Source organism: Huintestinicola sp. (genome assembly GCF_051882455.1).
Taxonomy (GTDB): Bacteria; Bacillota; Clostridia; order Oscillospirales; family Ruminococcaceae; genus Huintestinicola.
On sequence record NZ_JBJERV010000001.1, the window covers coordinates 1 to 57,671 of the forward strand.

Annotated in this window: 42 protein-coding genes and 1 pseudogene; 28 read left to right on the forward strand and 15 right to left on the reverse strand. The window is 44.9% G+C overall.

Features of this window, described 5'->3' with window-relative positions:
- Nucleotides 1-131 precede the first annotated feature (131 nt).
- The 6 genes from ACI4J0_RS00005 (at nt 132) to ACI4J0_RS00030 (ending at nt 5,823) form a co-directional block, all read left to right on the forward strand.
- On the forward strand, nt 132-635 hold the full coding sequence (locus ACI4J0_RS00005) for a helix-turn-helix domain-containing protein (protein ID WP_439763761.1): 504 nt from the start codon (nt 132-134) through the stop codon (nt 633-635).
- 735 nt (nt 636-1,370) lie between these two features.
- On the forward strand, nt 1,371-1,793 hold the full coding sequence (locus tag ACI4J0_RS00010) for an RNA polymerase sigma factor (protein ID WP_439763762.1): 423 nt from the start codon (nt 1,371-1,373) through the stop codon (nt 1,791-1,793).
- Complete coding sequence (locus ACI4J0_RS00015) at nt 1,790-2,521, forward strand: hypothetical protein (protein WP_439763763.1); 732 nt, start codon at nt 1,790-1,792, stop codon at nt 2,519-2,521. Before ACI4J0_RS00010 ends, ACI4J0_RS00015 begins: the two co-directional genes overlap by 4 nt.
- Nucleotides 2,505-3,380, forward strand: coding sequence for an ABC transporter ATP-binding protein (locus ACI4J0_RS00020; RefSeq protein ID WP_439763764.1), 876 nt, complete (start codon nt 2,505-2,507; stop codon nt 3,378-3,380). The genes ACI4J0_RS00015 and ACI4J0_RS00020 overlap by 17 nt, the downstream gene beginning before the upstream one ends.
- On the forward strand, nt 3,377-4,585 hold the full coding sequence (locus ACI4J0_RS00025) for an ABC transporter permease subunit (RefSeq protein WP_439763765.1): 1,209 nt from the start codon (nt 3,377-3,379) through the stop codon (nt 4,583-4,585). The genes ACI4J0_RS00020 and ACI4J0_RS00025 overlap by 4 nt, the downstream gene beginning before the upstream one ends.
- Before the next feature lie 11 nt (nt 4,586-4,596).
- The gene (locus ACI4J0_RS00030; protein WP_439763766.1) at nt 4,597-5,823 is read left to right on the forward strand and encodes an ABC transporter permease; all 1,227 of its coding nucleotides are present in this window, start codon (nt 4,597-4,599) and stop codon (nt 5,821-5,823) included.
- 390 nt (nt 5,824-6,213) lie between these two features.
- On the opposite strand, the pseudogene ACI4J0_RS00035 reads toward ACI4J0_RS00030, so the two are convergent.
- Nucleotides 6,214-6,636 (reverse strand): annotated as a pseudogene (locus ACI4J0_RS00035) (ATP-binding cassette domain-containing protein); the annotation flags it as partial.
- A 273-nt stretch (nt 6,637-6,909) separates the two neighbouring features.
- On the opposite strand from ACI4J0_RS00035, the gene ACI4J0_RS00040 reads away from it, so the two are divergent.
- Nucleotides 6,910-9,651: a Cna B-type domain-containing protein gene (locus ACI4J0_RS00040; RefSeq protein ID WP_439763767.1), complete on the forward strand. Its 2,742-nt coding sequence runs from the start codon at nt 6,910-6,912 to the stop codon at nt 9,649-9,651.
- A 108-nt stretch (nt 9,652-9,759) separates the two neighbouring features.
- Here ACI4J0_RS00040 and ACI4J0_RS00045 read toward each other — a convergent pair whose 3' ends face one another.
- From ACI4J0_RS00045 to ACI4J0_RS00060, 4 genes are read right to left on the reverse strand one after another with little or no spacing between them, the layout of a single operon-like run.
- On the reverse strand, nt 9,760-10,824 hold the full coding sequence (locus ACI4J0_RS00045) for a tetratricopeptide repeat protein (RefSeq protein WP_439763768.1): 1,065 nt from the start codon (nt 10,822-10,824) through the stop codon (nt 9,760-9,762).
- Nucleotides 10,825-10,830: 6 nt separating this feature from the next.
- Nucleotides 10,831-11,625, reverse strand: a complete 795-nt coding sequence (locus ACI4J0_RS00050; RefSeq protein WP_439763769.1) for a hypothetical protein — start codon at nt 11,623-11,625, stop codon at nt 10,831-10,833.
- 16 nt (nt 11,626-11,641) lie between these two features.
- The gene (locus tag ACI4J0_RS00055; RefSeq protein ID WP_439763770.1) at nt 11,642-11,983 is read right to left on the reverse strand and encodes a hypothetical protein; all 342 of its coding nucleotides are present in this window, start codon (nt 11,981-11,983) and stop codon (nt 11,642-11,644) included.
- Nucleotides 11,984-12,022: 39 nt separating this feature from the next.
- Complete coding sequence (locus ACI4J0_RS00060; protein ID WP_439763771.1) at nt 12,023-13,501, reverse strand: hypothetical protein; 1,479 nt, start codon at nt 13,499-13,501, stop codon at nt 12,023-12,025.
- A 324-nt stretch (nt 13,502-13,825) separates the two neighbouring features.
- On the opposite strand from ACI4J0_RS00060, the gene ACI4J0_RS00065 reads away from it, so the two are divergent.
- The 9 genes from ACI4J0_RS00065 to ACI4J0_RS00105 all read left to right on the forward strand — a co-directional run bounded on the left by ACI4J0_RS00065 (nt 13,826) and on the right by ACI4J0_RS00105 (nt 25,609).
- The gene (locus ACI4J0_RS00065; protein WP_439763805.1) at nt 13,826-14,542 is read left to right on the forward strand and encodes a LytR/AlgR family response regulator transcription factor; all 717 of its coding nucleotides are present in this window, start codon (nt 13,826-13,828) and stop codon (nt 14,540-14,542) included.
- 14 nt (nt 14,543-14,556) lie between these two features.
- Nucleotides 14,557-15,888 (forward strand): sensor histidine kinase, encoded by a 1,332-nt coding sequence (locus tag ACI4J0_RS00070; protein WP_439763772.1) that lies wholly within the window; start codon nt 14,557-14,559, stop codon nt 15,886-15,888.
- Nucleotides 15,889-16,184: 296 nt separating this feature from the next.
- Complete coding sequence (locus ACI4J0_RS00075; protein WP_439763773.1) at nt 16,185-16,571, forward strand: BlaI/MecI/CopY family transcriptional regulator; 387 nt, start codon at nt 16,185-16,187, stop codon at nt 16,569-16,571.
- On the forward strand, nt 16,555-18,594 hold the full coding sequence (locus tag ACI4J0_RS00080; RefSeq protein WP_439763774.1) for a M56 family metallopeptidase: 2,040 nt from the start codon (nt 16,555-16,557) through the stop codon (nt 18,592-18,594). Before ACI4J0_RS00075 ends, ACI4J0_RS00080 begins: the two co-directional genes overlap by 17 nt.
- A gap of 15 nt (nt 18,595-18,609) precedes the next feature.
- Nucleotides 18,610-19,713 (forward strand): hypothetical protein, encoded by a 1,104-nt coding sequence (locus tag ACI4J0_RS00085; RefSeq protein ID WP_439763775.1) that lies wholly within the window; start codon nt 18,610-18,612, stop codon nt 19,711-19,713.
- Nucleotides 19,714-19,725: 12 nt separating this feature from the next.
- Nucleotides 19,726-20,886 carry a hypothetical protein gene (locus ACI4J0_RS00090; RefSeq protein ID WP_439763776.1) on the forward strand — a complete coding sequence of 387 codons (1,161 nt, stop codon included), beginning with the start codon at nt 19,726-19,728 and terminating at the stop codon, nt 20,884-20,886.
- Nucleotides 20,887-20,910: 24 nt separating this feature from the next.
- Nucleotides 20,911-21,354 carry a hypothetical protein gene (locus tag ACI4J0_RS00095; RefSeq protein WP_439763777.1) on the forward strand — a complete coding sequence of 148 codons (444 nt, stop codon included), beginning with the start codon at nt 20,911-20,913 and terminating at the stop codon, nt 21,352-21,354.
- A gap of 18 nt (nt 21,355-21,372) precedes the next feature.
- A complete protein-coding gene (locus ACI4J0_RS00100) occupies nt 21,373-23,352 on the forward strand; it encodes a leucine-rich repeat domain-containing protein (protein ID WP_439763778.1) in 1,980 nt (659 codons plus the stop codon).
- A gap of 19 nt (nt 23,353-23,371) precedes the next feature.
- Nucleotides 23,372-25,609, forward strand: coding sequence for a hypothetical protein (locus ACI4J0_RS00105; protein WP_439763779.1), 2,238 nt, complete (start codon nt 23,372-23,374; stop codon nt 25,607-25,609).
- A gap of 208 nt (nt 25,610-25,817) precedes the next feature.
- Here ACI4J0_RS00105 and ACI4J0_RS00110 read toward each other — a convergent pair whose 3' ends face one another.
- Genes ACI4J0_RS00110 through ACI4J0_RS00135 form a run of 6 tightly spaced genes read right to left on the reverse strand, consistent with a single transcriptional unit; the run spans nt 25,818 to nt 35,478 of the window.
- Nucleotides 25,818-26,978 (reverse strand): VWA domain-containing protein, encoded by a 1,161-nt coding sequence (locus tag ACI4J0_RS00110; protein ID WP_439763780.1) that lies wholly within the window; start codon nt 26,976-26,978, stop codon nt 25,818-25,820.
- Complete coding sequence (locus ACI4J0_RS00115) at nt 26,975-29,215, reverse strand: DUF5682 family protein (RefSeq protein WP_439763781.1); 2,241 nt, start codon at nt 29,213-29,215, stop codon at nt 26,975-26,977. Before ACI4J0_RS00115 ends, ACI4J0_RS00110 begins: the two co-directional genes overlap by 4 nt.
- Entirely contained in the window at nt 29,215-30,294 is a 1,080-nt protein-coding gene (locus ACI4J0_RS00120) for an ATP-binding protein (RefSeq protein ID WP_439763782.1), read from the reverse strand. Before ACI4J0_RS00120 ends, ACI4J0_RS00115 begins: the two co-directional genes overlap by 1 nt.
- Before the next feature lie 6 nt (nt 30,295-30,300).
- Complete coding sequence (locus tag ACI4J0_RS00125; protein WP_439763783.1) at nt 30,301-32,145, reverse strand: hypothetical protein; 1,845 nt, start codon at nt 32,143-32,145, stop codon at nt 30,301-30,303.
- On the reverse strand, nt 32,142-34,043 hold the full coding sequence (locus ACI4J0_RS00130) for a HEAT repeat domain-containing protein (protein ID WP_439763784.1): 1,902 nt from the start codon (nt 34,041-34,043) through the stop codon (nt 32,142-32,144). The genes ACI4J0_RS00125 and ACI4J0_RS00130 overlap by 4 nt, the downstream gene beginning before the upstream one ends.
- Before the next feature lies 1 nt (nt 34,044).
- Nucleotides 34,045-35,478: an SWIM zinc finger family protein gene (locus ACI4J0_RS00135; protein ID WP_439763785.1), complete on the reverse strand. Its 1,434-nt coding sequence runs from the start codon at nt 35,476-35,478 to the stop codon at nt 34,045-34,047.
- A 602-nt stretch (nt 35,479-36,080) separates the two neighbouring features.
- On the opposite strand from ACI4J0_RS00135, the gene ACI4J0_RS00140 reads away from it, so the two are divergent.
- Both ACI4J0_RS00140 and ACI4J0_RS00145 read left to right on the forward strand, forming a co-directional pair.
- The gene (locus ACI4J0_RS00140; RefSeq protein WP_439763786.1) at nt 36,081-37,724 is read left to right on the forward strand and encodes a MutS-related protein; all 1,644 of its coding nucleotides are present in this window, start codon (nt 36,081-36,083) and stop codon (nt 37,722-37,724) included.
- Between the two features lie 104 nt (nt 37,725-37,828).
- Nucleotides 37,829-38,302 (forward strand): SufBD protein, encoded by a 474-nt coding sequence (locus tag ACI4J0_RS00145; protein WP_439763787.1) that lies wholly within the window; start codon nt 37,829-37,831, stop codon nt 38,300-38,302.
- Between the two features lie 599 nt (nt 38,303-38,901).
- Here ACI4J0_RS00145 and ACI4J0_RS00150 read toward each other — a convergent pair.
- Both ACI4J0_RS00150 and ACI4J0_RS00155 read right to left on the reverse strand, forming a co-directional pair.
- On the reverse strand, nt 38,902-40,881 hold the full coding sequence (locus ACI4J0_RS00150) for a glycosyl hydrolase 53 family protein (RefSeq protein WP_439763788.1): 1,980 nt from the start codon (nt 40,879-40,881) through the stop codon (nt 38,902-38,904).
- A 93-nt stretch (nt 40,882-40,974) separates the two neighbouring features.
- Complete coding sequence (locus ACI4J0_RS00155) at nt 40,975-42,228, reverse strand: extracellular solute-binding protein (protein WP_439763789.1); 1,254 nt, start codon at nt 42,226-42,228, stop codon at nt 40,975-40,977.
- A 412-nt stretch (nt 42,229-42,640) separates the two neighbouring features.
- Here ACI4J0_RS00155 and ACI4J0_RS00160 point away from each other — a divergent pair, with 412 nt between their 5' ends.
- The 10 genes from ACI4J0_RS00160 to ACI4J0_RS00205 all read left to right on the forward strand — a co-directional run bounded on the left by ACI4J0_RS00160 (nt 42,641) and on the right by ACI4J0_RS00205 (nt 54,130).
- Nucleotides 42,641-43,657, forward strand: a complete 1,017-nt coding sequence (locus ACI4J0_RS00160) for a LacI family DNA-binding transcriptional regulator (protein WP_439763790.1) — start codon at nt 42,641-42,643, stop codon at nt 43,655-43,657.
- 108 nt (nt 43,658-43,765) lie between these two features.
- On the forward strand, nt 43,766-45,097 hold the full coding sequence (locus ACI4J0_RS00165; protein ID WP_439763791.1) for a carbohydrate ABC transporter permease: 1,332 nt from the start codon (nt 43,766-43,768) through the stop codon (nt 45,095-45,097).
- On the forward strand, nt 45,097-45,981 hold the full coding sequence (locus tag ACI4J0_RS00170; RefSeq protein ID WP_439763792.1) for a sugar ABC transporter permease: 885 nt from the start codon (nt 45,097-45,099) through the stop codon (nt 45,979-45,981). Before ACI4J0_RS00165 ends, ACI4J0_RS00170 begins: the two co-directional genes overlap by 1 nt.
- A gap of 71 nt (nt 45,982-46,052) precedes the next feature.
- Complete coding sequence (locus tag ACI4J0_RS00175; protein ID WP_439763793.1) at nt 46,053-48,107, forward strand: beta-galactosidase; 2,055 nt, start codon at nt 46,053-46,055, stop codon at nt 48,105-48,107.
- Between the two features lie 326 nt (nt 48,108-48,433).
- The gene (locus ACI4J0_RS00180; RefSeq protein WP_439763794.1) at nt 48,434-49,105 is read left to right on the forward strand and encodes a response regulator transcription factor; all 672 of its coding nucleotides are present in this window, start codon (nt 48,434-48,436) and stop codon (nt 49,103-49,105) included.
- A gap of 6 nt (nt 49,106-49,111) precedes the next feature.
- Nucleotides 49,112-50,092, forward strand: coding sequence for a sensor histidine kinase (locus ACI4J0_RS00185; protein WP_439763795.1), 981 nt, complete (start codon nt 49,112-49,114; stop codon nt 50,090-50,092).
- A gap of 266 nt (nt 50,093-50,358) precedes the next feature.
- Nucleotides 50,359-51,552, forward strand: a complete 1,194-nt coding sequence (locus ACI4J0_RS00190) for a serine hydrolase domain-containing protein (protein WP_439763796.1) — start codon at nt 50,359-50,361, stop codon at nt 51,550-51,552.
- Entirely contained in the window at nt 51,549-52,370 is an 822-nt protein-coding gene (locus tag ACI4J0_RS00195) for an ABC transporter permease (protein ID WP_439763797.1), read from the forward strand. The genes ACI4J0_RS00190 and ACI4J0_RS00195 overlap by 4 nt, the downstream gene beginning before the upstream one ends.
- 4 nt (nt 52,371-52,374) lie before the next feature.
- Nucleotides 52,375-53,154, forward strand: coding sequence for an ABC transporter permease (locus ACI4J0_RS00200; protein ID WP_439763798.1), 780 nt, complete (start codon nt 52,375-52,377; stop codon nt 53,152-53,154).
- A gap of 1 nt (nt 53,155) precedes the next feature.
- Nucleotides 53,156-54,130 (forward strand): ABC transporter ATP-binding protein, encoded by a 975-nt coding sequence (locus ACI4J0_RS00205; protein WP_439763799.1) that lies wholly within the window; start codon nt 53,156-53,158, stop codon nt 54,128-54,130.
- Between the two features lie 55 nt (nt 54,131-54,185).
- Here the strand turns inward: ACI4J0_RS00205 and ACI4J0_RS00210 are convergent, their stop codons facing one another.
- Nucleotides 54,186-55,658, reverse strand: coding sequence for a DUF2828 family protein (locus ACI4J0_RS00210; protein WP_439763800.1), 1,473 nt, complete (start codon nt 55,656-55,658; stop codon nt 54,186-54,188).
- Nucleotides 55,659-56,336: 678 nt separating this feature from the next.
- Nucleotides 56,337-57,563: an RtcB family protein gene (locus tag ACI4J0_RS00215; protein WP_439763806.1), complete on the reverse strand. Its 1,227-nt coding sequence runs from the start codon at nt 57,561-57,563 to the stop codon at nt 56,337-56,339.
- Between the last annotated feature and the right edge of the window lie 108 nt (nt 57,564-57,671).

The following is a 57,671-nucleotide window of genomic DNA, read 5'->3' on the forward strand; positions in this document are numbered from 1 at the left end:
TATTATACTATACAAATTTGCTTTTGTCAAGAGATTTCAGAAAATTTCTTTAACTTTTTTGATTAGGAGCATTGATTGCAATTTGAAAATATGGTAAAATCAAAATAGAGAAAAATCTCGGGAGGGTTATTATGACAATAGGTGAAAAAATCAAAAACGCAAGAAATCTTCGTGGACTTACTCAAAAAGAACTTGGAATGAAACTCGGCTTCGATGAAAAATCTGCTGATGTCCGAATCGCACAATACGAAAGCGGCACAAGAACGCCTAAGTTGGAATTGCTGTCGGAGATAGCTTCCATACTTGACGTAAATATCAATTCTCTGAAAAAACCGACTTTAGAAAATACAGAAACTTTCATTCATCTGCTTTTTGACTTGGAGCAGGAATCGAAGAAACATCACACCAACAATTTCTCAATAATCTCCGTTCCCGACGAATTAGGAAATCCGCAGCCTGCACTTCAATTTCACAATCATCTGCTGAATGAGTTTCTTTCGGAGTGGCAGCTTCGCAGAAAAGAGTTAAGTGAAGAAATCATCACCGAGGAAGAATATACGGAATGGATGATGAACTTTCCTGCAACGTCCGATGATTGCGGTAAAAGTGAGTCGGTGAAAAAATGGAGAAAATGAGTTTCAACCCGGTTGAATACGATTTGTGATCAAGATATCCGCAAGATATCCGCAAGCGTTGAAAAGTCATATGACTTTATGGGTAAAAGCCCGCAAGCGTGGAAAAGGTATATACCTTTTGGGAAACACTCGCAAGCGAAGAAAAACTGTACAGTTTTAGGTTTGGATAGGAGTATATAGACTTATGCTTGCAGGACAGCAAGCATAGAAAGGTAATATTACTTTTCGCAGCCGATAGCTACACATCGGCATTAAAATTTCTTTATTTCGATATTTTACAAAAATATCATTTCCGGGTTTTAGAGGCAGACAGCCCCTAACAAGCCGACTGCGGAGCCGGTCGGGAAAAAGATGTACTTTTTCTGCACTTGCGACATTCTGCCAACCTCTTTTTTCAACCTTATTAATGCAATGCGTTTACAACTTGTTTGTGAGCAGATTTTCGATTTTCTTAGCTACCTTGAATTATTGGTTTTCTCGAAATGATGAAATAACCTTTCCGCATACTGATGTACAGATAGCACAAATTCAGAAGAAAATCTGTTATTACATCTCTATAATATCATAATACAAAGATGATGAAAGCCTGAGTTCATGATAATGCCGCCCGATATGGACATAAATCAACATATCGGGCAGATTTATATTTTTTTTAAAATCCCCGCACATTTCAAAGCAGTTATCCGTTATACATTATGAGAGGAGGTTTTACGGGTGTCACGGGAGATAGAAGAATTGTACGACAAAATATACCGCTACTGCTTTTACAAGCTGAGAAATTCCGCTTCTGCCGAGGACATCACTCAGGAAGCCTTTCTCAGGTTTTTTGCGCAGAATACCGATATAAACGCCGCATATATTTTCACAATCGCAAAAAATCTCTGCACGGATATGTTCCGACGAAAGCAGACCGAAGAGCTTTCCGATGACTATCCGGCGGAGGATTTTTCCGACAAAAGCGATACAAAAATTGCCGTCCGAACGGCTCTTGAAAAGCTTGACGAACAACATCGTGAAGTTCTTGTAATGCGGTATATTGCGGATATGTCGGTGAATGAAACGGCAGACACTCTTGGGATCTCCCGTTTTGCGGTGTATCGGCTTGAAAAGTCTGCACTTGCCCAAATGAAAAAACTGCTGAAAGGAGCATTGAAATGAATGTAAAAATGGAATTGTACGAAGCATTTTCGCCCCCCGAACCAAAGCGAAAAGAAATATTTCTGAACTCTCTCCCTTATCCCGGATTGAATTTTTCGCAGTTTGTGTTTTCCCAGATAAAATATATCCGCAAGCGTGTGTGGGTAGTTTCCGTGCTGATAGTTGCCGCTGCGATTTGCACGGTATGCTTTATGTCGCTGAAAAATCCGTCATATATCGAACTTCCTGCGGTGTGGATAATATCCTCCCTTACGCCTTTTCTTGCAATGCTGACCGCCTCGGAAATATCACGCTCGAATATGTACGGTATGACCGAGCTTGAAACGGCGTGCAGGTTTTCTCTGCCGCAGCTGACGGGTGCAAGAACGCTTATCCTCGGTACTGTCAGCTTTGCGGTAATTGCTGCTTTGACTCTGATTTCGGGAATATTTACGCCCGTTGGCATCGCAAATGCGGCAATTTATATCCTTACACCCTTTCTCTTGGTAAACGGAGTATCTCTTGCTATATTTAGCCACTTCAAAGGTAAGGAAGGCGGATATATCAGCGGTGCGGCGGCACTTTTTGTCAGCGTATGGGGAATACTTTTGCAGGGTTCTCAGGTGGAAATTCCCGAAAATATCTGCAATAATTTCTGTATTCTACTGTGCATTTTCGGGACAGCTGCAATTATTTTAAATATGAAAAAAATATCGAACGGAGCAAATTACTATGGAACTCACACTTGACAGAGTAACAAAAAATTACGGCAATAAAATCGCCTGCGACCGCATTTCCCTTACACTCACAAAAGGCGTTTACGGGCTTCTCGGTGCAAATGGCGCAGGAAAAACCACGCTTATGCGAATGATGTGCGGCGTTCTAAACCCTACATCGGGCAGCATTTCCTATGACGGCATTGATGTTGCAAGGGAGGAATACCGTGATATCCTCGGCTATCTTCCGCAGGATTTCGGGTATTATCCCGAGTTTACGGCGCAGGATTTTATGATGTATATTGCCGCCCTTAAAGGTCTGCCCAAAACGAAAGCAAAGGCGAGGACCGCCGAGCTTTTAGAGCTTGTATCGCTGAAAAATGAAGCCAAAAAGAAGATAAAGACCTTTTCGGGAGGAATGAAGCAGCGTCTTGGTATCGCACAGGCAATGCTCAATGACCCGAAGATACTTGTCCTTGACGAGCCAACGGCAGGACTCGACCCGAAGGAAAGAGTGCGTTTCCGCAACCTTATTTCACGAATGGGTGCGGACAGGATAATTCTGCTTTCAACACATATCGTTTCGGATATTGAACATATTGCAAATACTATCCTTGTAATGAAAAGCGGCCAGCTTATCCACAGCGGCTCACTTGATGAAATTATCAGCGTTATAAAGGGCAAGGTATGGGAATGCACCGTGCCGCAGGATATTGCCGATATGCTTACCGAAAAATACCCAGTTATCAACACACGAAATGCGTCTGACGGTGTATTTTTGCGGCTTGTATGCGATGAAAAGCCTTGTGAAAATGCTGTTAATACAGAAGCGACGCTTGAAGATCTCTATCTTTATTATTTCAGCGAAGAGGAAAGGACTGAGGAAAAATGAGCCTTTTCAAGTGGGAGCTTACAAAAATATGGCGGCGTAAATCAACGAAGATTTCCCTGTTCATACTTGTTGCCTATGCTGTTTTTTCTACCATTTACAACTCCGTTGTAAATCTGACTTCTTCAATCGGCAACACAGACGGAATAGCGGAAATAGCACGTCAATACGAATTTGCGGACAAATACAGGGGCGAACTTACGGAAGAAAAGCTTCTTGAAGCGTACCATAACATATTGACTGCATATTCGGAAGAAAACCTTGTACCCAACGAATTTGACAGCACTCTTAATCCGTCCCAGGAGGTATGGGATAAATACGTTGTTCCTCTGGGTACAATGCAGTATGTTCTTCGGAATTTGTATAGCTTTCTGCCCGAATACAGCTATTTTAATTCTATATTGGACGTTCCCGAAAATGAGATAAAAAGTTTCTATTCCGTGCGTGACAAAGCCGCCGAGGATTGGCTTTACAGCTGCGTTTCCAATGAGAAAGACAGGGAATATTTTATAATGCTTAACGGAAAAGTCCAAACGCCGTTTCATTATGATTGGTATGCAGGACAGCAAATGTATCTTGAAATGATAGTGCCTATTCCGATAATTGCCGCATTTGCCTGCATAGTTTTTACCGCCCCCATTTTTGCGGCGGAGTATAGCGAAAGGACTGTGCCCGTTATTTTGTCCGCAAAGCATGGCAGAAGAAAGATCACATTTGCAAAGCTTGGTGCGGCATTTACTTTTACCTGTATCGCATATTTATCGGGCGTTGGGGTATATATTCTCGGACAGCTTTATTTTCTCGGTGTAAGAGGTCTGGAATGTCCCGTTCAGTTTATAAAGCCGTATTCCTTTGCGCCTATTACAATAGGTCAGGCGGAGCTTTATCAGATAATACTGGGATTTATTAGCTGCGTATCCATAACTTTATTAACTGCATTTGTTTCATCGGCGGTGCATTCTGCGTTTCCTGCGGTGATAATTCCTGCAGCGATAATAATATCGGGATTTATGAGCGGACTTATTCCGGAATCCTTGGAATTTATTGCAGCATGGCTGCCTTTTGTGGGTAATTATACCGCAATATTCGGAATGAATATGTATTTTCATATCTGGCAGCCGTATTATATTATAATTTCGCCTGTGATAATATCGACGATCTGTCTGCCGTGGGCTGTATATAAATTTACACATCATCAGACGGCATAAGGAGATTTTTTATGAATATATTTTGGAACTTAGTATCTTATGAATACAAAAAGATTTTTAAACGCAAGGGTGCGGTAATAACGCTGATACTTGCTGCCGCAGTATCATTATTCAGCGTGTTCGGCACGATAATCGGCTATGTTTACGACAGTAACGGCGAGCCTGTAATGTCACGATATGACGATATGAAAATCGACCGTGAAAACGCAAGGAAACTGTCGGGACGTACTATCGACACCGAGCTTATTATGGAGGCTTCCGAGGCATATTCAAAGCTTGAACTGAATTCCGCCGAAAAATATACCGACAGCGAGGAATATGAAAATTACGCAAGAAAATACAGCGAAATATATTCCATAGTCCGCAGCGTTTACAATACATCGTCGGAACGCTTTGACGTTGAAGATTTCGGGAATATGACAGTAGAACAGGCAGATAAATTCTACGAAATGCGCCGTCAGAAACAGGAGCAGTCCATAATGCAGACCAAAATGAGCGATACGGCAAAGCAGTCCGTTCTTGCAGCGGACACTAAGGTGGAAAAGCCCATAATGTTTGAAGCTACCAACGGTTACACAAGATTTTTTGCAATAATGTACACCACGGGAATTATTATCGCTGTTGCTGCCGCAATAATTTTCGCACCGCTTTTTTCGGGGGAATACACCAGCGGCGCTGACAGCCTGATATTATCCTCAAAGCACGGAAAAAATCTGCTTGTGTGGGCAAAGCTGTTTGTAAGCTTTACATTGTCCGCAGGATTATCCGTAATACTCACGGTGCTTACATATGCCGAATGTATGGCAATATGGGGCACAGACGGAGCAGATGCAGCAATACAGCTTCAAGTGCCAATGATGTCATATCCGCTGAATATGGGACAATGTGCGCTTCTGTATTCCGCCAGCGGTTTTGCAGCGTGCATTATGACGGCGGCACTTACGGCTCTGCTGTCCGCAGCAATAAAAGCTCCCTCGGGAACTATCGTAATTATGTCCGTAATAATTATTGCGCCAATGATGTTAAATGTTTCCGAAGATATTGTGTGGCTGTATAAGCTGTTCTGCCTGCTGCCTTCGAATATGATGGCATTTTGGTGTATTATAGACAGTATTCAGTTTGAGCTGTTCGGTTTGGTAATTCGTCCGTACATTTTTACACCTGTATTTGCTGCAATTGCGGCGGTGATATTTGGGGTATCGGCATATCGTGTGTTCGGAAAAAGACAGGTCAATTGATTTTTACAGCTATTCTTGAGTATTATGTTTGTGATCCGTCTTTGGATTTTTTAGTAAACTTCCCTACACCCCAAAATATCGGGCGAAAACATAGTATTTTTCACATGGGATTTACTCTCAAAATGCTAATGAATTAATTATACACAAAACAAAAAGGCGTTCCGGCAACTGTATAAGTTACCTGAACGCCTTTTTTGATACGTTCTGACTGTCTGTCGAGTATCCTTATCGTAAGAACGTATCTACGGGCTTTTTCGTTGTTTTATATGGGCGAATTGTACTCGAACTGTCCGTCAAATGTGACAACTATTGTGCGGGATTTTTGTGCATTGAGCAGAATATTTTACAGTTAACATTGTTCGTTTGCAGGCGATTAAGCTAATGAGATGATTATCCTTTCATTTTCTTTAGAACACCCTTATCCATTTCACAAACAGTATCACAAAGCACATCAATATCCTCTGCGGAGTGTGATGCGATCAGAATTGTTTTTCCTTGCTCTTTCAGGTCAAGGAGATATTTTCTCATATCTGCAACGCCTTCCTTGTCAAGACCATTCATTGGCTCATCAAGAATAAGCAGATCCGGATCTTCCATAATTGCCTGAGCAAGTCCCAAACGTTGACGCATGCCAAGAGAGAATTTACCCACATGCTTCTTACTGTCCGGATCAAGTCCAACCTCACTCAGACGCCTTTTTATTTTTTCATTATCCTTCATACCGCTTATGTTCGCAAGGAATTTCAGATTATTGAAGGCGTTGTAATTTGGCAGGAATCCGGGCGTTTCAATTATTATTCCTATATTCGGTGGAATTGAGAATATTGACATATGCTGAGAAAAAATCTATTAATTATCTATGAATAATTTTAAAAAGTGATTTTTATCAAATTACTTTAATTAATATTTTCTAAAAAAATATATAATTTGTGTAAATTTTTCTAATTTATCGAAAAACAATAAAAAATGGCGCTCTTTTGCACCCATTCGCTCGGTATAATATATTATGTATAACTATCGGGATTTTTTATGGATATATAAAAATTTCTTTGTAGCGAAACACCTTTTAAGGATGTGTGAAACAAAATGTTCAGTTCTTCAATAAAACGTAAAGCTGCGGGCTTTCTTGCAGCAGTAATGGCAATGTCTATCTTCAACAGCTTTCCGGCAAATATCGCTGCCGAAGAGGAAGCGGGAAATGTTCCCGTTGTTTCTCAGACCTTGGAGGCAGATCCGGAAAATGCCGAAGCTATTCTTTTCAACAACGAATCCGCTGTTTTTTCGGGTGAAAGTGCATATGACGTTTCTTTTTCGGGCACTGTCAATTATTCGGGGGACGAAAGCTGGAAAAGCTTGACCCGTCCCGTCAGCTTTGACAGCTCCGCCATTGAGCTTCATGCTGTCACGGCTGACGGCGAGATACCGCTGGACCTGCAATCCACCAATTACAGCGGAAATATTTATATGCAGTATGTGGACGGAGATGACGGCGGAGGAACCTTCAATATCAGCAAAGTACCCTCAAAAATAAACGGCGTTGATATAAGCTTGTACAAGCTTCATATCCCAAAGTCTGCATATTATTCCGAGGCAGCTGCCGAGGTAACTGCGAACAATAGGGCAATTCTGACGTTAAATCCTATCACCTCCGGGCTGACTATATCCAAAAAAGTCCCCGGCGGTGTTGACACAAGTACGAACTTTCCTGTTAAGATAACCCTCAGCAAAGGCAGCGGTTCAGTGACCATTGATAAAACGCTGACTGTATCTGCCGGAGCAGACAGTTCCGCTGCTAATATTCGAGTGCCTGTGGGAGTTGAGTGCACCGTTTCTGAGGATCTTAGCGGGCTGGTCGGATATAAGCTTTCATCATATGCTTTTTCGGACGACGGCAATGCTTCATTCAACGAAAGCAAGGATCCTATACCGTTCACCCCCGAGGAAAATTCCGAATATTTTGTTGAGATAATCAATGCAAGATACAACACCACCGTTTCATGGACTGTAAAATGGGTGGACAACAACGCTTCCGATGGAAGAAATCCCCGTTTTACACTTATGTACAGCCTTGATGGAGGTGAACCGTTTCCTTTGAACGCAGACAGTCTTGATATGTTCGGACTGGATGCTGTCCCCGCGGCGGTATGTTCAAACCCGGCTGCAAGCAACAATTACAGATATTCTTACAGCGGTCTGCCTAATGCTGTAAACGGCAGTACGGTGACCTATTCTGTCACCGAGGAAGCGGATAATTATATCTGCGAATATGACAGCAATACCGATACATTTATAAACACACTTACTGCGGATTACAGTGCAAAACTGAAATGGTCGGATTCTGCTGTGCAGGAAGACCGTCCGTCGGCGGAGAGTGTTATAGGAAAGCTGCACCTGTATAAGTGCATAAATGGGGCTTATACCGATATAACAAACGATACAGGGCTGTCCATATCGGACGGAGAGACTTCCGAATGGACGATAAAGGCGGAAAAGCCTCTTCCCAGATATACTGCCGATAATCGGGGAATAGAATATTCACTTATCTGCGACGAAATATCTTCCGATTATGTTCTGACCTACAATAACGGTCAGGGCACCTACGGAAATATTTTCGACCGCTGCTACTCGGGCGGTACTATCGTTGCCACAATATCGGGAACCTGCAATTTTGAAGCAAGCCTCGAATGGCTTGATAATGACAGCACCCTTCGTCCAAAGGCTTCATTTACTCTTATGAGATATATTATGGCGAATGAGAGCGATACAGAAATTACTGCGGAAAATCTGAAAAGAGCCACTAAGGTCATAGCCAAAGCACCTAATTCGGACAGTCAGACTGTGCTTACATATGAAATTCCCGCCGGTACAGCGGGGAATGATGTGACAATATCCTTTGACCATCTTTTTCCCCAAGGGTACAGCCTGCCCAAATTCGATGAAAACGGCGCAAGATATTTCTATTTTGTGGAAGAAGTGCTTGATGACGGAAATGAAACCAATTATTCCGTTGTTTATCCCGCTAATGGATACGGTGCGGCAAACGGCGGAACTATTCAGAACGTTCTGAGTGCCGAAACAGCAATAAAGGTCAATAAAATATGGCAGGCGCCCTCGTCATTAAAGGATCTGGAACAGGCTGAGCTGAGATTTGCCCTGATCTGTCAGGATAACGAAGGCACTTACTATGAAATAGATTCTTTTTCTCAGGGCAGCAACACTCTTTCGGGCTTCGGCAACAGCGTGTCGAGCAAGGAAACGACATTTGTTGTCAGTCTGCGCAATGATGAAGGGAAAATGCTCACTCCTGTGGGAATAAAGGAATATGTCACGCTGAACAGCTCGGCTGTGGACTGTTCCTATTCGTCCGATGAATTATCAGCGGAATTTAAGATAAAGGACAACACCTATGTATCTTCCTGTTTGTATAAGGAAACCACCGTTTCAACAGAATTTGACGGGATACCTATGTATGTTTATGAGGTCACAAATTCCGTTAAGAATTTGCAGGATTACACAATAAAAAAAGTCTGGGGCGACGGCGTAACACATCAGACGCTTGAATTTACTATTACGGGAAAATCGGCGGCAGGCCCTGTGGCGGTAAAATATACAGCGGTGCTTTCTGCAGATGAGAACGGAACCCCCTTGTCAGCCGAGCTTAAAAACAGCAGCGGTGATGTTCTTTTATCGGATGTTCCTATTACTTCGTCCGGGAACAACTGGAGCGCAACATTCGCAAACCTGTTCCCTATGTACACAGATGACGGCTATTATATCACCTATACCGTTTCGGAAAAGTCAGGCGGAGATTGGACATATACTTCATAGCAAAGGCTTTCAACTCGGGAGAATACGGGTAGGTTTTAGCAAGCATTGATTTTGTGGGGACAAATCGCAACATTTTTGGGAATAACCGTGACACAGAATATATAAAAGTCATTTATAAATATATGTGATACGCTGCCGCACAGAATCGTACATTGAATTCATATCATCATCAAAGTAAGAAAGCGTATTGGTTCCGTACAAAACCTTTGACTTATCATCAAAAATGCTTACTCCGTCTGCCGAGAACATTGTATTTGTTTCGGCATCGGAAACTATTGTACGCCCGTCCTTAGTGTATATAACACCTGCTTCAACGTCAATATATCCTCCGCCTGCCTGTGCTGCCGCCGCAGTAAGCGCATCACGATTGGCTTCGGCTGTCTGAATACGCTGCTGCTCGGCAGCATAAGCCTCCTCAACAGAATCCTTCTGTCCGGTATATGAAAACTTCGATTCGTTTACAGAGGATTGTCTGAATGAGGCGGTAACATTATCTAAGCTCCCCATTGCTATTCGCAGATCAGGAAGAAGCTCTGCACACTTTCTGTCGCCCAGCGAAACGCCTTTTACAAGATAGTTATGTGCCGCGGGAAAATTATCATTTTCGATATAAATGCAGGCTGCCGCATAACAGCCCTCACCGCAGCCCTGCTCAGCAGAGGTTATAAACCAGTCAAGGGCTTTTTGGGGATCGGGATCTGCGCCGTAACCGCCTGTGCATATCAGTCCGATATTAAGACTTGCCTGACCGAAGCCCATAGCTGAGGCTTTTGTGAAATAAGCAGCCGCTTTTCTCAGATCAAATGCCACCTGTGTGCCTGTCAGATATATCACACCCATCAGATTTGCAGCGAAAGGTTCTGTATCTGCATATGGTCCGGCCAGCTCCAATGCACGATTTTCGTTTCGGTCAAAATATGTTCCGTAGGCAAGATATTCGGCAAGCTTTATCCTTGCATTATCCCAGCCGTTCTGAGCAGCAAGTACAAGATATGAGCAGGCAAGCTCCATATCCACATTTCTGAACTGCTTGAACAGTTCATATGCGGAACGGGGATAATGCTCCGCATTTGACATGAGCAGCTTTATCGCATTGTTGAACTGCTTCGGGTTTTGGGCAAGGTTTGCCATTTCAATAGCTTTCATATGAACATCGGCATAGGTCACGATCATTCCCCCTTATTCAATAGGTCTGCCGTGGCTCCACTCACCTGCAAAGCAGGAATTATCGGCATATCTGGCATAGCCGACACCATGAAGCTGACCGTTCTGCCACTGCCCGCAAAAAGCACAGGAATCCGTCATAATTACTCCATCGATAAGTTCATTATTGTCAAACTTTCCCGCAACACGGCTGCCGTCAGCTCCAAGGCAGTAGCAATTATTATATTTACTTCCGTTATACATAGTTCCAAACACTCTGTCACCGTTTGCAAATACAAAGATGCCAAGACGTGTACCGTTGTTAGCGAAGAAGCCTTCAAAATAATCACCGTTTTTCTCAAAACAGTGACCGACAAAACCGTCATTATCCCGAGCGCCCTTATAGATCTCACCTATTTTCCCTTCTGCAGGCTCAAAGGAATATAACAGATACAGCTCCTTCCATCTGCTTTCTTCCCATTGTCTGAACTGTTTGACGCAGGCTGCTAATGAGTGCATATTGCTGTTGTTTACAGCAGTTATAGCATCGCCTATATTCGCTCCTGCTTTTCTCATTCCCGAAAATCCTGTATCAATACCCGCTCCCATAGCAAAAAATTCTCCGGCAAAACTAAATGCTGCTTTTGCAGCTTTTCCCGCAAATTCACCTTTATTGAGATTGCCTGCAGGCTTGGAATTGATAGCCCACTGAGAAAGAATACGCGGCGGTGCGCCAATAATTTTGGTATTTCCGTCAGGATATCGTATAAAATCAAGGGGCGGTATCACCTGATTTTGTTCTCTGTAAGCATAAAAATCTCTTTTCATCATATGTATCACCCTCCGTTTATTTCAGCGGATCGCCGTTTGCGTCAGTCATTTTCCCCTTTACTATTTTGATCATATCACCAATTGTTGGTATTATTCCTATGATCCAGCAAGTAAGAATAAAACGATTTAGAAATTTCTTGAAACCATATCCCAGATAAAGAATATGTCCTCCGAACAGCAGTGCCAAGATCAATGCAGCGCCCTTGCTTTTCAGTTTTGCATTGACTGAGAGCCTGCCGCGTGAGTCTGCCTTGACCCTCGAATAGGCAGGCCATACAGGTGCAGCAGGCGGTACATATTCAACTCCGCTGTCAGCCGCATGAATAGGTGCGGAAGGTATCAGATCATCAAGATTCATAAATAATTCCTCCATTTTTTATAGTTTATCAGTCTTCCCTCAGACCGTGATTTGGTAACGGGAAATGTCTATCTCTTCATAAGCGGAATGGATATATTCCTGATAATAATCCGCAGGATAATGTGTATCGGGGTCCTTATCTAACCACACAGGATCGTTCTCATCCTCGTACTCATCATAGTGTATCTCATCTATGGTTTTGAGCTTATTTCCCTCAATAATAAAGAATTCATTTGCAAAGCAGACTGCACTTCCTGCCCAATGTACTCCAATGATACCGCTTTTATAAAAGCTCATTCTTGAACGTTCACCCAGGGATACATGCTCACCGTCGGGGTCAAACAGCATATATATCTTACCGTTATCATAAAGATAGATATTATATTGACAGATAAGCTCCTCTGTGCCGTTTCCGTCTATATCGTAAAGATACCATTCGGGCATTTTTTGGTAATGTGCAGCTAAAGTCGGAACATATTTATGTTTTGCTTTGTCAAGCTTGTCGTATGAAATACCGTTATCTATCACCTCTTTGTATTGACCGATGACCTCCATATACCATTCGCCGCTTTTGTCCGATAAATCATCCGTGACGGGTGTATTGGCTGTAACAGAACAATAGTGAAATCTTGTCCTGCCGTTATCATCGAAAACATTGAACACTGCCGACAGGTAAAGGGTGGTATTGCAGTAATAGTCGGTATAAATATAGTTCGCACGATATGTTCCGCTTTCGGGTTCTGTAATACTTTCGATTTTCAGGTCATTCATTCCTCCGCCGTCGCCGGTGTATTTATAATACTTTCCGTCATAATAATATACATATCTGTAGGCTTCTTCATGGGTAGCCTTGTAGCCGAAAACATTGTTAAGAAATCTGTCAACGCCCCCGGCGTCATAAACATCGCAAAGCCCGACTGAATTGAATTTTCCGAGCGGATCAGATTTTTGGCTTAAATCAAAGGTTTCAATGAAATCAAGTCCCCACAGACCCTCACCGTTTCCGAAGGTTGTAAATACATAGTTTTCGATATGCTTTTCCGTTACTTTTCCTTCGGGCAGAATAATATTATCATCGATCCTTGTGCTTGTCATTTGGTATAATTCTGACACAAGCTGCATTTTTGCAGCATCTGTGAAATTAAAGCCTGCAATGTATTTCGGTGATTGAAAATTCAGGGCTTCAGAAGTCTCGGATGTTGTGACTTCATATGTCGGCTCTTCGGTTATTTCGGTATTTTCAACTGTATCGATTTCAGAAGCCGACGTTTCGTTCAGTACAGTTTCCCTGACCGTATCGGTCTCAACAGCCGAAGCTGCGGCTGCGGTTGTCATTGTCGTTTCCGTTTCGGACTCGGTTATTTCATGGGCTTCGTCAGCTTCATAAGTCATAGACGGAACAGAAGGTGTAACAGTATTTTCGTCATCGTTTATTTTTTCGCAGCCCGAAAATAAAGAAGCACCGATAGCTGCCATGATCGTTACCGGAATAATACGGTTTATTATATTGTTTTTCATAAGGCTTCCTCCTAAAAGCAAGCTTCCCGATGAGAGGGGAGCTTTCAGACTAATGTTTCTTTCGCCTGTCTTAATTCTCAACAATAACATAAATTTCCGTATAAGAGCCATCATCAAGATATTATGCACGTAATAAAATTCCTCCAAAATATTTCTTATATTCTTATAATATAAACTATTGAAAATAATAATCAACACAAAAAGCATTTTTGGTTGTTTTCATATCAGAATTTGCAGCTTTTTGGCGCTGAAAACAGTTGAAAAAAGGAGAAATATATGGTAACATTATTTTATTAGTACTGCATAAGGGGTTATAATGCTTTGTTGATCGTATACTGTGATAATGAACCTTTACATCTTGAAGTTTTTTCAAATGAATTTTCTGATATTTTTGAGGAGGATGAGCTTTTACTTTACACATCCGCAGACCGCATTTTCAATGACATCCGCAACAACATTTTACCGGACATTATTTTAATGGACATTGATCTGGGAGATATCAGGAACGGGATAGATTATGCCGAAGAATTTCTTAAAATTTCCCCGAACACAAAAATTATATATGTTACTGCATACATAGACAAATTCATCCATGAGTTGTTTCTTAAAAACTCTAATGTACCGGGATTTCTTGAAAAGCCTGTTAAACGTGAATATCTTCTGGCAATGCTTGAAAAGGCCAGGAAGCAGATCAGAGATGATCATCCGAAAATGGTCGCCGTTTCTTTTCAGAATATTATATCAAAGGTCGATGAAAAGGATATTCTGTACGTTGAGTCGGACAGACATCTTATCAAGATCGTGACCGAGGACAAGACCCTTGTTTCGTATGAAAAGCTTTCGGATTTCAAGCAGAAGCTTTCGGCAAGCTTTGCATATTCACATAAAAGCTTTATTGTGAATATGGACAAGATAAAAAGTCTTAATTCTACCGAAATTATTCTCGAAAATAATGTTACGATCCCTGTTAGCCGTTCTAAATTCCGTGAATGTAAAGAATTGTATCTGGAATATCTCAAATGTGATCTGCTTACAAAATAAAAAGAGGAAATGTTATGAATATAGCTGTCACCGAACTTAATAATCCATACTTTTATATGTGGGTATTTATCTGTATACTTCATACAGCAGTAACCGGCTGGGCTTATCTGCGCTGTTTAAAAATCAAGGTGCCAAAGCCTGTTCTGTATCTTATTATGGCATTGGGTTATGCGATACTGCCTATACTGCTGAAGTTTCTTATCGTTGGTGAAGCGTTAAATCTGATACCTATACTTGGTCTTGCCGTTCCGATAATTCTGACTATACTCATAACAGCCGACAGTAAGATAAAGGTCATCATGTTCAATGTAGTCAGTCTGCTGATAGACAGTATCGTTGAGATCATGCTTCACATTATGCTCCGCGGGTTCGATATTTATGCGAATGTATTCAAATACGACTACGAAAAGGTAATGATAGCGGTATTGCTTCTTTTTCTTGTTACGCCTCTGAAATATATCATGGCGGCTGTATGGAACAGGATCGTAAACAAGAGCGAAAATAAAATAAGCTGGATGTTAATTGTATTTCCCATAGCACAGGCATTGGCGTATACAGCTATGATGCTGCAGAACTTATACTGGAATGAACGCTCGTTTTCATCATTCTATCTGATACTGGCTGCAATGATTATCTTTGCAGTGTCTGACATCTTTTTTCTGTATTTTATCACAGACCTTGAAAAGAAAAAGAGTCTTGAGCAGGAGCTGAAAACCATAGAATATACGCGTTTGCTGGAGGAAAAACATTACGAGACCATAGAGGCAAAGCGTTATGAAACTGCTAAAATACGACATGACATCAAAAATCAGATCGCTACAATGCAGATACTCATCTCGTCGGGAAAGCTGAGCGATACCAAGGAGCTTATGGCAGAGCTTGAAAAAAGCATTGATAATACCAAAGAGTATGAATATTGCAGTGTGCCGATCGTGAATGCAATTATTGGTGAAAAGGCTACTCTGTGTGAAATGAATAATATAAGTCTGAATGCTGATATTTGCCTTGATGATCCCGACGGAATTGCAAAAAATCATTTGTGCTGCATATTTTCCAATCTGCTTGACAATGCGATAAAAGAAACGGTCAAGCTTGATGATGTGTCAGATCGGCATATAGAAATAAAAGCTGCGCAGAAGCACAGCATTATACTTATCAGCTGTAAAAATCCCGTACCGGGCAATGCCGAAAACCGTAAGCTTGATCCTCAGAAAAGCAGCGGGTACGGTCTGAAAATACTGCGTGATATAGCAATGCAGTATAACGGAAGCTTTGACATAGAGATCGCCGATGGGATCTGCACCGCAGTGATCGCTATTGTTACCGATATCAGTGATACAAAATAAACATAAAAAATGCAGCCCGTCAGTAGATCCGGTTTGGTTTTACTGACGGGCTGCATAGCTATATGTGGTATCATTTGGAGAATTATTGGTCATGATCTACTGTTAAATATGTGCATTTTTATTCCAAATTTTCCGGTACATTTCAATACTCGGGAATAAATTATTCGAGCTGTACTGAAATTTTTGCTGCTATCCCAATAACAGAATCACAACAAAGGGGTTGACAAGTGACTACCTGTGTGCTATTATATAGGTAATATATAGGTAAACATTTGTAAACCTGTTTGGAGGTCAATATGGAAGAAAAAGTCAGACTTTCCTCATCTGAATGGAAGATCATATCTCTGCTGTGGGAAAAAGAACCAATGACTATTATGCAGATCACCGCTGCACTCAGTAATGAGACGGGCTGGTCAAAGCATACGGTCATCACCTTTCTGAAACGTATGGAAGATAAGAAAGCAGTAAGCTTTGAACAGATAGGTAATGCAAAGCATTATTATTCGCTTATTAAGCGAGAAGATGTTGCTGTTTCCGAAACACAGTCCTTTCTGCAAAGAATATATCGTGGAAGCATTGGAATGATGGTAAATTCCATGATAGATCAGAACGCTCTGTCAAAAGAAGATATTGACGAGCTTTACGATATTCTGAAAAAGGCGGAGAGTGATAAGGGTGATTGAAGCAGTAATATCCTCTTCTGTCCTGATTACAATAATAATTCTTATACGCACTTTTTTTAAGGGAAAGATAAAATGCTCTGTTCTTTATTCGCTATGGCTTGTAGCTGCAGTAAGACTTATGCTGCCCTTTGAACTTGTTAATAGCTCTGTCAGCGTGATGAATGTTGCGGAAGATATTCTCCCGCAGGCTATTGCCCGCGAAAGCGATAATTCAGCGGTTGTGGTGTTGAATGAATCCGAGCCGTATATTCCCGAAGATGTAATAGAAAGAAGCAGGGAAAAAGAAATTCCTGCGTCTGAGATAGAAGCTACCGAAAAATTTGCCTTAAAAAACACTTTTGTTTCACTTCGCAGATTTATAACTGCAGTAATGCTTTTGTGGTTCGGCGGTGTAAATATCCTGTATTCATTCACCCTGAGAAAAAGCAGAAAAGAATTTGTGTATGAAGCGCCGCTGCCTGTATATACCACTCCCAATCTTGCTTCTCCATGTATTTTCGGACTGTTCTTTCCCGCAATATATATCCCCGAAAAGTCGGCGGAGGACGATGAAACTGTAGAATATATTATCGCCCATGAGCTTTGCCATTATCATCACGGCGATCTGATATGGACAGTGCTCAGATATGTTCTGCTGTCTGTATATTGGTTTGACCCGTTTGTATGGGCGGCAGCGGTTTTGTCTAAACGTGACTGCGAATGTGCCTGCGATGAAGCTGCTATCAAAATGCTGGGAGAGGAACGCCGATACAGATACGGAAAAGCGATTATTGACCTTATTCCTTTGAAAAGGTCGGAGAGCTTCGGTGTTGCATCTACATCAATGGCGTCAAGAAAGAATGTTCTGAAGGAGCGTATGCGGTTTATTGCGACTAAGCCTGTAAACAGGATCTCGGCGGTCGCCGTTTCTGCCGCTGCTGTAATTTTTGCGGCAGGAAGTACATTTACATCTGCGCAGGATATTGAAATGCCTGCTGAACCTGTTTCACCGTTTGCTGAGGAGATCTCCGAAACCAATGAAACAGCAGATGACAGAATTTCCATTTCGGTTACGGACAGAAATGAAGATCAGCATGAGCTTATCTATTTTTCTGCACCCGATGGCTATGAGCCATATATCTATATGAATGAATATGTCGCTTCGGAATGGAATTATCCATATCATGAGGAAGTATTTGAGAGTTTCCTTGACGGTTCTCATTTTTCTTCGGCTGATGTTGTTTTTGAAGCCGGTAATTTCACTGTAAACAAATGGGAAAATACCGATGCTTTTGACTTAATATGCAATTCGCTGAAAAATAAAGAATTAAGCAGGGCAGACTCCTTTAATATGACAGAACCAATATCACAGGTAAGCTTTTCCCGTGCAAACGGCGGATTTTCATCATCACTGCATATTGCCATATTCATTGACGGCGATAAAAAGGTCGCTTTGATGAAAGGTGATGATATGAACAAGCTTACCCAAATAGTAATTGACGGAAATATACCCACCGAATACGAACTCAGACAAGCTTACAATAATAGCGTTCATTTTGAAGCTGTATTTGACGGGGAGGAGCTTTACAATGTTATTTATGCTCTTTCCGGCAGAGGCAAAAATGAGGAAATAAATATTCCTTCCTATCCTGCCTTCTCTTCTGAAAGTTTTTCCGAAAATATTTCGGACAAGCTGATCGTATCGGGGCAGATACCCCGGGGCTTTATTCGTTACAGTATGGGTAATATTGTTTTTGCTGTACCGTATGAGGGAAGCGTCAATGAGATCGGCAGTACATTTTTGTGGCAGAACGGCAGCAGAAATTTCAGATTATCATCGGGAAAAATAAGCGTTCCCGATAATGCGGAAGAAGTAAGCGGCGAGTTCTGCGGCAAGCCATGCAGCTTATATTTGAACGATGAAAATGCGGTGCTGATGTTTTCGGACAATGAGGGAAAAGTCTATTTTGCTTCGGCAGATTTTTCGTCCGCTTCGGAAAGAGACAATGCGCTGAAAATGCTCGGAAGTATTCATATGGAATAAAAGGAATGATAGATTATGAAAAGAAAAATTATTACAGCGTCAATGATCGCAGTTATGCTTACAGCCTGCACCGGGGCAAATGAACCCAATGAGACTGTAATCGAAAGTACAGTTGCGGAGACTGTTTCAACAACTGTCACCACAGTTCCCGTTTCGGAAACTGTCAAGGAAGAAAGCAAACCGAAGCCAAAGCCCATATCACCGCTGTCGACATCAAAGCATCAGTCATATTTTCAGAGCGACGACTTTTCCATAACGGCAGAGCTTAATGATCTCAAGTCCTCTTTATATTATCCCGATATAGTTGCACAGATGGGCGGTAATTCCGATATGTTCGCTGTTGAGATGACGGTCAAGGTAAAGAACATTTCCTATGAGGAAAAGAGCTTTGACTGTTCGGAGCTGACCTTGCTTTCGGGGGAAAATGCGCTTTATCTTTTTGATACAAAAGCGGAAGAAGCCGAAAATATCAAGTCGGGAAAATCAGTCACTCTGGATCTCAGAGCACTCTGCACCTTGTCACAGGCTGAGTGCATTTCGGGAATGGCATACTGCGGTGAAGTTTTTGAGGAGGGAGAAAGCTTTATCCCCGACAGCTTTGCAGAGATTATCGACATTCAGAGTGCCGATGACGTCCGCACTCATCTCTATAAGAAATATTTATATCAGAACAGCGGCGATTATTATATGTTCTCTTTTTCCGAACCTGCATCTATTTGTGCACATATGTTGGGCAGAGTCGGGGAGAATAACGAGTATTTTGCGATAGAGTATTCTGTCACAAACCGCAGCGATTATGCGCTCATAATTGACCCCAATAAATATATGCTGTCCCTTGTATATGATAATGCCGATGAAAACGGCAAGGCTGAACTGATGTACATCAGCACAGATGAGGAGCTTATGTATGAGCCGAAGGAGGCGGGAAAGATAAACGGCGTTGGAAAGATATACGAGATGCCCGATTTTATCTCCATGAAGCCCGAAGGCAGCACCGAGTTTACCATAGTTTATAAGCCCAAAGGACATATAAAAGAATGGTATATGATGTGCGGAGGACATGATGAGCCTTATTATGCACAATATGGATGTATACTTGGAAACGAATGTGATTATTGACAGGTGCTTTCAATGAAAAAAAGATTGCTTATTATCACAGCGCTTGCATTTCTGTGCGGGTGCTCATACAAAGAAAATTCGGAACAGCTCACAGAAACGGTCACTTCGGAAAGCATTACCGAAATGACCGAAAGCATGACTGTGACCTTTGCGGAGACCGAACCGTCGGAAACTGCCGCACCCGAAACATCACAGACAGAAGCCACAACTGTGCTGAAGGAAAATCAGCTTGAATACCGTGACAAAAACATTGCGGTGCTGATGGAGTTTACGGGAGCCGAGTCGCTGCTTTACCATCCTCATGCCCTTGCACTGCCGAATTACAGAGATGATGACTATGTGCTTCATTCGGTCTTTACGGTGGAAAATCTATCAAAGAAAAGCTTTGATTTTATTCCTCAGAAAATGATAATCAGAGGCAGCAACAATAACAGCCAATGGGATATGCTCCCTGTGACCGAAAATGATACGGGACTTACAGTTTCGGATAAATATTATACTGTTGGACCCGGAGAAAGCGTCAGCTTTGAAATTGATTTTGTGGGCGAAAGGGGCTGCATCGAGTATGCGGAAGAAATTGTCTATGGGTACATTGGGAATTTTTCTGTTAACAATATCGACTACACAGAGCTGAACAATGTCACCGCCGCAGAAGGACTGCATCTTACCAAAAGGTCGGCTATAAAAAAAGCTGTCAGCAATGCCCTTGAAATAACCGAAAGCAAGCCTTTGCCGTTTCAGTTTGTTCCGTCAGACGGGGATTATCAGCTTAATACCGAGAAAAATTCCTATTGCTTTACGGCGGAGAAGCTGCGTCCCGACGGATATGTGTGCGATTATATCAAGGTGTCCTTGAAGGTCGCGGCGCTTACGGGAGAACCTGAGGTCTTCGAGCCGAATAAGTTCATGCTTGTCCGTTCCGACGGTAAAACCAAGCACGTTTTAGACTGGGGCTTTGATGAAGCGCTTGTCAGCATACCCAAGGTGCAGAAGGTAATAAAGGTCAATGGCGTTCCCGTAACTCTTTACGAGTATCCTTTTGATCTGTATCTCAGACCCGATGGCACGGCTGAATATGATATGTATTTCGATATCAATGACGGAGAAGAGTATGTCAAGTTCGTATATGACGGAGAAAATGACAGCTTTGAGAAAGAAATAGAAGTAAAATAAAAAATGATAAAGGAGTAAAAAATTATGGAGGATCTGATTTTCTGCATTTCTGTTTTATGGCCATTTATACTGTTGTTCGGCGCGTATATCGGATATGCGGTGATAAGCATTATCACCGATAAACGCAACAAGGAGTTTATGGGATTTCTGAACGCCAATGCCAACGAAATATTATACGGCAATGGCAGCGAGTTCAGAGGGCAGATTTACACTAAGGAAACCATGCTTGTCAGATACAGAATGTGCATATCTTACTTGATCATGACAAGTTCACAGTATACATACTATATGCCCTATGATAAATCGAAAAAGTTTGCTGTTCTTACATTTCTCATTACTCTTATCGGAGGGTGGTGGGGATTTCCGTGGGGACCCATCAAGACCATTGACACATTTATAAAAAATGCAGGTCATGATGGTATGGCTTCGGTCTATGATATTTATCGGGAATTCACTTCGCAGGAATAAGCTTGGAGGGAAATGAGTATGAAGATAAAAAATATTATGATCGCAGCTGCTGCCATAACAATGCTTTTATGCGGCTGCGGGGGGAATGAAGAAGCTGCTGAACAGCCTGTGACCGATACGTCTGTCAGCGAAGCAGCGGACAGTTTGCTTTCCGAAAGCACAATGTCCGAAAAAATTTCCGAAACAGCTGATGAAAATCCGGAATTGTCTGTGCAATTGGAGAATACTGTATCCGATGACCTGTTTAACGAAAATAAAAATGAATACGTTATTGCTCTTTGCAGTGACGGAACATATAAAAAGCTGACCGAGGAAGAATATTATACGGTCTATATGGCAGAATACATGAGCGAAATGCTTTCGGAAGAGTATTACAATGAATATGTCAAGGACTATGAGTACAGCGATGTAAGCAGCTATGAAGATTATAAAAATCAGCTAATGGAAAGCTTTGGAATATCCGAAGCTGACCTGACATCACAGGAAGAGTACAGCTGTGTATTCAGCATTTCCGGAACCTTTGATGATGAAAAAGCCGACTATGACATGGCTGCAAAAACAGCCTTTGAGTATGTCCTGAAAAAGACAGAAAACACTGCATTTTTTCAGAATGATGACGTGCAGAAAAATGTTGTCATCTATTATTATGTTGAAGGCGACGTTATGAACATCAGCGCATACGGCTATTCGGACAATGACGAATGTGAAATAATGTCGGAGGAGTTTATTTCCCTGAGCGGAAAGGATATTGTCAATATCGGCGGAATGCCCGTAGCTTCCGACACAAAAAGCCTTTACATAAGCGCATATGATGAATTAAGAGCAACTGTCCTCGATAACGGCGCAAGTGAGGAATATGATGTTGTTATCTTTGACTATGGTGCGGAGTACGGATATGAGAAGATCAAACTTGACACAGCAGAGCTTGCGGAAAAGCTGCCCGGTCTTGAGAAGCTTTTTATATCCGCATATATTGAGATAAGCGATATGACCGCTTTCTCAAGACTTGACGGATTGAAAGAGTTACAGATAGATGTGTCGGGCTGCGATGATATTTCTATGCTTTCGGGACTGAAAACGGACAGGCTTGTGATAAGCGGAATAAGCTGTCCTGCCGATGTTCTGGCAGAGCTTGATGTCAAGGAAATGTGCATAGAATGTACCCCCTCGGACGGCGTGCTTGAAAGCATATATAAGCTGAAAAATGTTTCCGAGCTGACTGTTAACAGATACAGCGATACAGAGCCTTTCCTTGCGGGAATTGAAAATATGAGCGGACTTAAAAAGCTTGATCTTTCTGTTGATTCCGAATATACCATTGATCTTGCACCGCTTGCGGGGCTAAATAATATCAAAGATTTGAAGATAATGGCACATAAAGCAAAGAACCTTGAAAAAATATCGGAAATGAAGTCAGTAAAAAAGCTTATGCTTCATAGCATGGACGAGGAAGACCTTTCCTTCCTTTCAAAAATGACAGGACTTGAGGAATTGTCGCTTATGTATGTGAACAGCTCCTTCGGTCCTTCACTGCAGTATCTGAAAAACGTGAAATATCTCTCTGTTGCGGATATTACAGACGGTGCGGATATGAGCAGAATTTATCAGATGGAAGATCTGGAGCAGCTGCTGATAATGGGTGAGAGGATCAACACACGCGGCATTGATGATCTTAAAAAGCTAAAATTCCTGAATATTATGCTTTGCAGCTACAGCGACCTTTCGGGTCTGAAAAAATGCGGAGCACTTGAAAAACTGATGATATATAACTGTGTTACTCCCGAATTTGACGCAAAGGATATCGAGGGTATGACGGGACTGAAATATCTTGATTTCAACTGTTCCGAGATCAAAAATTACGAGTCCCTCAAAACTCTTACGGGACTTGAAGAAATGAATGTGTATTTCTGTGATCTGTCCTCAGGCGAGCTGAAAGAAATAAAGAAGGCTCTGCCCGACTGCGTAATAACTCTTGATGACGGAAGTACGGTTTCGTAAATTTATAGAGGTGATGATAATGAAAACAAAGCTTTTTCCCGTAATTTTATCGGGACTTGTAATGCTGTCTGCCTGCGGAAAGGAAAATACTGCACCTGCGGAAAGTATGACAGAAGCGGTCGCAGAGGAAACGGACAATGTTCCCGCCGAAACAGAAACGGACAATGCTCCCGTCGTGACGGAAGCGGAGGAAGCATCGGAAGAAGAAATCGGAAATAATATTTATACCATTGTGACCGATGCTGACGGAAATGAAAAGGTGCTTTATTTTATGCCGGGAGACGAAAGCGAGCCTGCGTTTATTTATATGGGCAGCGATGTCAGCGACCCCGAAGGAATGATGGGATATGTTTCTGTTCTGTCGGAAAATATCCCTTCTGAAAAAAGGGATATGTTTTTCGGAAAAGATCTTGAAAATATGCTTTCAGCGTCACAGTTCAATAATTCGTATATATCCTACTATGTCTCTGAGGGAGCATATAAATTCTGTTCTGTTGCAGCCGAAAGTGATGAATTTGCTGAAATGTGCAGACTTATCGCAGCTGCCGAACCTGAGTTCATACCTGTTCCCCATGCGGAGGACGAAGGGGAAGAAATAAGCATTGAGGATTCGGAAGGCTTTTATGACTACTATAAGCGTTATCCTGTAGCGGACCTTGTTCTTCGCAGCGGAAGGGGCAGTATGTCCTCAATTATGATGATCAGCTTCGGAAGATATAATGACAGGCTGGCAGTTAAATACCACATCGAAAATTATTCCGAGCTTGATAAGCTTGCAAAAAACAACCTTGCAACCGAGGAAGAGCTGCGCGACGCTTATGGATCGTCTTTTTCGGCAGAAAGCGAATGGTTCTATGCGGACAGTATCGAAGGTGCAGACGGACTTTATGATATCCTTCTTAAAACTATAATTATGTCCGAGAAAAATGAGCTTGACAATGTAAGACAGTACAGGACTGAGCAGGAGACAGCTGAAGGCTTCACCGGCGATATTGCAGAATTTCTGTACACAGACCGAAGGGCTCTGAGCGGATATTCCGAATATATCTTTAAGGACGATATTTCATTTATGCTCCCCGAAGGAGAAGAGCCGAAAACGGTGGGCGACAGCATAATGATGTGGGATACGGGCGATGTGCAGCTGATGATAAGCACCGATTCAGAATTTGAGAGAAATGTTCTGAAAGACTATGAGGATACGGCTGAGTACAGCGGAAAATTCGGAAATAAATACTGCAGCTTAATAAGCCGTTATGATGCTGCCGCAGATAAGCGCACCGATGCGCTGTGCATTCACGGCAGAAAGCATTATTATACCGTAAAAATAACTGCAAAGGGCAGGGAGCGTACCGAGGAATATGACGCAATGTGCCGCAGTATTTTCGGAAGCTTCCGGCTTCTCCCCGAAGAGATTCCCGAGAGCGCAGAAGACATATACGGCACAGCAGCGCCAATTTCGCTGAGCGATGAGCCGAGCCGCTTTACGGACGAGGGATATTCTCTTGCGGAAGCTGTGGACTATGTGAGATATAATTCAGCAGTGCCGAAATATCAGGCTTATGTTCCGAGAGTTATTTCAGGCGGATTTTATTCTCTGGATCTCAGAAATGAGTATGAAACCAAATTCGACTGCCTGCTTGAAAAGCTTGCCGATGACGGTAATTGGTATGAAGTGCTGCCTGTAAACGAAACGTATGAGATAAACGGAGATAAATGGTTCGATATGCCCGATGTGTTCGATGAGGCAAGGCAGGTCTTTTCACTTGATCTGTCGGTATATCCTCCGCTGCCCGAGGGACGATATCGTGTGGTCAAGCCCATCCGCCGAAAGGATGATCCCGATGAGGAGTACGGAGCATTTATGGAATTCGATATGGTGCATACAGGCGAAAAGCTGGATATTTCTGCCGTATGCACAACCGACAGCTTCCCCACAGCCCCCAATAGCATTGATGTAAAGATCACCTCCGACTTTATGTTTGCCGAAGGTGAGAATTACGATATTGAATACTTTGACGGCGAAAAATGGAGCTCTGTCCGAAAAAAACCTATACCGATAAACTCTGTCGGCGGCAGCTATTCTATGGATCTTGTGGAAATAACGGAAGACAGCAAGGAATATCTGACCGAAGATTTCGACCTTTCACGCATCGGAAAATACAGACTGAGGATAGCGGTATCCGATGTCTCAAGCAGTTTTTCGGACAATTACGCCCCTGTATATGCCGAATTTTCGGTAGGTGCGTATGCTGTCTAATACTAATCTTCAATCAACCTATAGACAAATCCTCGGCTGAAATAATCCCATTCGTTGTCAAGCTCCCTTGCAAGGCGGCAAGCCTTGCTGCGGTCGCTTTCCTAGACTGGAATTATTTCATCTGTCGGCTTTGTCTATAGAACGATCAAAGATTAGTATGATCGGTATTATTTGCGAATAGATTTTTGAGCAGGAGATCCGCTTGGGATCAGTGGTTTTTCTGCTCAAAAGCCTTGAGCGAATGTTTTTTCAGTGCCGCCTCCAGCAGTTCGGGAAGTCTTTCGGGCGGACAAGCGAAGCAGGGAATGTCAAGAGCAGCAGCCTTGTCCGCCAGAGCAGCATCATACATAGGCTTTCCGCTGTCTGATATGGCAAGAAGTATCACCAGATTAACGCCCGATTGCTTCAGTTCCTCCAGCCTGCGGATAAGTCCGTTTCTGTTGCCGCCCTCACAAAGGTCGGTAACGAGGAACATTGTGGTCTTTTCGGGCTCCTCGATAAGCTCTGTGCAGTATGCAACGGATCTTTCAATATCCGTACCGCCGCCCAGCTGTATTCCGTAAAGAAGCTCCACAGGGTCGGAGCAATGCTCGGTAAGGTCGGTCACATTGGTATCAAATGCAACTACATGAGTTTTCAGCGAATTCATACTGGCAAGGATACAGCCCACAACAGAGGAATATATTGCAGATTCGCCCATCGAGCCGCTCTGGTCTATATCAATGATAACAGTCCTTGAAGCGGAACGGGAAGCTCTTTCGTAAAAATAAAATTTTTCCGGAAGAATAGTATTAAGGTCAGGGTCATAATTTTTCAGATTGCGCCTGATTGTCAGCTTGCAGTCAAGTGCTGCCGCAGAGGGTATGGGAGAATGATTTCTCCTGTTGAGGGCAGATGTTACAGAACGCTTTATATCATCGGAAAGGCGGCGGTTTATATCCTCCACTATTTTTGCGATATATGCCCTGGCATTGTCCTTTGACTTCTGCGGTATCTGGTCCTTGAGCATAAGAAGGAGCGAGGCTGTATTTATATCAGGCTCGATGGAATCCAGCATTTCAGGCTCGAAAAGGAGCTGCTTCAAGCCCTTGCGCTCAATGGCGTCATTCTGTATCACCTTTATTTCCATTGGAGAAAAAAGGGTGCGCAGATCGCCCAGCCATTTTGTAAGCTTCGGTGAGGAAGGACCTCTGCCCGCACTGCCCGAAAGCACCCCTCCGTCATTCCCGTATATCTGCGACAGAGCGCTGTCCATCAGCATTTCCTCCGCCGAAAGTGCCGCTGCGCCGCCCATCTGCTCCATCATCTTTTCGCTGTCCGCTCCCAGAATGAGCCGCCAGCGTTTCAGTATTTCCTTATTATCCATCATATATCACCAAAATCAAAATCGTCAAGCTCGTCAATAGACTGCTGTTCATCTGTACTCAACTGCATTGTAACGAATTCCGCCGCAGCTTCCTTTGATATTCCCAGCACTTCACCGATATTCTCCGCAATATCGGATCTTTCCGAAGGAGAAAAATCGGAGAATGTCCTTCTGAGAGTCACAAGAACGGGCTTAAATTCGTCATCATCAAGCTTTGAAACAAAATCGCAGAGCTTTTCCCATACAGACAGTCTGCTGATAAGGGAGCGCCTGTTTCGCCTTGCCAGTCCTTCAAACCACATTGCAGCTTCCCCGGGAGGCGTGCCTGCGGAAAGCCGCCTGTTTATCAGCTCAGAAAGCTTTTCGGAAGATATCCTTCCCCGCTCTGTCAGCAATGCGGTCGAATAGCCCGACAAAAGCGGATTTGAAAAGTTATTGTCCGCTATATCAGAAAGCAGCGTGATAAATCTGTCGGTATCAAGGAATCCATGGGCAAGGCAGGCATCGTTCACAGCCGCCATTGATGTTATAAGCAGCTCTGCCCCGTTTCTGTCGCACACCACCGCTGAGGGCATACACAGGCAAAATCTCAGATACAGCTTTTCCATCAGCGGATAGATAGGTTCTGTGTCTATCCTTCTGATACTTCCAAAACGGACAATGGTGGACAGAGTTCCGATGGTTTTTCCCGTATCCTCAGCCGAGGAGCAGTCCGCAGTCTGCTTCTGAATTGCGGAAATTGCCGTAGAAATGCAGTCGGTCAGTCCGCCGTCAAAGGCATCGGAAAGTATATTTGCCGCAGAATTTACGGTTTCCGCTTCATACAGTCTGAAATTCAGCTCATATTCTGCCGCCAGCTTTACGGTATCGCCTTTCAGAGAGGCTTCTACTATTTCAATTTCCGCCTCGGGAGTCCACTGCAAACGCCAGCGTTCAGCCCATGTGGCATTATCCTGACTTCTTGGCTGAGTCTCCGCAAAGCATATGCCTAAAATGCGAAGTCTATGCAGGAAGAACGACCTGTTCAGATCAAGAAATGCAGACTTTTCCGTTTTCACTCTCAGGTTTTCACGCAGATCAAGCTCTATATCCTCTGCGGCAGCTTTTCTGTATTTTTCAAGCTTTAACTCTTTAAGCTGTCTTGTAAAATCCTCCTGAACAGAAGTACATACAGTGCCATCGGGGAGAGAGCCTATTTTTGTGCCGATCTCCGTATCGGCGCAGGCAAGGGATATTTCTCCGAATGAGCCGTGACCTATACAAGTCACTGCGGCATCACGCAGGTCGGTCATATTGGGATATTTTCCGCCGCGCATAACCGCAAGAGTATCTGCAAGCCGTTTTGCTTCAATTACCTCGGCAGTAGATGCGGCATAGCCGTTCTCTCGCTGATATGAGGCAATCATGGAAAGATATCTGTCCGCGCTGCTGCCTAATGTGCCTTTAAGTCTGCTGTTCCACAAAAGCTCGAAATATGCAGGCGCCCTGCTTCCTGCGCCATAGCCCGAACGGGAGGATAATCTGTAGTAGGAATATGGCATTAAGGTAGCCTTTGCCTTGACGGAGGGAAGCTTCCCCGTGAGCCTTCGGTCATCATCGGAAAAGGGGATATCCTTTATGCCTGCTGTATGAAATGAGCCTGTTATTACGCATATCTTTTCTGTCGGGACTTCCTTTTCACATTCGGAAATTACTTTTCTCATATAGCTTTCCCGAAGCCTGTTATGCTCGTCATTCTCGGAAAATTCACGCAGACTTTTTCCGTATTCGGAAACCGCTTCAATAAGATCCTCATAGCTTTCGCACTGCTCGAAGGTGTATTCCCAGAAGGAATCATTGTCCGTTCCCGAAACCTTTTCCATCTCGGTATAAACGGAAACCCGTTCAGCCTTTTCCTCTTCCTGCTTGTTCTGCTCTTCATTCTGATGTGCAAGCAGGCAGTCTGAGGGCAGATCGCAAAAGCATACCCGTCTGCCCTTTTTTATAGCCCATCTCATAGCCTGATATTCGGGTGAAAACTCCGCAAGGGGAAATAATACTGTCTTAACGGGTGCGTCCTCGGTATATGCAAGGATAGCCGCAGGCATTACCGCTTCATGGCTGCAAAGCGGTCCAATAAGGTGACTCAGGTCGGAGGGCCCTTCTATCAGAACGATTTCCGGGTCGTTTCTGTCAAGAAATTCTCTGACATAAAAAGCGCAGGCGGGTGAAAGATGACGCACTCCGAAATACGCAGCCATTATGAATTTCTCTCCTTACATTCGGCATAAAGCTTTGAACAGCCGCTTCTTTTACGCATTACATTCTCAAGATATTCCGTCCAGACAGCCTTGTCCTTGTTATCGTCCTTTACGACCGCACCCTGAAGTGCCCCTGCAAGGTCGTAATCGGTTATAACGCCATTTCCGAAGCTGCCTGCGAGAGCCATGCTGTTTATGAGCAGGGAAATGGCTTCTGCGGAGGACAACACTCCCGATGTGGTCTTGAGCTTGACCTGTCCGTCAAGGGTCTGTCCGCTTCTGAGTTCACGGAAAATGGTAACGACTCTTTCAACGGCAGTTCTGTCGGGAAGCTTTGCATTAAGCCCGAAGCTGTCCGCAAGCTGTGCTACTCGGGTCGTAACTATTTCAATTTCCGTTTCGATATTTGCGGGTGCGGGGAGTACAACGATATTGAAACGTCTTTTTAAAGCGGAGGACATCTCATTTACGCCCTTGTCCCTTGTATTTGCGGTTGCAATAATGGAAAATCCCTTCTTTGCGGCAACCTCTTCATTAAGCTCGGGAACGGAAATGCGCTTTTCGGAAAGTATGGAAATAAGTGCGTCCTGCACCTCGGAGGCGCAGCGGGAAATTTCCTCGATTCGGGCAATGGTTCCCGTTTCCATTGCGTTATAAACGGGACTTTTTACAAGCGCCTCATGAGAGGGACCCTTTGCAAGGAGCATTGCATAATTCCAGCTGTAGCGTATCTGCTCCTCGGTGGTGCCCGCGGTGCCCTGTATCACTCGGGACGAATTGCCGTTTATGGCGGCGGTGAGATGCTCGGAAAGCCATGATTTTGCGGTTCCCGGCTCTCCTATCAGAAGCAGCGCACGGTCTGTTACAAGGGTGGCAATGCATATCTCGGCAATGCGCCTGTCGCCCATGTATTTTGGCGTAATGACTGTATTTCCCGACTTGCCGCCCATGATGTATGTAAGCACAGACTTGGGCGACATTCTCCAGCCAGTGGGAACGGGATTTTTCTCGTTTGCAATAAGGGCTTCAAGCTCGGTTTTGTAAAGCTCCTCTGCGGGAAGTCTTAAAATATCTGACATAGCGTTTTATCCTTTCATAATAAATTCTATCCAGCTTTTGATATTTTTCATAAGATCGTTACGAGTGTTTTCATTAAAATTGCCCTTTGCCGCCGCAACACGGTTTAAAAGCTCTGTAAGCTCGTCTATCTTGTCGGAATAGGACAGAGGCAGCCGATTTATTATTGAACAAGAGGTGGAAGCTCGCTTTGTAATTAGGGTACTGTAAATATATTCCGAAGCAATACCTCTGCACCTGTCAGCCATACTTTCGGGGCAGTACTTTGCAATAAGGTCAACACAGTAGTAAGAGGGGCATTTATTTGCCATATCAAAAGCAGCGTCAAGTACAGCGGAAACAATGCGTTCCCTGTCATAAGGCGCACAGCCCTCGATAAATCCCAACAGCGAGGAACAGATATGTTCATAGAATTTTTCATTTATATCGGACAGACTGCACATAACTCCAAGCAGGCTGTCGGGAAAGCTTTCAAACAGAAAAGCCTTGCCCGCAGGCTCGCTGCCGTTTTCGGCAGGACCGCAGCGATACTCCGTAAAATATGCTTTATGAGCGGAAGAATATCTGATGTCGGCAAGAAGACTTGTTACGGTATAATGCAGCTTTTCAAGGCTGCCCGAAAGAACGGAAACAGCATCATCGGGGTCATATATAAGCTTCATAAAGAAATATGCGGGAACAAATTCATTGGGGCTTTTCTTATAAAGCTCGGATATCAGACAGCGGAATTTATCGTTGTCCTTATTTTGCAGATTTTTTATCAGAGTATCATTAAGAGAAGCATAATAATTTTCAGTCAGCTGCTCTCCTGCGCCCCACTTTTTAATGATATCCACCGCTTCAAGATAGCAGTCGGCAATGCCGCTTTTGTTTTTGAAAAGCGAAACAGTTCTTTCTATGGACAATGCCGACAATAAAATATCCTTATCGCAAGGGACCTGTGCCGTTTCATTCATCTTCGCTCTTACGAGCTCCTCGGCAGTTTGTGAGGGCGATATGCGTACATGATCCGCATATTTATCATAATTTCCGTTTGACTTTTCAATAAGCTTTGAGAGTATTTCCTCAGCCTCGGGCGGGTCAAGCTCCAGCACAGCCATAAGAGCGGCATTTTTCACCTTGCCCTTTTCGGTGTTATAAAGCTCAAGAAGAATATCGGAATTTGCGGTATCATGGGACATGGCTTTGATCGCAGAAATTCTTATATTCTGCGGAGCTTCCGGATTTTTTGCAAGAGAAATATAATAATCATTTTCCTTTGCTCCCGCAGCCATATAAATATAATCTACTGTTTTTCCCGAAGCCTTTTCATCTGTAAGGTCAACGGTATTTCTGAGCATTGGCACCATAGCTTCACCGTATATATTGATAACATTTTCGGCAAAGCTGTCAAGATAGACATTTCCATTTTCCGTCGCTCTGATAAATGCCGAAAGAACTCTTCCGTCGGAAACGAGCCTTATCTCACTTTCGGTAAGCTCCTGAAGCTTGGGACTGCATTTTTCTATCTTTTCGCAAAGCTCGGAAAGAGCGGAATAGGTCACAGGAATGATTTTCATTTCCGCGTTTATTTCAGACGGCTGTGTTTCGGAAGAGTCTCCGAAGCTGCCCTGCGTAACAGCCAGCGCGTCCGCAAGAGCAATGCAGTCGGAAAGCACGTCCGCAGGATGATCCGATGTGAACAGCTTTGCGCAGTCCGAATAAAGCTTCATAAATGCCTTGTTTGCCTGCGCAAGCGGCTCAAAGGCTTCAATGGCACGCCTTAATCTGAAATCCTCATTTACTGCACCGCAGCCCGATGCAGCAGAGGCATAAAGTCTTGTTCTAAGCTCATAAAAAGGAATAGTGTTCATTTCAAAGCCCCCTTAGTTTTATTTTGAAATTGTAAAATAAGCTCATCTGTGAATTTTCTTGACTCCTCAAGCATAGCTGTGTCCGCCGCAAGCATTGGCAGCCGGAGCTTCTTTTTTAGTGAAATAAGCTCCGAAAGCTTCCCCTCGTCCGTCATAGGGATAAACCCCAGTATCTGTCTTGCATTACTAAAGCATGAGTTATATTCGGTCTTCTTTATGGTGTAATGCTTTGCCACAAAAAGCATATATCTTGAAAACAGTTCCTCGGCATTTTCGGAGTTAAGTATATTGTTCCGATAAAGCACTCCCACCGATTCCATTCCCGGGCAATATGCAGCAGTTTTCAATGAAAGCGCCGCAGCTGCCGATTTATCAAGATTTTCAAGTGCCAAACAGCAGTCGTTGGATATTCTCATAATATTTAGATGAGCCCTATGAAGAGCGGCTTCTCCGCCAAACTGCTTCACAAGCTTTATCCTTTCGATAGGATTGCGGCAGGCTTTGTCGGTATCAATAAATCCATCAAGCTCCTCCGTATCGGAAAGGAGCTTCACAAGGCATTTCACGTTCTCTTCGGGAACAGCGACCCGGTTTCCGCCCCTCGGATAAAGATAGCTGAAGGGCATGATGTATTTTCCCACAGCTCCGCAGAAACGTATCTCCTTGACTACCAACGAAATGTGATAATAATATTTTTTATACAGTTCCCTATTGTTTTCAATAAAGCTGCTGTCAGAATAAATAAGGTTCATAAGATACCATGCGGGGATGATCTGCGGTGCCTCCGCACATACCTTCTCAATAAGCTGCTTATACCTCTCGTCATAGGGGTATTCACGGATATTTTCAATAAGCAGCTCCCTGATATTATTTACCATCAGGTCCTGATTGACAAGGGTAATCAGAATATCCTCACAGTCATATGTAAATCTCAGCATATCACAGAGTCTGAACAGTCTTACGCTCCGATCATGGTCGCTGCTGTTTCTGAAATCGTCAATAGCGCCGAAAATCTCCTTTCGGACATATTCAGTAATTATGTGAGAGCAGGACGCCGAAAGATATTTCAAATCGCTTTTCTTGTCGTTTTCAAGAAGCTTTTCCCATATCTCCGCCGTTTCGGGGATATCAGATCTGCCCAGAGCCGTAAGCGCGGCAGATCTTATTTTCCCCTTTTCGGTACGGTAAATTTCTGTCAGCCGTTCGGCATTTTCAGAGGAGTATCTCATTGCAAGAACAGCTTCCGCACGCACTTCTGTACTCTGATTTTCATCAGCCGCAAGAGATACATAAAGCTCATTTTCCTCCGCTCCTGCAATTTTTCCTATAAGCCTTATGCTGTTGACCTTTGCCTTATCCGAAAAGCGGGTAAAATTGTTTTTCAGTATCGGAACAAGCCTTTTGCCGTAGTTTTCGGAAAATATAAAGGATATGGGGTGAAGCTCGGCCCTGTCAAGTATTTTTAAAAATGCCGCAAGAACACGGGTATCCATGAAAAGCTCTTTTTTCGTATCACCGTCATAAAAAAGCTGCCAGTTGAGCGCCGACAGCTGCGAAACAGCCGAATTTATTTCCGAGTATGTAAACTGTGAGCCGTTTGTCTCGTAAACCTCGACTGTACTTTCTGCCGTTTCGGAGCTGTCCGAAAATCCTCCCTGCACCACCGCCAGCGCGTCTGCAAGAGCAATACATTCGGCAAGCTTGTCCGCCGGATTTGCCGCTGTGAAAAGTTCCCCGCAAAGAGCATATAGCTTCATCATAGGCTTGCTTGAAGCCATTTCTGCACCGAACTCCTGTACAGCTCTTTTCAGACGGAAATCCTCCGAAACAGTTGCCGTACCCGAAGCGGCAGCGGAGTAAAGCCTTTTCCTAAGCTCATAGAATTTCGTAATATCCATATCAGCAAAGCCTCATAATTCCCTTTTCGGTTACGATGGAAATGGGGCATATATAAATTCTCTTTTCTTCGGGAATGTAGAAAAGCTCGCCAAGCAGTGCGCCGTTTCTGAGATATTCATTGCCTGTGACCTTCAGCACATCGGCAGTATCGGGATAATTCTCATTTGCTCTGAGTGCAATGGTTTCATCGCCCAGCTTCATTACAGGGTGTCCGTCGGATACCGCAAATTCAATGCTGTCAAACCTTATAAGCATAGCAACGCTTTGGTCGGAAAGCGTGTTTTTCAGCTCATTCTTTGCCTTCTTCACAGCCTCGGAAATGCTGCCCTCTGCTTTGCTTATTATAAGCGGATATGTTTCGGGCGCAGCATCGGTTATTTCGGCGGCTTCCCATCTGATGCGTCTGTTCATTCCGCCGGGATAACGGTAAAGCTCCTTTATAAAATGCATTCCGAAAACGCTGTCCTCAGATTTGATATATTTCTGTGCTTTCAGCGGACGGATATTTTCGGTCTTTGATATTTCGCCCGTTTCAATATCCGCCCAGTATGCCGTATCAATATCCGCCTTGTGCATATCATCGTGAAGCACGGTAAAGGAGAGCTGGAGAATAGCCGCATTTTCCTTGTACAGACCGATCTCCTTGAGCTGAGAAAGCTTCCAGACATTGCCCATTGCCTCGTAAAGTATGCTGTCCTCGGGAAGAACTTCTCCGCTCTCAAGCTTTGACTTTATGTATGCCTTGCTCTTTTTTATGGTCGAGGAAAGCTTGACGCAAAGAGCCGTAAGCCTGTCTGTTTCTGCGTCATCGGGGGCAGCTGAAAGCTTTTCCGCAGCAGAAACGATCTCATTCATTATTGCCTGAGGCTCGGGAAGATAATAGTCGCCAAGCTGCTTTGCAAGGGTCTTGTACTGCACCGCAGACGTTCTGCTCACAGAAGATATGCCCCTTGTAAACATATCGGAGACGAACTGCTCCGCAAGCTCCAGACCCTCTGCCTGTTTTTTCAGCTTCTTTTCAGCAGCAGCCTTGTTCTGTTTGGGAGCTTTTTTCTCCTCTGCAGGCATAGCTGCCTTTTCAGCCCGCTTTGCGGCTCTTTCACGCTTTTGTGCAATATCGTCCGGTATTTCCGATACTGTAAATGTCTTTTTTGCCAGCCATTCGTACATTAACGCAAGGCTGTGCTTGCAGGGAAACTGCCTGCTGGGACAGGAACAGCGAAATACGGGAGACTCCCCCGAAAAATCCGCAGAGGTATGGTAGGGATTTTTTCCGCTGCCCATACATTCGCCGAAGATAAGCGTTTCGTCCTCGGTCTTTGAAAGTGCTTTGAAATCTCCCGAAGAAGATATTTTCTTTCCGTTTGACACCGCCGCCGCATTGGGAGCAAGCGAGCGGATAAGCTCTTCCGTTATGATATTTGCAGAAGCCATTTTTATTCCTCCCAAAATTTCAATATTCATATCCGTTAAGATGATTATAGCATATTATCTGTGTAAAAAATCGGACAATAAGATCAAGGCTCATTTATATGCATATCAGGAAACAGCTCTCCTAAAAAACGAAGCATTTCCATGTTGTCCTGCTTTTTCGCATACCGAGCAGCCCTGCGGATATGGAGCCTTAAATATTCCTCGTATCGTGTGCGGCTTTTGCCTGTCAGCTTATATCCGCCTTTCAGTCGCTTGTATGCAATATCAATAAGCATATCTTGCCATTGCATCATAAGGAAAGCGTGTCACAGCAATGACCTCTGCACCATTTCTGAGAAGTCTGAGACAGCTTCTAAGACACTGCCGCATATTTCCACCTGCCTTATTTACAATTATAACATTATAAAAATAAACTGTCAATCTTTACTTAATATAATTATTGTACTATAAATATTTATGCCTTTCCTCGTGCATTTGCAGTGCGGCGGGAGATTTATAGATCGGCTTGTTTTTGCCCGGGCATAATTTTAATCCTGTTTTAATTTGACATCTGCGCTGTGTATGGTATAATATTGACAGTAAACCATACGGAGCGTGATAAAATGCCTGATGAACTCATGATTATCATTTATGTTATTGTCATAATTATACTTTCGGCGGCAGTCATAACATTTATGAAGGCTCGTGAAAAAAATCTCGACAGAAAAGCTGCAAAGGCGCTTATCGGCTCAGCGGCTGACGGAAGGATACCCGAAAAGGACAGCGTCTCTTCATATTATAAGGCAAAGCTGCAAAGCTGCGAAGAATATGTTGATGATATTACGATGAAGGACCTTGACTTTGACAAGGTGTTCGGCAAAATAGATACCTGTATGACCTCTGTGGGAGAAGAATATCTATACAGTCAGCTGCATTTCTGTGACGCCGATGCACGGGAAAAGATAAATGAGCTGTGCAGTATTATGTCCGATGACCCTAAGACGCGTCTTGATGTCTGCACAGAGCTGTATGATCTCAGTATCATAAACTATAACGGCGCTGCGGATATTGTATGCGGAAAGCCCCTTGATGAATTCAAGGAAAGGACGAAGTATATTCTGTACCCTTTATCCACGATCATATTTTTAATAATAGCGCTCATTTCTGCCGCATTGAGTATCTTACCGCTGTCTGCTGTATCATCGATTTTGTTTGTATGTGCGGCAACGCTCAACCTGATAAAATTTTACACAGCACGGAAAAAGCTGTTTACCTGTATGGGAGCTGCAAAATATATTGCTATGCAGATAGAGACAGCGGAAAGCTTATCGGGAATTGAAAAAATATCGGCTGTTTTTCCCGAAATGAGAGAGGTTTGCAGAAGGCTTTCCCCTTTGAAAAGGAACATCGGGCAGATGCCTTCGTTCGGTATGGGTGATGCTTTTGAAATAATTGCCGATATTTTCAAAGCCTGCGTTCAGTCCGAGGTCCATGCGTATTGCAAGGCAAGGAGGCTTATTTCGGAGCATCTGAGCGATGTGGAATACATTTACAAGGCTGTGGGAATTATTGACAGTGCCTGCGCTGTGCTGAATTACCGTGAAAATCTTTCCGTATGGTGTTACCCCGAGTTTACGGAGAAAAATGAGCTTCATACAGTGGGTATGGTACATCCGCTTATAGCTGACCCTGTTTCCAATGATGCGGACATTTGCAATGACATACTTCTTACCGGTGCAAATGCCTCGGGAAAATCCTCATTTATCAAAGCGTTGGCACTCAATGCGATATTTGCACAGGCAATAGGCATATGTACAGCTGAAAGCTTTTCGCTTAAACCGTGCAAGATAATCACATCAATGGCAGTGAATGACAATATAAGCGATGGCGACAGTTATTTTATGGCTGAGCTGAAGTCAATGCGGCGCGTGACCGAAAAGGGCAAGGCTGAGCCTTGTATATGCTTCATTGACGAGATACTCAAGGGAACCAACACAACCGAAAGAATTGCCGCCTCCGAAAGTGTCCTCGAATATATGCACAGCTCGCCCAGCCTCTGCATTGCGGCAACTCATGATATTGAGCTTACGGAAAAGGACAACGGTTATGACAACTTTCACTTTTCGGAAAAGGTCATTGACGGAAATGTCTGCTTTGATTACAAGCTGAAAAAGGGTGCCGCATCATCTAAAAATGCTATCCTGCTTATGTCACAGCTGGGCTTTTCACGGGAGATAGTAAACAGGGCAAATGAGCTTGCAAAATAAAATATCAAGCTGTCACAAGAACGGTGAATATGACGCTCATTTTCCGCAACAAATACATGATTGAAGAAAGTTGTTATTGTATAAAAATGCGAAGGTGATCTGTGATGAAAGAAAATATTATATCGAAATTGACTTCCAAAGATGATAAATATGCCTGTGCTTTTGCCGATAAGATCATATCAGAAAGCAAAGAAACAGATGAATGGTATGAATATTTCAATGACTTTGCTTCATTGCTTGACCACCCAAAATCATTGGTAAGAAATCGAGTATTGTATATTCTTGCGGCAAATGCGGGATGGGATGAAGAAAACCGTTTTGATGACATCATATCCGATTTTCTCGCACATATAACTGATGAAAAACCCATTACTGCCAGACAATGTGTTAAAGCTCTTGCGCAGGTGGGTCAGGCAAAGCCGCAGTATATTCCGAGAATATTGTCCTGCTTGCAGAGTGCCGATCTATCAAAGTACAAGGACAGTATGCGCTGCCTGATCGAAAAGGATATTGCAGAAACCGAAAAGATTTTGACCGCTTCCGATTTATACGGCGCCCGAGAAGACGGTGCGAAATGAGTGCAGGCGTACAAGCTCAGTAAAAATCAGAGTTTGGCGCGGTCGCTGTAAATGAACGTGTTGTTATTGACGATAATATCATTACTTGTTTTTGTCTCAAAACAGCCGCCGATGAAAAGGCTTCGGAGCTTTATGAGCAGCTTAATGTGAGCCTAGACGGATAAAGCAAAAGGTGTGATACCGCTGTGACGGTATCACACCTCAGCATGTCGATAAAGCGGATAAATGAAAAAAGTTGCACAAATAAACACAACACTAAAAGTTTCGCTCAAGCCTTTTCCAAAGGCTTGCAGGTTTCCAAAGGGCGGCGCCCTTTGGTCGCCCTCCGCAGAGGGCGAAATCCCCTTTATCCTTCCAAAACGGAGCAGGGGTGAGGAAATGCGACAGCATTTCCGAGGGGCGCGAACACGACCGCGCCCCTTGTAGAGCGCTCAAACACACTTACCCTCAAAAACGTTCCGGTGGAACGTTTTTGACAAAGCAATTTTAATATGGAGTTGTGCATATTATATAATAGTCGTTCCTTTTTCGACAGACTGAGGTGTGATACCGCTGTGACGATATCACACCTTTTGCAGTTGTATTAGTATCAGAGCCGTTTATCTCTCAACAGGGTTCAGCAGAACATCATCAATTGTTCCCCAACCCTTAGCATCACAGGAAATTGCAATGCCAACTGTTATCTCGCCGCTTTCCGTGGCAATGTTTTTTATGGAAGGCGACTGCCAGTTTGCCCAGCCTACAACGCCTGTTTCCTGAGTATATTCCTTGCCGTCGGCAATTGCATAGATGTACATTGTATCATTTGCACAGTCGCCGCCCTGGAGTGACAGCGAGAAATTATATGCGCCCGGCTTGAGATTTTTAACGGTCTGTTCAAGCCTAAAATCCACCTTGTTTTCGGAATAGAAATGGAAGGAGATATTTCCCGTTTTTGCATCGGTGGATTTTTCCTGGAAATCAAGCTCGGTGGTGACATCATTTACGTTAATGACATTCCACATAGAATAGTCCTTGTTTTCAAAGCTGTAATTCTCGATATAATTGGGCTCCACCATGGAAACGGTACACTTGACGGGCATACCGTCGGCTGTGCCGTTTACCGTATAGTCGTTTGCACCGCAGCTCTGCATAAGGCTTTCATCATAGCTTTCCCATTCCACCTTTACCTGCTTTCTCTCGCCGTTGTTGTAAATGGCGTCGGCAGTCTCGGGGAGAATGATATCATCACCCAGACGTATTATGGTCATACAGTCGGATATTGCGTCGATCCTTATGTCGGTAACGGTGCCCGTGTAAACATATCCGAAGGTTTTAAGGGATTCAAGGGGAGTGCCGTCCTTGGCAAACAGCGCCTGATTATCCCAGCTTGAGCCGCCGTAATAAACGCCTGCGTCACCCGGGTCATATTCTCCGGCATAGCTTGACGCCCAGCCTGAGCCGAACTGCTCCCAGAGCTTAAAGCGGTCGTCATAATTTTCTCCCGGAACAGGGATCCAGGCAGGCTCCCAGTAGCATACTCCGATACCCTTTTCACCTGCGTTGTGAACTGCCTGTATTACATCGCTGATACCGTCAGCCTGACCCTGCACGGTGAACTGATAATGCTTTTCGTATGTACCGCCGTCCCCGATGGTATTTGCGAAATCATCGCCGTCCTCGGAGGTGTATGCATAGGACATTTCGGCAACCATAACATACTTATCGTATTCCTCGGATATCTTTTTAAGTATGGCAGTAAGATTATCGAGAGTGCCGTGCCAGTATGAATAATATGAGCTTGCAAACACATCGTAGTCAACATTATAATTTGCAAGTATCTTCGCATACTGCTCGTAATTATCGGGCTTTTCGGGATTGGTAAAATGAACGGCAATAAGTATATTGGGGTCTGTTTCACGGACTGCCTTTGCTCCTGCGTTCATAAGCCCCGTTATCTTTATCCAGTTTGTCTCGCCGCACATAGCCCCCGTTGTTTCATTGCCTATCTGCACCATGCCCACATCTGCGCCTGCCTTGATGATGCTTTCAAGGCTCTCTTTGGTGAAGCTGTAAAGCGCGTCGGATTTTGTATCAATATCCATATCTGCCCATGCCTTTGGCACCATCTGCTTTGAGGGGTCTGCCCAGAAATCGGAATAATGGAAATCTACAATGGTCTTAATGCCGTTCTCGGCAGCACGCTTTCCTATCTCAGCCGCGGCTGAAACGTCATTTCCGCCGCCGCCATAGCTGTTTCCCGCTGCGTCAAAGGGGTCGTTCCATACCCTTACACGGACATAGTTTATACCGCTCTGCTTGAGAGTTTTGAAAATATCCTGCTCGCTGCCGTCAAAGCCCTTATAAACAACTCCGCTTTTTTCCTCCGAAAGGACCGAAGAAATATCAACGGCACGGATAAAATCGGTGCTGAGACCGTCAATCTTGTCCACGTAAATTGATGAGCTTACAGGCTCGCTTCCTGTTATCCACGAATTGTCGCTGTCGGTCTTGAACTCAAGGGGAGCGGACGATGTTATTGTTCCGCAGGCACTCAGAAGCATTGCCGCCGAACAAATAAATGCTAATATTTTTTTCAAAATATATCCTCCTGTTCCGGGAATTATGACAAATGCACTGTTCATAATCAATACTATGAACAGTGCATTTGGACTTATTGGGAATTACCGAGATCAGTTGTTTGCTGTGATAGCGGAGTCGAGAGCGTCAAGCTCTGTCTTAACGTCTGCGCCGTCCCAGATGTTGCAGGACGCACTTCCTGAGGACTCCCAGAATGCTGTCATCTGAGGAACAGAGGGCATGGGGAATGCATAGTCGAGCTGTGCGATAAATCCGAGAGCTGCCTCGCTGTCAACTGCGATATTGGTAGAGGGAAGAGCGCCTGTGATCTCATATCTGAGCTGCTGCATTTCATCGGTGATAAGGAACTGTGCAAACTGAGCAGCCTCTTCGGGGTGATCGGAATATGCAGAAACGAACATTCCTCTTGTGCCCGAGAAGGAAGCAGCAGGGTCGCCGCCATTTGTAAGAGAAGGAATGGTGGTTACGCCGAAGTCAATGCCTGCCTCTGTGAAGGAAGCAACGTTCCAGGGACCTGTGATGTGCATAGCAGCTGTGCCCGCCTTGAATGCGCCGTCTGCAGTATCTGTACCCAGGTCAGCAGAAGCAACGGGAATGATATCGTGAAGCTTCTGGAACATCTTCATGCCGTTTACAGCGTCATCGGTATTCAGATAAGAGGAAGATGTATCTGCTCCGCTTGCGCCGAAAAGACGGTTGCCGTTGCCTGTTGTGAAGAGAATGGTGTAGTATATCGATGTAACGTCCATAACGATGGGATACTTGTCGGGATTTGCTTCTCTGAAGGACTGACCCCATGTATAAAGGTCGTCCCAGTTCTTGGGGACCTCATCGTCGGAAATAAGAGCTCTGTTGTAGAAGAGAGCGTATGTCTCGGCAGATGTGGGATAACCGTACATTGTGCCGTCATATGTGAGAGCGCTTGAGCAGGAACCGAGGACCTGACCCTTTACACTGTCAGCATCAGCAGTAGGAAGAATGTGTCCCCCTACAACGAGCTCGCCCAGCTTATCGTGAGGAGCGGCGAAGAGGTCGGGGCCTGTGCCTGCGGGGCCGTCAAGCGCGATGGCGCTTGTGGAATCGCCAAGCTCAACGTTTACAAATTCGATCTTGATGTTGGGGTTCTGCTCGGTGAATTTTTCGCCTGCCTGCTGTATCCACTTGTCGGGTCCGTCAACGGATTCCCATACCTTGAGAGTTACAGGCTCACCGGAGGAAGCTGCGGGAGCGTCTGCTCCGGTGTTTGCTGCGGTGTCTGTGCTGCTGTCTGTCTGGCTGCCGCAGCCTGCGAACATCATAGCTGCGCTTGATAATGCGAGAACTGATGCGAGTATACGTTTTTTCATAATGATACCTCCAAGTAAAATATACTTTGATTTTGTCCGACTGTACGACTGCGCATTATTTATTCTGTCGGTGCATTACTTTGCGCAATCGTTTGCCCTAAAACAAGAATAACACATTATCATTGATTTGTCAATATCACAAATATAACGATGTTTGTCAAAAATAATTGTGCAATAATTACATACATTGCGTATTTGCCAAATTTTAATGCGCAACGCGCAAATTGAGTACCATAATATGCAAAATCACTTTAATGTGCAATATTCACAATAATTTTTGCATTTATTTATTAACTTTATTTATTGACAACAAATAATATGTATGATATCATAGTCTTAACGAAAGCAATCGGTTGCGCAAGCCGCGATCCGGATCTTTATACAAATCAAAATATTACGGAGCAAATAACTTATGAGCTTTTCAAATGAAAAAAACACTTCCAAAGCCTCGCTGGACGATGTGGCAAAGGCACTGGGAGTATCAAAATCCACCGTTTCCAGAGTCCTTTCGGGAAAAGGAAGGATAAGCGAGGAAACCAGACAAAAGGTGATGCAGTGCGCTGCACAGATGAATTATCAGCCCAACGTCATTGCCAGAGGCCTTGCACAATCCAAGACCTTCAATATCGGCGTGGTGCTGCCCTATGAGAAGGATCTGGGCGAGATACCGTTCTTCCAGAACTGCCTTACGGGGATATGCGAAACGGTTTCTTCAATGGATTATGATGTTATAGTTGCTATGGCGGCGGCTGACGACGCGTCGCAGCTTGACAGGATAATACGCAACCGTAAGGTAGACGGCGTGATACTCACCCGTTCCGTAACAGGCGACCCCGCGGTAAAGCTGCTGAAAGAAAACGACATTCCCTTTGTACTTATCGGCTCCACCGCAGATGACTCTGTTGTGCAGATAGATATCGACCACGAATCCGCCTGCTCAGAGCTTACCACATATCTGGTGTCCGGCGGCTGCAATAGGACAGCGCTTCTTCTGGGCAGCAAAAGCCACAATGTTAATGTGAGCCGATACAACGGCTTTGTTAACGCATATGCCAAGCTCGGCAAAGCCTTTGATAATACGCTTATATATGATGATCTTGCCGGACGGAGAGCTATTGAGCTTGCTGTGGCAGAAATAATCAACAAAGGCTGCGACTGTATTCTCTGCGGCGATGACTATATATGCGTAAGAGCTCTCGCCGCACTTAAAGAAAAGCAGATATCCATTCCCGACGAAATAAAGATAGCAAGCTTTTATAACAGCCCTATCCTTCAGACCTACACTCCTCCCATCACATCGGTAAACGCTGACCCCTTCGAGCTTGGAGAGGCAGCTGCACATACCGTTCTGTCACTTATAAACGACAGAGATTTTCATGGCGGCGGCTTCCTGAGCTACGAGATATCCATCAAGCGTTCCACATTATAAAATAGCTTTCAAATTTTTCTCCTTAATGAAGAGCCGTAAATGCTGCATTGCGGCTCAGGCGATCTATCAAAATTTAAATATAATATTCAAGAAAGAGAGGTCAATATCATGGCAAAGGAATTGGTAGCGCGTGACGGTTCTTCAAAAAAGAAAGTGCTTATTACAAGTATCCTCTTTATGGGGCTGTCACACATTATCTGGCTGAAACAGTATGTTAAGGGGGCGTTTTTTGCGCTGATAGAGATCGCGACCCTGATACTGAGCCCTAAGATCGTCACAGCAATAAAAAATCTCATTACTCTCGGCGATCCTCATCCCGAGCTGCCCATCAAGCAGAGAGATAATTCACTGTTTATGATGATAGACGGCTTTATAGTTATTGCCTTGCTTTTTGTGTTTGTACTCATATACATAATATCGGTAAAAAGCGCACTCAAGGAATACAAAAGCTACTGCATAAACGGCAGATTTGAATCCAACAGGAATGTTATAGGAAATCTCGGTGACAATGCTTTTCCTGTTGTGGGACTTATCCCCATGATGATCCTTGTTCTGTTCCTTGTAGTTGTACCTCTGCTGTTCTCCGCGGCAGTGGCATTTACGGATTATTCCTCCCCCGACCATATTGCTCCAAACAACACCATCAACTGGGTGGGACTTGAAAACTTCAAGGCGCTTTTCGGCGGCGACGCAACATGGACAGGAGCATTCGGACGAGTTGCATTATGGACGCTGGTATGGGCATTCTTTGCGACCCTTACCTGCTATGTGGGCGGCATGGTCATGGCGGTCATTCTCAATGAATCAAAGCTCAAGATAACTCCCGTGTTCCGCTCTATCTGTATTCTTCCCTATGCAGTTCCCACAGTTGTAACAATGCTCGTATGGCAAAATCTCTTGAACGGCAGCTTCGGTACAATAAACAGAACGCTCATTGCTCTGGGACTTATGGACAGCGGTACGGTAATTCCCTGGCTCTCCGACCCCTCATTTGCAAAGTTTACCTGTATCCTTATAAATCTGTGGGCAGGCTTCCCCTACTTTATGCTGCTCACAATGGGAACTATGACCTCCATAAATCCCGATATTTTTGAGGCTGCAAAGATAGACGGCGCAAATTCCTTCCAGACCTTCTTCCATATCACCCTGCCCAATATAGTATATCAGACAGCACCCCTTATAATCATGTCCTTTACTCATAACATCAACAATTTCGGCGCTATCTTCTTCCTTACAGGCGGAAATCCCAAGGTCGCAGATTCCACAGTTACCTATGCAAAGGGTACGGATATTATTGTTACCTGGATATACAACCTGACCATCAATATGCAGAAATACAACTATGCGGCGGTGCTTGCGGTATGTATCTTCGTGGTGCTTGCTCCGTTTGCGATCTGGAACTTCAAGAATACAAAATCCTTCAAGGACGGTGAAATGTAATGGGAACCAACAATACAGAGAAAAAATTTTACGATAAAGCAAACGCTTCTTATAAAGCAAGCAGGCGGCTTGCCCAGGGATTTATCTGTGTATTCCTTATACTTGTTTCCCTGCTTGTCCTCTATCCTCTTGTTTACACCGTAAGCGCAGCCTTCACTCCCGGAAATTCGGTATCTGCACTGAGTATAATTCCTTTCGGAAACGGTGTGACCTCCGACCACTTCACCAAGCTTTTCACTCAGACAAATTATCTGCTCTGGTTCAGAAACACCATTATCATTGCCGCAGGCACTTCCGTTTCGACCGTTATCGTCTGCTCTCTTGCGGCGTACATATTCTCCCGCTTCAGATTTGCTTTCAAAAAGCATATGATGATGGCTCTGCTTATCCTTCAGATATTCCCCTCATTCATCGGAATGGTTTCCATCTATGTTATCCTTATGAGAATAGGCGGACTGGATACTCTCTGGGGCATGATACTCATTTACCTTGCAGGAAATATCCCCTACAACACCTGGCTTGTAAAAAGCTATATGGATTCCATCCCCAAGAGCCTTGACGAGGCAGCGCGAATTGACGGCGCAAGCAACGCCACCACATTTTTCAGGATAATCCTTCCCCAGGCAAAGCCCATAATCACATTCCTCGGTATCACAAGCTTTACAGGTCCCTGGATGGAATTTATCTTCTCAAAGCTGATACTTCGCTCCAACGAAAAAATGACCCTTGCTCTCGGACTTTATGCATTTGTATCCGACAAGAAAAATGAATTTACCGACTTCTGCGCAGGCTCGATACTTATCGCGATACCGTTTATCATCTTCTTTATCCTTACCCAGAAGATGCTCGTGACATCTCTCGGCGGCGCAGCTGTAAAGGAATGACCGAAACCTATCTCATCTGCCGATGAATGATACTCATCGGCAGAAAATTTATACCGAAAGGACAAGTACCAATGAAGGGGAATTTTTCATATAACAATAAATATATCATCAAGGACGGAAAGCCTTATTTTCCCGTTATGGGCGAGTTCCATTATTCCCGTTATCCTGCGGATATGTGGGAAAAGGAGCTTCTGAAAATGAAAGCGGGAGGCGTGGATATAGTATCAAGCTATGTGATATGGATACATCACGAGGAGATAGAGGGGGAGTATGATCTCACAGGCAGCAGGGATCTGAGAAGCTTTGTTCGGACCTGCGAAAAATGCGGTATGTATATGTTTCTGAGGATCGGTCCCTGGAGCCATGCGGAAGCACGCAACGGCGGTTTTCCCGACTGGCTGGTGAAGAAGCATAAGAATATCAGGACAAACGATGAAGGCTATCTTGCCGATGTAAAGAAATTTTACAGCAGGATATACGAAGAAGTAAAGGGCTGCTTTATAAAAGACGGCGGCGCAATTATCGGAGTTCAGATAGAAAACGAATACGGTCACTGCGGCGGTCTTACCGGTGAGGAGGGCGAGAAGCATATGCGTATCCTTACCGAAATGGCTAAGGAGATAGGCTTCGATGCTCCCCTTTATACCGCAACAGGCTGGGGCGGTGCCGTTACGGGAGGACTTCTCCCCGTAATGGGCGGCTACTGCGACGCTCCCTGGGACCGGAGCACCGATAAGCTTGCTCCAAGCGGCAACTATGTTATCACCTATGAAAGAAACGACCATGGCATAGGCTCCGATCATCATATCGGTTACGGAGTTACCTTTGATTACAGCGATTTTCCCTATCTCACCGCAGAGCTGGGCGGAGGACTTCAGGTAACAAAGCACAGGAGGACCGTTCCAAGCGGACAGGACATCGGCGCCATGTCTTTGGCAAAGCTTGCAAGCGGCTGTGATTTGCTGGGATATTATATGTATCACGGCGGAACAAATCCCCACGGAAAGCTTACGACCCTGCAGGAATCCACCGAAACGGGGTATCTTAACGACCTTCCCGAATATTCCTATGATTTCAAGGCACCGCTTCGTGAGTACGGTCAGCGTGCGGAAAGCTTTGGTGAAATAAAGCTGCTGGCAATGTTTGTAAAGGATTTCGGCAGCGAGCTGTGCGATATGCCCGCATATATCCCCGAAGGCACATCCTCCGACCCGAATGACCTTACCGACCTGAGAATGTCGGTGCGTCATAACGGAAAGAAGGGCTATATCTTTGTAAATAACTATCAGCGCCTTTATGATATGGCAAAGCACAAGGATACCGTTCTTTCGGCAGAGCTTGACGGTGAAAAAATAACCCTTCCTCCCGTTGACATCAGAAACGGAGACTATTTCTTCTATCCCGTAAATATGCAGACAGGCGGGGGGACGCTTAAATATATCACCGCCACACCTCTTTGTATGATAAACGGAAAAGCGGTGCTATATACCGACAGACCATACGAATATGAAGCTGTCGGCAACGCGGAATTTGCGGTCATAAGCAGAGATGACGCACTTAACGCATACAAGATAAACATTCGTGGAGAAGAGTATCTTATCATATCCGAGGGGATAGTATGCGAAAAGGATAACGGTTTCAGGCTTTACTGCGAAAGCTCTCCCGTAATAAAAACCTACCCTAAGCTGCGTAATGTCCCGGAAGGCTTTGTGTACAAAGCAGAAGAAAAGGGACTTCATATTTATGCCTGCGCAGACAGCACGGAAAACAAGCCCTCCGTTTCCTTCAAGCTTATTTCCGAAAATGACGGCGTGAAAAAATACGAGATAAATATTTCGGATATCCCGGAGTGCGAGGAGTGTTATGTGAAGATAGACTACACAGGAAATATGTCCCGCCTTTACATTGACGGACGGCTTGCCGATGATGATTTCTATACGGGCGAGGGCTGGACAACAGGTCTTGCACGCTATGGCTTTCCGAAGAAATTTGAAGTCGAGATATATCCGCTTTACAAAGATGACCATATCTACTTTGAACGCACACCCGAGTTTGACGGCAGTATGATAAGCGAGATCACCTCTGCAAATGCCGTCTGTGAATATGCTTTTGATATCGAATTATAACGTTTACTAAACAGCTACTAAACAGCATTAGAATAATAAAAAATTATCGCCGCAAGACCCTGCGTTTAATGGAGCTTGCGGCGATAATTTTTTTATGACCGATCGTTCTGTGGATACAGACGGCGGATAGAATACGTCGTGGTCAAGGAAAACGGACCCGGGAGGGCTTGCGCCTTTATTGCGTTAAAGCTTTGACAAACCGCATTAAATATGCTATACTACTGTTGGCAAGCGAAAACTAAAAAATTATTTGATATGACAGTGCTTTTATGGTCAACAGCAGTAAATCGGAGCTTATCTGCTGCCCGTTTCAAAGGAGACCCACAATGTACAAAATACTTATAATAGAGGACGACCGCACCATTGCGAACGCCGTGAAAAATCATCTTGAAAAATGGGGCTTTGAGGCAAAATGCGCCGAGAATTTCAAGGATATAATGAGGGAATTTTCCGAGTATTCGCCTCATCTTGTGCTGATGGATATCGGACTGCCCTTTTACAACGGCTTTTATCACTGCTCGGAGATACGCAGGATATCAAAGGTGCCCGTTGTTTTTCTCTCCTCCGCATCGGACAATATGAATATCGTAATGGCGATGAATATGGGCGGCGATGATTTTATTGCAAAGCCCTTTGACCTGACCGTTCTTATGGCAAAGATCCAGGCGATACTGCGGCGCACATACGACTTCGGTTCGGAGACAAACGTCATTACCCATAAGGGAGCAATGCTCAATATTTCCGACGCGACACTCAGCTTTAACGGAGAGAAAATCGACCTTACAAAGAACGAGTACCGAATTTTGCTGACCCTGCTTGAAAACAAGGGCAAGGTGGTGAGCAGGGAGCTTCTTATGAACAAGCTATGGGAGACCGACAGCTATGTTGACGAAAATACCCTTACTGTCAACGTGTCAAGGCTCAGAAAGAAGCTGGAAAGATCGGGGCTTACCGATTTTATCGAAACAAGATCGGGAATGGGTTATATTGTGGAGTGATTTTAAATGACAGCTGATTATTTCAGATCTCACATAAAGAGCATTATTGTCTGGCTTATCATCTGCGCCTTGTTTGCGCTTGTGTTTTTGCTGTACGGACTGCCTGTTGCTCCTGTGCTTTACGGAGCATTGTTGAGCGGTTTTTTCGGGCTTGTTTTTCTGATAATTGATTTTTTCTCCTACCGCCGCAGACGAATTATCCTGCAAAGGCTTGCGGAGGAGATCACCCTTTCTGCCGATAATATCCCCCTGCCCCGAAACGGCATTGAGGAAGAATATACAAGGCTCATCCATACCCTTTACGACTCGCTCAAGGCATCGGAAAACGAAGCCGCAGAAAAACTTTCGGATATGACGGATTACTACACAATGTGGGTCCATCAGATAAAAACGCCCATTGCCGCAATGGGGCTGATATTACAGGGCGGGGACAGCCCCGAATACAGCGAGCTGTCGGAAAATCTGCAGAGGATAGAGCAGTATGCGGATATGGTGCTTTGCTATCTCCGCCTTGACAGCGACAGCAGCGACCTTGTTATCAGAGAATATGACCTTGACGGGATCGTGAGACAGGCTGTCCGGAAATTTTCCTCACAATTTATCCGCAGGCGGTTAAAGCTTATCTACGAGCCCCTTGACAAAACAGTTCTCACCGATGAAAAATGGCTTCTTTTCGTTGTCGAGCAGATAATTTCCAACTCTGTGAAATACACTCCCTCGGGAGAGGTGGAGATCTGCTGCGAAGAGCCTTTGACCCTGTGCATAAGAGATACGGGCATCGGCATAGCTCCCGAAGACCTGCCCCGTATATTTGAAAAGGGCTACACGGGCAGGGGCGGCAGACTTGATAAGAAGGCAAGCGGAATAGGTCTGTATCTGTGCAGACGTATCTGCGGAAAGCTTGGGCATAGGATAACTGCGGAAAGCGACGGCAGGGGCACGATAATAAAAATCGGGCTTGAAACGCAACAGCTTGAAATTGAATGACCTTACAAAAAAAGCTTGACATTTGGAAAACCTTGTGCTATACTTTACCTATATTACTTGAAAGGAGGCAGGCAAATGTTCACTCATAACACTGACCGCGTTATCATCATATCATTCGGAAATGAGCCTTTGTCTGCCGCTGCGGAAGTATAGTTATCGCAGTATTTTTCCATTCCGGCGTACAAAGCGTGCATTTCTGTCCGAAGTGCACGCTTTTTATTTTTCGCACCAAGGCAGACATCAAACAATTTCAAGGAGGCTTATACATGAACGTAATTCAGGGAAAAACCGACTGCAGACCTATGGAAACAGGCTATGACGCAAGCAGGATAGAAATGCTGGAAAAGCGTTTCGGGGAAATGATCGACAGGAAGCTCATTCACGGCGCCGTTTACTGCATTTCTCACAAGGGCAGAGTCATCGCCCACGGCGCAATAGGCAGAAACAACGGTATGGGCATTGACGCGCCTATGAAGCCCGACACGGTTTTCGGCATTGCGTCGATCACCAAGACCTTTACCGCCACCGCCGTAATGCAGCTTATCGAGGACGGCTATATCAGGCTAAACACACCCGTAAGCGAGATACTGCCCCAGTTTGCCGAAAAGCCCTTTGACGGCATAACTCTCTGGCACCTGCTCACCCACACCTCGGGGCTCTGTCCCGACGGTGGCTGTTTCCCCGAAGCTGCCCCCAAGGACTCATGGGAGCTTATCGAAGCAGCCGCGGAAAAGTGGGACGGCAAGGGAGAATTTGACTGGATATCCGCAGGCATTTCGGGAGGACTTCGCCGCCTTACGGGTACCGAGTGGCAGTACTGTTCATTCGGCTTTGCTCTTCTGGGCGAAATTGTCAGCAGGGTAAGCGGCATGAACGTCCACGATCATATCGAGGAAAAAATTCTCAAGCCGCTTAAAATGACCGACAGCGGATTTTACTTCACTCCCGAAACGGCAGCCAGGGGATTTCTCTACAGAGAGGAGCATAAAAATTATCTGGACAAGATAATTTCGGGCGAGATAAACGGACGTGACGGCGACGGCAGCGTGTGGGACAGGATACCAAACACAGGCGGCGGCATACATTCCACCGTTTACGACCTTATCCGCTATGCCAACGCGTACATATACGGGGGACGGCTTGAGGGTGCGCGAATACTCGGCAGAAAGTCCGTTGAGAAGATGAGCACCGTTCAGCTGCATAATGTTCCCGACCGCTGTTGGGGAGCAGATGAACCTGACCGCCTTTACGGCATAGGCTTTGATATCCGTCACGGACAGTCCTTCTCCTATTCGGACAGGACTATCATGCACGAGGGCGCAGGAGCTTCTTCTCTGGATATCGACCTTGAGGAGCAGCTTGCGGCGGCGTGGTTCGTTCCCTTTGACGAGGGAGCAAAGGGCTGGTCGGCGGAGCCTTTGTACAATGTACAGAACATTATCTGGTCGGGGCTTATATGATGGGTTTTATAAAGCAAAAATTTGAGATGTGCAAAGCGGTGGCGCTGGTTACCTACAAGGAGTGGAGCGCCTACCGCACACATTCGCTGGTGTCGGTCTTTGTGGGACCCGTGTATTTTATCGTGCAGTATTTCATCTGTACGGCGATATACAGTGAAAACAGCATTCTGGGCGGAATGGAATTTGAGCAGACTGTCCGCTACTTCGGAGCCTCTGCCCTTATCGGCTATCTTACAATGGATTTTGCCGACTGGAATTTGCAGATGCTGGTGCGGACGGGTAAATTCCTCACCTTCACCCTCCGCCCCATGCACCACAGATTTTTTGCACTCTCCCAGAAGATAGGGCACAGAGTGCTGGGCTTTTTCTTCGAGTTCCTGCCCTGCCTGCTCATATTCGCGCTGCTGTTCAAGGTGGAGATAATACCCCGGTATATGGGCTGGACGGTGCTTTCTGTGGCTCTTGCCTTTCTGATGAATTTCTATGTGAATTACTGCCTGGGAATGACGGCGTTCTATTTTGTTCAGGCAAACGGCATAAGAGTTGTCTATCAGCTGCTGGGGAATATTTTCTCGGGAGCGCTCATTCCCCTCAGCTTTTTCCCCGAAGCTGTTCAGCGGATAATGATGTTCCTGCCCTTTCAGTACACAAATTATATCCCTGCAATGGTGTGGACGGGCAATAATTCTATTGGCGAACAGGGAATGACTATCCCGCAGGCAGTCATGTATCAGGCGATAGCCGTAATATTTACGGCACTGCTCAGCGAGGTCATTTACCGCTCGTCAATAAAGCGCTTTACAGCGGTGGGAGCGTGATGAAATGAGATATATAAAAATCTATCTTGCCTGCCTGCATACCGCTTTTTCAAGGGCGGCGGCGTATCGGCTGGACTTTGTTCTTGGCAATTTCATCACCCTGCTTTCAAACATGATCTTTCCCCTGGCAACGGTGATCATCTATGCAAACGGAGCGAAATTCCCCGGGTGGACAATGTGGGAGGTGCTGCTTATCCAGTCGGTGTTTTCCATGTCAAACGCCATGGCGTCAATGATAAGCGGCAGCATTCTCTGGGTGACCATGGATCACATTCAGTCGGGCAGCTTTGAAACTGTATTATTAAAGCCCCTTTCGCCCCTGTTCTACATAGCGGCGGCGAATTTCGACACGGGCAGTATCGGCTTGTTCCTGGGCGGACTTGCTATGACGGTCATATCCGCATCGTTTACGGGCATATGCGGCACAGGCGGGATACTTCTGTTTCTGCTCCTGTTTGTTTCGGGAGCGGCGGTAATGTGCGGGCTTGACCTGATTATGGCAGCCATAAGCTTCAAATGGGTGGGCAATTCAAGGATACCCGAGATATTTGACAGCATAAAGGAATTCGGAAAATATCCTATCGGCATTTTCCCCAGGGGGATACAGGTGCTTTCATCGCTTATTATCCCCGCTGCCGCTGTGGGCTTTTTTCCTGCCTCGGCGCTGCTTGGACGGCTTGATATACGGGCGCTCATATCGGTGCTGCCCTGTATACTGTTCCTGCTTTTCGGGGTATGGATATACAACCGCATGATAAAAATTTACGAGGGAGTGGGGGGTTAAAATGACGGCGATAAAAGCAACAGAGCTTGTAAAATCCTATACCACATACAAAAGGGGCAGCGGCTTCAAGGAGACGGTGAAAAGCTTTTTCAAGCGTGAAAGGGTGGATATAAACGCTGTTGACGGAATTTCCTTTGAGATAGAGCAGGGGACTGTCTGCGGCATTCTGGGACCCAACGGCGCAGGCAAATCCACCACCATAAAAATGCTCTGCGGCGCACTTTTTCCCACAAGCGGCAGCATTGACGTAATGGGCTATTCTCCTGCAAAAGACAGAATGAAATATGTGCAAAAGATAGGCGCGGTATTCGGGCAGAAATCACAGCTTATCTGGGATATCCCCCCTGTTGACAGCTTTGCAATGAACAAGGCGATTTACGGCATATCCGATGAGGACTACAAAAAGCGGCTTGACGAAATGACAGAGCTTTTTGATGCAGACGAGGTCATTCACAAGCCTACGAGAGTTTTGTCTCTGGGCGAGAGAATGAAATGCGAGTTTATAATGGCAATGCTCCACAGCCCCGAAATAGTTTTCCTTGACGAGCCCACTATCGGTCTTGACGTTATCGCAAAGAACAAGATACGCGAGGTTGTAAGCGAAATGAACCGCAAGGGCACTACATTTATCCTCACCACCCACGACCTTGAGGACGTGGAACAGCTGGCGGACAATGTTATCATAATAAACCACGGAAAAAAGGTCTTTGACGATACGCTCACAAGTCTCAGAAATACTCTCGGCAGCAAAAAGATAGTAAATCTCACCCTGACAAAGCCATACAGCGGCGATGAGATAAACGGCGCAAAAATTATGGGACGGGAAAACGAGCTTGACATTTCCCTTGAGGTGGATACACAAAAGCAGCCCATAACGGATTTTTTGAAAAGCCTTACGGACTATGTAAGCTTTCGTGATATTTCCGTTAAGGAGCTGCCTATGGATATGATAATCACAAGGATATACAGCGAATAAAGATACAGCGCTCTGCAAGCCTTATGGCAGCAAAGCGCTGTATTTTTATGTAATGTTACGCCGCCACAGCCTTGTATCTCTCCCTGTTTATGACCTCCTCCATAACGGCGTCGGGGGTTATTCTGCCCGACTTCACCATATCGAAGATGGCAGGTGAGAAGCCCGAAACAAGGGTCGCTCCCGTTTCCGAAAGGGTAACGGGGAATGCGCTTCCTCTGCTGCAAAGGTTCCAGAAAACGATTTCGGGCAGCTCATAGCCGAAGAGTGCGTATTTTCTCTTCATGGCTTCAAAAAGGGTCAGGCTGTTTCCGCCCTCAACACAGCAGTCAAACTGCATATCCGAGAGAATGTACAGCCTTTCGGGCATATCCGCTTTCGGCACCCGGTTATTCACCGCTGTGTTCAGGATAAGCTCGAAAACCGCTTCAAGGTCGGTATTTGCGCACTCGTTATAGGAGGCGCAGTATTTTGCTTTTTCAAAAATATCCCTGCCCTTGACCTTTACAAGACGGGGCTTTCTTGAAAAGGTGATGAAATGACCGCCGAAAGCGCCCTTGTTATGCTCGGCAAAGTAAATTCCCAGGGAGAGGGCGGCATCAATGGGACGGGGCGTGTTTCCCCAGGTCATTGAGCCCGAGCCGTCTATTACCGCAATGGCGTTTTCCTTTGATACGCCATGGTCGGGCAGGCTGTTCCAGGTAACGTCAAGCGCCTTTCTTTCCTCCATAGAAGGATTTCCCGCAAGCACCCTGCGAATTATCTCATAGGGGTAGAGAGTATCCGTATGAAGGACAGCCTTACCCTCGCTTACGCTTTTCAGATATTCGCAGTAGCGCTCCCTGTCGTTTCGGATAAACGCCTTTTTGTACTTGAACATTGCTCCCGAGGGCTGTCTGCCGTAGTCAAAGCTGTAGTCCATGACCCTGAGACGATTTTCGGTGATGTCGGTGTATTTTCTCAGAGCGGAAAGGGTAAGACGGTAGCTTTTTTCGCTCATTCCCAGAATACTGCAAAGTCTCTTTGCGTTCTTCACCGTTTCCTTTGATGAAGCGTTCACCGAGGGGAGCCATTTGCCCAGAAGAGATACGGGCTTGCCTTCCGACATTCCCGAAATATCCGCCTCAAGCTGCGCTTTTATCACACAGACAGCCTCCTTTTCGCAGGGAGTTCCTATGAGAGTGCAGAGATCGTCAAATCTTCCGTATTCCGCAAAAAGGGGAATGTTCTTCTTAACGCTTTCGGGAGCGGAAAATGCCAGGTGCTTTACAGCAATGCGGAAAAAGCGCCTTTCGCCCAGTCCCCCTCTTACGTCCCTGGCAAAGAAGATTATCTTCATGGTCTTGTCGGGGTCCTCGGCGTATGCTTTCATAACAGCACTGCCTATTTCCTCTTCCGAGGAATTTCTCATTGCCCCTGCCTTGAAAAACAGGTCAAGGCAGTCGGAATGGGTGGATATGTATGCCCTTCCGCCGTTTTCGGTACGGGTCTCGTTTGTCTTTGCTTTCAGTGCATTTAAAAAATCAAACATAGTAACACTCCTTTTCACAAGACAGCTTTTACCGATAATATCGGGCAGGGTTTGAACCTGCATTGACCAATTTATTTTTGCTGTCACTGTCTTAATTTTTTTGGATACAAGGCTCTTTCCTCGCAGCGCCCTTGACGAGCATATACTGCGTCCCATAGGAAAAATTGCTGACTGAGCCTTTATGATAGCTTTACACGGCTCATTATTATTTCTGCTATTCCCTTTTGCAAGGTCTGCGAGTCGAACGCAGGGTAAGCTGAAAGCTTGGGTAAGCTGAAAGCTTGGGTAAGCTGAAAGCTTACCATAGCGCCTTGGAGATAATATTATCATACATTTGCTGTATGAGCCGTTAAATTTGATTGAAAATTATACAAGGCGCTTTGGTTTCACTTGGCAGGTGAATAAAATTTTGCTGTATGCGCCTTTGCGGGTGACGACCCGCGGCGAGGTCGCGCTGTGAGTTTGTGCGGAGGGTGAGTATTGTCTCCGCGCCTATAGATTTTGTGTCAGCCTGCTAAATCATAAATTTGGGGCAGCTTGTTTGTATCGTTACCGAGCTGTCCGCCTGCTCACGGTACGTCTTTCGATGCTCTGCCAACTGAGCTACGGGTCTCCCCGACAGGATTTGAACCTGTGACACTCTTGATAAATATTGCTGTAAGTACCGTTATGTGAAAATCAGCCCTTTACCACGCCCACCGTGAACAGCTTCTTTACCGCTTCGGTAAGCTCCTGCTGATTTGCCATGACCGTGTCAATGTCCTTGTAGGCAAAACGGGATTCCTCCGCAACGTCAGATTTCTTGTTTTTGCCGAGGACCACGTTGTTTGCCTTGAGGTCATTTATCACCGTGTCAACGGCAAATTTCTGCATTGCCGCAGTACGGGAGTAAAGCCGTCCCGCTCCGTGGGAGGAGGACATAAAGCTGTCGGCATTGCCCTTTCCTTTTACAATGTAGCTGTACGAGCCCATTGACCCGGGGATTATACCCATCTCGCCCTCCCTTGCGCTGATGGCTCCCTTTCGGTGAACGAAAACGTCCTTGCCGAAGTGATTTTCAAGGGCGGCGTAGTTGTGGTGGCAGTTTATCTCATCGGAAAAATGCGCCTCAAGCCCTGTGTATTTAAGCACATATTTTGAGAAAATATCCCTGACCTTGCTAAGCATTGCGGCACGGTTTTCATATGCAAAATCCATGGAAAGCTGCATCCAGTCAAGGTATCTCCGTCCCTCCGCACAATCCGCAGGGAGAAATGGGAGCCGCCACTCGGCAGGAACGGCGCTGTGCCATTTTTCATTAAGCTCAGCCGCAATGCCGTTAAAATGCTCGCATACCCTGTAGCCGAAATTTCTGCTGCCCGAGTGGAGCATTATGGTGCAAAGCCCGTTTTCGTCCTCCTGAAGCTCAATGAAATGGTTGCCGCCGCCCAGCGTTCCCACCTGAAAATAGCCGTCCGAGATGTTATCGACAAGCTCGGGGTCGCTTTCGTATTTTGAAAGCTCCTCCTTTGCCCTGTCAAGGACTGCCGAGGGCTGAGGGGTCTTGTAATGGGCAAAGCCTGTGGGAATGTTTCTGAGGATATCTCCCACGATCGCCTGCAAAAGAGTTCCGCTGCCTGTTATGGTCTCACGGAGCATCGAAACGGGTATATCCGTCTGTACAAACGCCATTCCGCAGCCGATATCCACGCCCACCGCATTTGGTATAACAGCCCCGTCGCAGGCGATAACGCCGCCTATGGGCATTCCCTTTCCCGTGTGAGTGTCGGGCATAAGCGCTGCCCATTTATATGTAAAGGGAAGCTGAGCAATATGCTCTGCCTGCTCAAGGCAGCTTTCCTCAATGGTATCTCTTTCCGCCCATATCTTTATGGGGAATTTGTCATTAACATTATGCACGAACATATCGCTCATTCCTTTCATCTCTTGTTTGCTTTCGATGTTCCCATTATAATCCAAAAATTCCCTGCCGTCATTTAAAAAAATCTGCGAACACTCTCAGGCGTATTGATT

Excerpts from the sequence above, each read along its gene's own strand:
- ACI4J0_RS00005 (WP_439763761.1), top strand. The coding sequence starts at position 132 with ATGACAATAGGTGAAAAAATCAAAAACGCAAGAAATCTTCGTGGACTT.
- ACI4J0_RS00015 (WP_439763763.1), top strand. The coding sequence starts at position 1,790 with ATGAATGTAAAAATGGAATTGTACGAAGCATTTTCGCCCCCCGAACCA.
- ACI4J0_RS00020 (WP_439763764.1), top strand. The coding sequence starts at position 2,505 with ATGGAACTCACACTTGACAGAGTAACAAAAAATTACGGCAATAAAATC.
- ACI4J0_RS00025 (WP_439763765.1), top strand. The coding sequence starts at position 3,377 with ATGAGCCTTTTCAAGTGGGAGCTTACAAAAATATGGCGGCGTAAATCA.
- ACI4J0_RS00030 (WP_439763766.1), top strand. The coding sequence starts at position 4,597 with ATGAATATATTTTGGAACTTAGTATCTTATGAATACAAAAAGATTTTT.
- ACI4J0_RS00040 (WP_439763767.1), top strand. The coding sequence starts at position 6,910 with ATGTTCAGTTCTTCAATAAAACGTAAAGCTGCGGGCTTTCTTGCAGCA.
- ACI4J0_RS00045 (WP_439763768.1), bottom strand. The coding sequence starts at position 10,824 with ATGATCGTGACCTATGCCGATGTTCATATGAAAGCTATTGAAATGGCA.
- ACI4J0_RS00050 (WP_439763769.1), bottom strand. The coding sequence starts at position 11,625 with ATGATGAAAAGAGATTTTTATGCTTACAGAGAACAAAATCAGGTGATA.
- ACI4J0_RS00055 (WP_439763770.1), bottom strand. The coding sequence starts at position 11,983 with ATGAATCTTGATGATCTGATACCTTCCGCACCTATTCATGCGGCTGAC.
- ACI4J0_RS00060 (WP_439763771.1), bottom strand. The coding sequence starts at position 13,501 with ATGAAAAACAATATAATAAACCGTATTATTCCGGTAACGATCATGGCA.
- ACI4J0_RS00070 (WP_439763772.1), top strand. The coding sequence starts at position 14,557 with ATGAATATAGCTGTCACCGAACTTAATAATCCATACTTTTATATGTGG.
- ACI4J0_RS00075 (WP_439763773.1), top strand. The coding sequence starts at position 16,185 with ATGGAAGAAAAAGTCAGACTTTCCTCATCTGAATGGAAGATCATATCT.
- ACI4J0_RS00085 (WP_439763775.1), top strand. The coding sequence starts at position 18,610 with ATGAAAAGAAAAATTATTACAGCGTCAATGATCGCAGTTATGCTTACA.
- ACI4J0_RS00090 (WP_439763776.1), top strand. The coding sequence starts at position 19,726 with ATGAAAAAAAGATTGCTTATTATCACAGCGCTTGCATTTCTGTGCGGG.
- ACI4J0_RS00095 (WP_439763777.1), top strand. The coding sequence starts at position 20,911 with ATGGAGGATCTGATTTTCTGCATTTCTGTTTTATGGCCATTTATACTG.
- ACI4J0_RS00100 (WP_439763778.1), top strand. The coding sequence starts at position 21,373 with ATGAAGATAAAAAATATTATGATCGCAGCTGCTGCCATAACAATGCTT.
- ACI4J0_RS00105 (WP_439763779.1), top strand. The coding sequence starts at position 23,372 with ATGAAAACAAAGCTTTTTCCCGTAATTTTATCGGGACTTGTAATGCTG.
- ACI4J0_RS00110 (WP_439763780.1), bottom strand. The coding sequence starts at position 26,978 with ATGATGGATAATAAGGAAATACTGAAACGCTGGCGGCTCATTCTGGGA.
- ACI4J0_RS00115 (WP_439763781.1), bottom strand. The coding sequence starts at position 29,215 with ATGGCTGCGTATTTCGGAGTGCGTCATCTTTCACCCGCCTGCGCTTTT.
- ACI4J0_RS00120 (WP_439763782.1), bottom strand. The coding sequence starts at position 30,294 with ATGTCAGATATTTTAAGACTTCCCGCAGAGGAGCTTTACAAAACCGAG.
- ACI4J0_RS00125 (WP_439763783.1), bottom strand. The coding sequence starts at position 32,145 with ATGAACACTATTCCTTTTTATGAGCTTAGAACAAGACTTTATGCCTCT.
- ACI4J0_RS00130 (WP_439763784.1), bottom strand. The coding sequence starts at position 34,043 with ATGGATATTACGAAATTCTATGAGCTTAGGAAAAGGCTTTACTCCGCT.
- ACI4J0_RS00135 (WP_439763785.1), bottom strand. The coding sequence starts at position 35,478 with ATGGCTTCTGCAAATATCATAACGGAAGAGCTTATCCGCTCGCTTGCT.
- ACI4J0_RS00140 (WP_439763786.1), top strand. The coding sequence starts at position 36,081 with ATGCCTGATGAACTCATGATTATCATTTATGTTATTGTCATAATTATA.
- ACI4J0_RS00145 (WP_439763787.1), top strand. The coding sequence starts at position 37,829 with ATGAAAGAAAATATTATATCGAAATTGACTTCCAAAGATGATAAATAT.
- ACI4J0_RS00155 (WP_439763789.1), bottom strand. The coding sequence starts at position 42,228 with ATGAAAAAACGTATACTCGCATCAGTTCTCGCATTATCAAGCGCAGCT.
- ACI4J0_RS00160 (WP_439763790.1), top strand. The coding sequence starts at position 42,641 with ATGAGCTTTTCAAATGAAAAAAACACTTCCAAAGCCTCGCTGGACGAT.
- ACI4J0_RS00165 (WP_439763791.1), top strand. The coding sequence starts at position 43,766 with ATGGCAAAGGAATTGGTAGCGCGTGACGGTTCTTCAAAAAAGAAAGTG.
- ACI4J0_RS00170 (WP_439763792.1), top strand. The coding sequence starts at position 45,097 with ATGGGAACCAACAATACAGAGAAAAAATTTTACGATAAAGCAAACGCT.
- ACI4J0_RS00175 (WP_439763793.1), top strand. The coding sequence starts at position 46,053 with ATGAAGGGGAATTTTTCATATAACAATAAATATATCATCAAGGACGGA.
- ACI4J0_RS00180 (WP_439763794.1), top strand. The coding sequence starts at position 48,434 with ATGTACAAAATACTTATAATAGAGGACGACCGCACCATTGCGAACGCC.
- ACI4J0_RS00185 (WP_439763795.1), top strand. The coding sequence starts at position 49,112 with ATGACAGCTGATTATTTCAGATCTCACATAAAGAGCATTATTGTCTGG.
- ACI4J0_RS00190 (WP_439763796.1), top strand. The coding sequence starts at position 50,359 with ATGAACGTAATTCAGGGAAAAACCGACTGCAGACCTATGGAAACAGGC.
- ACI4J0_RS00195 (WP_439763797.1), top strand. The coding sequence starts at position 51,549 with ATGATGGGTTTTATAAAGCAAAAATTTGAGATGTGCAAAGCGGTGGCG.
- ACI4J0_RS00200 (WP_439763798.1), top strand. The coding sequence starts at position 52,375 with ATGAGATATATAAAAATCTATCTTGCCTGCCTGCATACCGCTTTTTCA.
- ACI4J0_RS00205 (WP_439763799.1), top strand. The coding sequence starts at position 53,156 with ATGACGGCGATAAAAGCAACAGAGCTTGTAAAATCCTATACCACATAC.
- ACI4J0_RS00210 (WP_439763800.1), bottom strand. The coding sequence starts at position 55,658 with ATGTTTGATTTTTTAAATGCACTGAAAGCAAAGACAAACGAGACCCGT.
- ACI4J0_RS00215 (WP_439763806.1), bottom strand. The coding sequence starts at position 57,563 with ATGTTCGTGCATAATGTTAATGACAAATTCCCCATAAAGATATGGGCG.